The organism is Bartonella sp. MF74HXZ (assembly GCF_042194445.1).
In the GTDB taxonomy this organism is placed as follows: domain Bacteria; phylum Pseudomonadota; class Alphaproteobacteria; order Rhizobiales; family Rhizobiaceae; genus Bartonella; species Bartonella grahamii.
Genome location: NZ_JBHIMW010000002.1, coordinates 230,686 through 288,356, shown reverse-complemented (window position 1 = coordinate 288,356; position 57,671 = coordinate 230,686). Strand labels below are relative to the sequence as shown.

The following is a 57,671-nucleotide window of genomic DNA, read 5'->3' as shown; positions in this document are numbered from 1 at the left end:
AGTAGAACAATTGCAAATGCATCAAGAGTTTGAAATTTTCCAAGCAAAAACAGCAGAAGAGGGAATGAAAATAATCCAAGAAGAAAATATTGATCTCGCTATTTTGGGACTTAAATTTCCTGATCTTGATGGTTTCAAAGCCGTGAAAAAATTACGCATCCAAGGATTTCGTGCCCCCATTATCATGATAACAAATCATGATACAGACAGCGATAATATTTTAGATCTTGAAACAGGCGCCAATGATTATGTGACAAAACCCTTTCGCTTTGCGGTGTTATTAGCGAGAATTCGAGCACAGTTGCGCCAATATGAACAAAATGAAGACACAACCTTTCATATTGGCCCCTATACTTTTAAACTGAAACAAAGACTTCTTCTTGATCAATGCAACAATAAAATCTGTCTCACAGAAAAAGAAGCAGCAATTCTTAAATGTCTCTATTATGCCAATGATAAAATTGTCAGCCGTGAAACATTGTTAGAACAAGTTTGGGGTTATAATGAAAATATTGTCACCCATACTTTAGAAACCCATATCTATCGTTTGCGACAAAAAATCGAAAAAGATCCCTCCAATGCACAAATTCTCATGACAGATCAAAATGGTTATCGTTTAAATCTTTAATTCGAGATTTACTGTTTCAAAAATAATTTTAATATCTTAAATGAAAACAAAAACGAGATGAAAAAAACCTTCACATATAATGTGCAAAAATTGAAATAAGAAAATCCTTCTATATTTGCGGTTCTTATGCCAATGGCAAAATGATTAATTATCTTTATAAATTAAAATATTTCTCACTTGTGGAGATAAAGCAGGAATAAAAACACGTCGCGATTGACGACGCTGTACCAGCAAACCCTGATAAACACGTTTTTGTGCCTGACACATTAAGAGTCCCCCAAAATAAGGCAAAAGATAGCGTGCAAATGGCTCATAAAAAAATGAGAACAACCGCGAAACATAACCCGTAGAGGGCATATAATGTACAATTTCTTGTATTGACCCAGAAACAAAATTTGTTTTTTCGAACAAACGAGTAATTTGTTGCCGACTATAAGGCTCGCCATAACCAAAGGGCGTAGTAATATTGCGCGCCCAAAAGCCAGAGCGATTAGGTACAATAACGATCAAGTGGCCATTGGGTGCTAAAACACGCCATATTTCATTCAACGTTTCAAATGAATTTTCTGTATATTCTAATGCATGTACCAATAAAATACAATCAACTGACGCATCAGGAAGCGGCAAATCTTCTTCAAAAACAAGCGCTGTAGCAACTTGCTCAGCACAAGGCCAAGGCGAAGCACCCTGGGAAGCTGGCATAAAAGCAAAACATTGTTGGGCACGTTCACGCAATGTAGAAAGATAAGGAAGTGCATAACCCAACCCCATAATCCGTTTATCTGTAAGATCAGGCCACCATAAATTCAATTGGTCACACAGCGTCTTTTGCACACGCAGCCCAAGTGCAGAAGCATAAAAATCTTTCAGCGTAACGATATCCAACTCAACATACCATGTAGAAACAAATTTCAAACATTACAGATTTTCATATACCAAACTTATATGGACTTCTGCTCTTTTTCCGCAACAGCGAACATTTCAATATTTCATATTTTAAACTTAAATGATTAAAAAATCAGTACAAAAGGATGATTATTGCATTACAAGCGCTTTAATCATTTTCTTGGAGATGAACCCCATAGAGGTTCTTCATACACTGTTTCTGACATCAATTAAGAAAAAAGCCAACACTGGTTAATTAAAATGAAGCAATCTTTCAAGATAGTTTTTTTCTTCTTCTGGAATATGCTCTTTACCAAGACGCTTGCGAATTTCATCCAAAATCTGCCGCGTACGCATTTGATCACTTTTTTGTGGTAGTGCCTCACCTTCTTGTTCTTCACCTTTTTTTGAAGAAAGTGGACGTCCTAACGGATCTTTAGGACCAGAATCAGCATTTTGATCATTTCCCGTTTCTTTAAGTGTTTCGCGCATTTTTTTCAAAACATTTTGTGCACCTTGCCTCAAAGATTCCAAAGCGTCAGACTGATTTTGTATAGATACCTGATGATTTCCATTATCAAGAGCATTTTCCGCAGAATTCATTTTTTCTTCTGCCCTTTTCAATGCACCCCCTGTTTCAAATCCTTGTTCTGATAATTCTTTTTCTAATGTTGATAATTCAGACTGCAATTCAGCTTGACGTTTTTTTAAAGATTTTTTCTGTGTTTCCGGCACATTTTCTCCGCGTTTTTGTTCCATCTCTAACTGATATGTTTCATTGAGAATTTCTTGCTGACGACGCATTAAATCTCCAAGCTGGTCCATCTTTTCTTTCATTTGTGCAGATTGGCTTTTTTCTCCCTCATTTTGATTGCCTTTTTGCACATGCAAATGATCAAGCGTCTGTTCAACTTCCGCCAAGAGTTGTTCAGCTGCTAAAGAAGAGCCCGTTTTAGCCATTTCCTCAATTAAATTTAGCTTTTCTTGTAATGTAGCTTCAGAAAGATTGGAGCTTTTTGAGCTTTTAGAATTTTTAGAAACTTGACTATCTGGTGCTTTTTCAGCCAAAGCACGAATATACTCATCCATAGCTTGACGTAAATCTGCCATAAGCCGTTCAATTTCTGCCGCTGAAGCACCGTAACGCAATGCATCACGTAAAGCAGCTTGTGCTTGTTTTAAATTTTTTTGCACGGATTCAAGCTGATTATCTTCAATACCCAAAGCAATTTGCCATAAATAATCCACCACACCACGCAAATCATCTTCTGTTTGTGCTAAAGAAAGTCTTGTCCACGCACTTTGTAGAACAAGAAAATGCTTTACATTTTGCAAACCTTTTTCTGGACGCACAAGCAAAGCAGAAAGCATATCCAATACACGCTCTCTCGCAGAAGCATCAAGCGCTAATAAACGACGCAATTCACTCACCGCACGCGCGACAGGATTTGAAAAAACGTGTTGCGGTAATGTCATAACAAAAGTTTTGCTACGCCCTTTCTGCCCAGCACCATCTTCTGCCACCAAAGTAATTTTGACTTGCGAACCTGCCCATGGATGCGCTGATATATCTTGCACCATCCGCATTTTCCCCTTTCCACCACGCGGAAGAAGAAGCTCTATTTCCGGAGCATTATAAAGAGAGGAAGCACTTTTGTTCTGAGAAAGAAAAGGCTCTATTTCAACAAAAGCCTTTGTCACACCATAATCATCATCCACCACATATCGTAACTCTAACGATCCCGTTAAAATCCGCCCTGGTTTTTCCAGCCAATGAATTGTCGGAAGCGTATCCTTGATCATCTGCAAATGCCACTGCTGTTTTTTACGACGTGATGATACAAATAAATTCATTGAATGATTTAAATGTGTTTCAAAATGAGCGATTGGATCATTCAAAGCTGTTTGTTCCTTTTTCTCTGAAAACGAAACTTCCCTCCCATCTTCTACAGACTTTGCTTTTACTGTAACGCCAGCCCCATTGACAACACGCACAACAACATTACTCCCTTCAGGGATTTCTAGTTGTGTTTTCTCATCTTTTGTCAAATAAATCGGTGCCACACCGGTATAAGCAGGTGGTGTTACCCAAGCATCAATCCGCATGAATTTTTCATCAACAACAGGACGAAAATCAAAGGCATCAGCCAAACGCCCCCCTTGTAAACCAAAAGAAAAACTAAAAGCGCAAACAAAAAGAAGAACACACAAAGCCCTTAAAGCCAAAGGATCATAATCCGCACTATTAAGAGAGATAAATCCAGTTTTTAAATGGTATAATTGCTTTGCCATTCGGCGTTGATGTTCACGCCAAATAACAGCACTAAAATCTTCATCATTTTCAGAACATAAACGATCTGTCTGAATATTCAAAGGCTGGTGTCTAAGATCATTGACGCGTTCAAGACGGCAATTCACTTCCCGTATTGTGGGAAACCGAAAACGAACAAGAAAAAATAAACTCGCCCCAGCACAAACAAGTATAACCCCAAGTAAGAGCAAATGTGACCAATAGCCCAAAATGCCAAAAAGTCCCAACCAGCTAAACGAACAAAAGAGACTAACAACGAGGAAAAATGGCAACAACCGTACCCACATCCGTTCAAATGAAAGGATTCCCCACATCAAAATGCGCACACACAAAAGCTTCATTGCAAAGCCTTTGATGTTTTTATTTTTCATAAACAAGCATTTATCCCCTTTTATCGTGGTGCATTAAGATCATAAACCCCATACAAGACAATTTCTAGAAAATAAATTGTTTCATCAAAGTTTAGTAAAAATAAGACCAAAAACACTTAAGAATTCTCAACCCAATCAGGAATATGATCACATCCCATCAATTGAGCATAATCAAGACGTGGACGAATAACCGCATAACACGTATCTTGAACGAGAACTTCTGGGACCAAAAGTCGGCTATTATAAGTACTCGCCATCACAGCACCATAAGCTCCAGCTTGCGTAATTGCTAAAAGATCACCAGGTGCCAAAATCGGCAAGTAACGATCTAATGCTAAATAATCGCCAGTCTCACAAACAGAACCAACAATATCTGCACGAATAAGGGGAGCGTCTTTTGCTGCTTTTTTCACAAGGACGACATTTTGCCAAGCATCATAAAGCGTTGGACGCATCAGATCATTCATCGCCGCATCTACAATAACAAAATTCCGCCCTTGTCCCCTTTTTAAATAGAGAACAGATGTCATCAGTACACCAGCTTGACCCACAATGCTCCGCCCCGGCTCCACAACAATATTAATCCCTAAAGGAGCAATATATTTCTTTACCAGCGCAGCATAATCAAAAGGAGAAGGTACAGTATGTTGTTCACAACCATAGGCAATACCAAGCCCACCACCGATATCTATATGCGTTATTGCATAGCCATCGCTCCACAATTGACGCACACAATCTGCAATAAGAAAGAATGCCTCTTCAAATGGCTTTAAGTCACAAATCTGACTGCCAATATGCATATCAATACCGCAAACCTGCAATCCAGGTAAAGAATCCGCTTTTTTATAAGCCTCTCTTGCCAACAACAATGGAATACCAAATTTATTTTCAGATTTTCCTGTTGTAATTTTCTTATGGGTCTTTGCATCAACATCTGGATTAATGCGCAATGAAACACGTGCTATCTTTGAAAGCGCAACAGCACGTTGAGATAACTGTTCAAGTTCCGGCTCTGATTCAACGTTAAAACAATAAATATCCTGAGCAAGAGCAAAATCTATCTCTCTCATGGTTTTACCAACACCAGAATAAACAATACGATGTGCCGGAATACCAACAGCAAGGGCGCGCCGTAATTCCCCTTCTGAAACCACATCAGCTCCCGCTCCATTGTTCGCTAAAAGCCGTAAAACTGCTTGATTAGAATTGGCTTTAACCGCATAAGCAAGCAGACTAGGCATCCCTTGAAATGCCTTTTTATAGTCTTTAAAACGTGTAACCAATGCATTGGCGGAATAACAATAAAAAGGAGTCCCCACCTCCTGCGCAAGAACAGCAAGTGAACAACCCTCAGCATGAAGCATACCTTGATGGTAAGAGAAAAAATCCACACTTTCCTCCTACTTTATCAAACGATCAAGAATAAAAGGTTTATCATCTTCACTTTGAGTAACAGATGTTCCTTGCACAGACTTTTCCGCACTTGTAATAGGCATTTCCAATGACCCTTTACGCCCACACCCAGCGACACAAACGCCTCCTAAAAGGACAATCATCAACCCCTTTAATATAATTTTCATCTGTCCTCTTTCCTCATCTCGATCTCTTTTTTACCTTTAAAATACAATCACTCAAGCGCTCACAAGACGCTTTTTCCAATACGCAATTTGCCGAAGAACCTCTGAAGGTGCTGTTCCCCCAAAGCTTTTGCGACTTTCAACAGATTTTTCAACGGTCAAAACATCAAAAAGTGTCGCATTGATATTAGAACAAATTGCTTGAAGTTCATCTAATGATAAATCCTGAAGGCGACACTGTTTTTTTTCTGCCAATGCCACAGCACACCCTGTAATATGATGTGCTTCGCGAAAAGGAATCCCTGATTCGCGTACAAGCCAATCAGCAAAATCTGTAGCTGTTGCATAGCCAGAATCAGCGGCTTGTTTCATAGCTTCTTTATTAACTTGTAAATCACCAATAATCCCTGTCATTGCCGCTAAGGATAATTCTAAACTCATAGCCCCATCAAAGACATATTCTTTATCTTCTTGCATATCCTTTGAATAAGCAAGGGGTAACCCTTTCATCACCGTTAACAACCCCATCAATGCACCATTCAACCGTCCTACTTTAGCCCGCACAAGTTCGGCAGCATCAGGATTTCGCTTTTGCGGCATAATAGAGGACCCCGTTGAAAAAGCATCTGATAAACGAATAAAATAAAACTGTTCACTTGACCAAAGAATTATTTCTTCTGCTAAACGTGAAAGATGTGTTGCACAAAGAGCGCCAGCGCTTAAAAATTCCAATGCAAAATCACGATCAGAAACACTATCAATCGAATTGCGTGTAGGTTCTCGAAAGCCTAGCGCTTTTGCTGTCATAAAACGATCAATTGGAAAGCCTGTCCCCGCTAAAGCAGCCGCCCCTAAAGGCGATTCATTCATGCGCTCAAGAGCATCACGCATCCGCGATAAATCTCGACCAAACATTTCAACGTAAGCCATCATATAATGGCCAAATGTTACCGGTTGAGCCAATTGTAAATGCGTAAAGCCTGGCATAAAGGTATCAACATGTTGTTCTGCTCGAATAAGTAATTGCTCTATCAATCCTTTTAAAGCTTGTGCTATCTTTTGCGTTGCTTCACGCACCCACAAGCGAAAATCAACAGCAACTTGATCATTGCGTGAACGCGCCGTGTGCAAACGCCCTGCGACAGGACCAATCAATTCGCTCAGCCGCGCTTCAATATTCATATGAATATCTTCAAGCTTTCGTGAAAAAACAAATTTACCGTCTTCAATTTCTTGGCGAATAAGTTTCAAACCATGAACAATTTTTTCATAATCTGATTGTGAAATGATTTTCGTTTGCGCTAACATAGCCGCATGAGAAAGGGAACCTTCAATATCTTGTCGATAAAGTTTTTGATCAAAATCAATTGAGGCATTAATTTCTTCCATAATTGCAGAAGGACCTGCCGCAAACCGACCACCCCACATTTGGTTCTTTAACTTCTCATCTGTCATATTCTGAAAACACCCATACAAAGGACAAAATTATGATTTCTCAAATTTTCATCAGCGAAAAAAACAATAAAAAAAGGCAATTCTCCCTTGCATTCTTTATCATTGCATTGAGTTTATACGCAACCATAAACTACGATAACAAAAGAGAGTCTTTCCTTTTCAATTTCATTTCAGCAGCAAAAGCAGAAAAAATAAACACTGATAAAACACGAGCAGAAAAAATGATGGCGATCCGAAAAGCAGCAAAAGGCTTTTTTAGCCACATACGATTTGCTGATACGCCCTCAGATATGAAGAAACTCTCTTTCAAGAATATTCAAGGAAAAGAGCGCACACTCAGCGAATTTACTGGAAAACCGATGCTGGTCAATCTATGGGCTATTTGGTGTGCACCTTGCCGCACAGAAATGCCCGAACTTGCGCAATTAAAACATGAATTAGGTGGAGAAAACTTTGATGTCATAGCTATTAATATCGATAAAACTGCTTCTCCTGAAAAAATTCAGCAATTTTTACAGAATATTCATGCGGATAATTTGCTTTACTATCGCGATGAAACAATGGATATTTTCAACAATGTTAGAAAACAGGGGCTTGCTTTAGGACTCCCCATTACATTTCTCATCGATAAAGAGGGATATCTCATTGCTTCCTTCAATGGTGCAGCTCCATGGGCCAATGACGATGCCAAAGCACTTATAAAAGCTGTTATAAAAGAAGCCCTATAACCTAATAACCGCGCCTTTTTAAACGTTGTATAACGAGATCCAGTGCTGATAAAAAAGCAGAACGGTCTTTATGACAAAAAGGACGGGGACCACCTGTTATACTGCCCTGTCCCCGTAAATCTTCCATCAAATTGCGCATCGCCAAAGCTTGACCAATTGAATTTACATCAAAAATACGCCCCGTTGGCGAAAGACAAAAACCCCCAGCTTGCAAAACCCGTGCTGCTAAAGGAATATCACTGGTAATAACGATACTTGCCTCATGCACATGTTCTACGATCCAATCATCAGCACAATTGAATTCACCAGCAACGACCACTCTTTCAATGAGCGCTTCATCTGGAAGGGACAAAAAACGATTTGCCACAACAAATGTCTTAAGCTGATAACGATTCATCACACGATAAACTTCATCTTTTACAGGACAAGCATCTGCATCAATCAACAAAGTGATAGCAGGCTTTATTGGGATATTCATACCTTGGCTTTCACGCAATAGTTAAGTTCTTTCATATTCATCTGAATGTTGCAAATGCTTGCGATGAAACATTATCGCCGCGTTTATTTCCCCTCCCAAAATAAAAATTGCACTCAATATATAAAGAAAAATAATAGCAACCATAATAGATGCTAACCCTGCATAGGTAGAAATATAATCAAACATTGTTAAATATTGAGCAAAAGCAATTGAAGCCACAAACCATACAAACATTGTCAGTACAATTCCTGGTAAAATATCTATAAACTTCCGCCGCTCTGCTGGTAGCCATTTATGAACAATCAAAAGGCTTACAAAGAGAACAACCGCTGCGATTATGTAACGCCATAGACGAATGACACCGATATATTCTGTAATGAAAAAAGGATGATTTTGCATAATCTTGATAAGCAGAGGTGTTAAAATCAACAAAACGCTGATCACAATAAGACCTACAGCTCCAAGAATCACAAAAAACAAACTTTGAAAACGACAAAACAACAAGCTACGCCGATCAACAACACGATAAGCTCTATTTAAAGCTGTACGTAATGCCTCTACCCCATTAGAGGCAAAATAAGCCGCCCCAATAACAGAAACTGTCAACACTCCTCCCCGCTGTATGGTTAAAACATTGATAATTTCCTGAGATAAAGGCTCTGCAATGACATCTGGTAATAACTGCACCAAAGCTTTGATTTTTTGCGGTGTATATGTAAAAGCACCAAGAAAACTGGCAAGAGAAGTTCCAAAAATAAAAAAAGGAAAAAATGCTAAAAGCCCAGAGAGCGCGACATGGCTTGCAAAAGCACTCCCATTATCACGCCAATAATGGCTTACTGCGTCAACAAGGATACGATAGCTATACCAAAAGATATTTCTTAACAAATCTCTATACTTTCTGGTAAAACTCTTCCTCTGTCTATTTCAAGCTTTATAAAAAACATCAAAACTCTGCAAACAAACATTTTCCGATGTTGCAATATAAATGGCAATAATCAATACGGTCAAGCCTGACTTTATACTAAAACAAAAACAACAACCCACTATATGAAATTCTACAATGACTTCATTTTTTTGTCTCTTCTATAGATCAGTAACCTCTTCTGTACATCATATGCCCTATAGAGAGTTAAGCACGATAATCTTGCACACATAAAACCTTTTGAAGTCATGGTTATCTGTATCGAAGCAATCGCCACTCTTTTTTATTGCAATCTATGACTGAATAGAGAAAAAACTTCTTATCGATTTCTAGAAAAAACCAATGAAATTCCACAAAAAACCCTTGCTTTTATTCACCCTTTTTTAGAAACACTCTGACGTCCAAAATCAGGAGCATCAATTTCCTGCCCAGCATCAATAATATTGCGACGTACAGCACGCGTACGTGTAAAAAAGTTAAACAATGTCTCACCATCTCCTAAACGAATTGCCTGCTCTAAAAAAGCAAGCCCCTCACTAAAACGGCTCAACATTTCTAAAATAGCATCCTTATTATGCAAACAAATATCGCGCCACATAACAGGATCAGAAGATGCTAAACGTGTAAAATCACGAAAACCGGAAGCGGAATAAGCAATGACTTCTGAATTTGTTACTTTTTCTAAATCACTCGCTGTCCCAACAGTATTATAAGCAATCAAATGCGGCAAATGCGAAACAATAGCCAAAACAAGATCATGATGTTTAGGATCCATCTTTTCGACACGCGCACCACAAGCTTCCCAAAACGCTGTTAATTGTGCGACAGCAGCAGCATCACTCTCAGCAAAAGGCGTTAAAATACACCAACGATTCATAAATAAATCAGCAAAACCAGCATCCGGTCCTGAATATTCCGTTCCAGCAATTGGATGCCCTGGAATAAAATGAACTGTTTTTGGCAATAAAGGTGCCATTTCCGCAATAACCAACGCTTTCGTAGAACCAACATCACTCACAATCGCTCCAGGTTTTAAATGATCACAAATGGTTTTTGCTACTTCTGCACTAGCCCCAACAGGAACAGAAAGAATAACCAAATCTGCTCCTTCAACAGCTTTTGCATTATCTGTCGTATAAAAGTCCCCAAGCTCCAATTCGCGTGCTCTTTTCAAGGTTTCTGAACGACGTGTTGCAATAGAAATCTGAGCCGCAAGATTTTTCTTTTTAATAACTCTTGCTAAAGAAGACCCAATCAGACCGATTCCAATGAGTGCTATTTTTTCAAATTGAATATGGGGCATCTTTCACCTTCAAAGATTCTTTGCAAATGGCAATAAAAACAATTGTAAAATCATAATTTTCCTGTCTGTTTGTTTAAGAGTTATGCGTAAAACATTAAAAAACGACAACTAGGAAATAAAGAATAACGCAGTTTACCAATCATCACCTGCGCAAGCTGACAACAGATCATTTTACCTAGAAAATACATAAAAAATAAATGACGAGAAATCTATCATCACGCTCTAAAACTCCCACTTAATTACTGATCAAAGCGCATCACTGAAACAAAAATTAAATGCACTCTCAATTAAGATAACAACGACTCTACATAAAATCTCATCGGTTTACTTTATCTTACTAATTTACTCACAAAAAACACATCAAAAGCGTAAGCAGACACCAACTCTTTCCAAATTATCCCAATACGTTCATTAATTTGTACATCAGACCTATATAAGAATGTATTACGCCTCCACCTACAACATCAACACAAGTTTTATGAATATTGAAAACACCATAAAATAACGCATACAAAAAATACCATTAAAAACATTTTCCTCTCCCGACTCCTGATACCGTAAATCAAACAAATATGAGAAAAACACGCCCTCTCAATAAAGAAAAAGTTTGATAACAAAAACACCGAATATCCCTTTAATGGAGTCATACCCCTCACGTAAAACAAAGCGCCCTAAACAGGATAGATTTGGATTACAAATTCATGCGTTTGTTTTAAAAAGACATCTCTCTCCCCAACCTATCTCACGACAGTGTTTGTAAATGTTATAACTATAAATCCATTAAGCACGACCCTCTTCACACTTAATAAAACACTATTATTATATTTGCCTACCTCCAATGTTGCAAAAACCCTTGGAATTTGAGAGCATTCATAAGAGGCATTTTTAGTGCTTTCTTGCACAGTTTTTATCCACACGCCTCCACTTATGACGTGCAAAAGACATCGTTTTGATTGACTCAATATAAAAAATGATGAGTTATAATAATAAACAATGGCTTGCTCTGTTTATAAGACACATTCATTGCTAAGATAATTATCTCTGTATCAAAAATAAAAATCTCCCCATAGGTACTGTCGTTTTCATCATAATCTATTTTGACTTTCTCCTCATCCCACGAAGATTTTTAGTTCATACCGATCTGCAAACAATTCATTTTCTTGTCTAAAAGATTCCACTAATTCACTATTTTAAGTGATTCAATTAATCTATAATATATTGATTTATAAATATAATAATTGTTTTTCAATTTGAATCATAACTTCAAATACGGTAAAATTCTTCCATCACAAATCCTCTTACCAATTAAAATCTCTTATCTGCACATCACAAGAAGACATGTGAGAAAAAAATGATGCAAAACGCTCTCTAATACCAAAAACTGTAGAAAATTAGAGACCAGACAAATATATGATGATGCTCTGGCTTGCATTTTTATTAAGCGTAAAGATAGAGATGCTCTATGGATTTTATATTCTTCATGGAGCACTTTACCGTTATACCATTCACAAAAGCCGTCGCGAAATAGATATGACGCGCATTGATAAATATTTCTAAGAAAGCGTATGAACGTGTCTTCTGTCGTTTGAGATGCTCTGTTTTGCCTGAAGGGTGTTACCCCATTAAGGCACTATGAACCAGCCTAAGATTCACCACATACTCACACAAAAACACCGAATGCGTAAAATTTTACCTGAGCTCTATATCACGAACCAACAGTGTTTTACGACACAACAAGATAATAAAACGGTGTAAAAACTGCCTTTCGAAGATAAATAATTTTTCTGAAGAAAAATTTCTATAAAACTTTCAAGCTCTTCAAGAGCATCCTCAAAACCACAACTAACCTCTACTTGATAACACAATAGTTTTAATTGCTGAAAATACCTCTTTGCCATATTAAAAAAATAAAAAATCACTATATTTCTAAACTGTTAAGCTACTATCTGGCGTCGTGCAATAATTGTAAGCCCTAACAAAACTTGACGAATGATAGCTTCACCCAAAAGTGGATTTTTACGACTGTCTAAAACAGCACTCTGAATTCTTTCCATTGCATAGGAAATCTGTTCTAACTTCCAATATTTTAAAGCTTGTTCAACTGTCTTTTTCCGTTGAAAAAAAATGGGAGGCCGTGCTTGAGAAACCACCGTAAAAGGCGATTTTCCTTCAACTTCTACCTGATAACGCAATAGCTGTAATTGCTGAAAATGCCTTTGTGCTGCACTCAAAATGAAAAAAAGCGCCCCATGCAATGCTGCATGTCGGTTAAAATGCGCTTCAAAGCCTGATATATCGCCCAATAAAAGAGCATCAATGACTTCATCTTGAGAAAGAGCACTGACATCGCTTACAACAGCTTTGACATCTTCAAGAGTAATATGAACATTTGCAGCGTAAAGACAAAGCTTTTCTAATTCACCTCGTGATACAAGGCGATCCGCCCCTAAACTTTCATGCAACCATCTACGTGCATCCAAAGAAAGAGTCTTTTTAAATTGCCCTAAAACCTCATCAATCAAACCGTCAAGAGAACGCATATCATCTGCAAAACAGGGCAGAGCCATTGCTTTTGACGCGGTTTCAACAGCATTGCGCAACCCTGTTCCTTTTTTTAAATCCCCTGCCTCAATGAGAATAAAACAGGCTTCTGGTGGGTTCTCAATTAAAAGTTTCAAGGCAGCAAGAAAACCTTTTTGGTTAGCAGCATTAGAGATCCATATCAAACGGTCTCCCCCAAAAAGCGATAACGTACGCGCTTCATTTTCCAAACGTGCAGGATCTTTATCAATTTCAGCAGCATCCAAACGAATTGTCGAAAATGGATCTTCTATTGCTACCTTTGTAAGTTTTGCAAAACATTGTGCACGCTCACAAATAAGACCACGATCTGGCCCATAAATGAGAACAATAGGAAAAGCACGTGAAAAACGCGTTAAAAACTGATCAACTTCATGTGCTTTTTTCTGAGCCACATTATTAATCCATTAACAGTTCATCATCATCAAGAACTTCCCCGCGAACTTTCTGAAACATGCCAATCAAATCATTGACATCCAAGCCCTTACGCTCTTCATGACAGACATCCAAAATCACTTTTCCACCATGCAACATCAAGGTGCGATCACCATAATCAAGAGCCTGACGCATAGAATGAGTCACCATAATAGTCGTTAACTTTTTATCTTTAACGATTTTTTCAGTCAACCGCATCACAAAATCAGCCATTCCAGGATCAAGCGCTGAGGTATGTTCATCAAGCAATAAAACATCCGCATGAGCTAATGTTGCCATCACAAGGCAAACAGCTTGGCGTTGCCCACCTGATAAACTGTCCATAGGATTATGAATATATGCTTCAAGACCAATGCCTAATTGAGCAATTTTTTCTCGAAAAAATTGCCGTTTCTCATGATTTAAAGCCGAGCGCAAACCACGACGACTTCCTCGAAGAGCAGCAAGAGCCAAATTTTCTTCAATTGTTAAAGAACCACAACTGCCTATCAAAGAATCTTGAAAAACACAAGCAACCTTTCCAGCGCGTTCACTGACTGACTGCCTAGAAACATTTTGCCCATTGATAACCACTTTCCCTGTTGAGGGAAGCGTTGCACCCGCTAAAACACTGAGCAAGGTTGATTTACCAGCGCCATTTGAACCGATAACCGTAACAAAACTACCCTGATCAATTTTAAGGTTAATATCAATTAAAGCCTGTTTTTCCAAAGGTGTTTGCGGTTTAAATGTAACCCCAACATGAGAAAACTCAATCACGTTTACGCCTCCTCCAATAGCGTGGCACAATAAGGGTTAAAATAACCAACAGTGAAGTAATCAACTGAAGATCTGTCGACGTATCAATACCAATTCCATTTGCCTCAAATGCAAATTGCACCGCCACACGATAAAGCACAGACCCCACAATACAGCTGATTATAATCCAAAAAATATTACGCGTACGAAATAAAGTTTCACCAATAATCACAGCTGCCAACCCAAAAACAATTGTTCCAATTCCACCGGTAATATCCGTTGCAATCGCAGTTTGAATATAAAGAGAACCGCCAAGTGCAACACAAGCATTTGAAAGCCCCATACCAAAATAAATTAACGCCGACGTATGAACCCCTTGAGCTGTAGCCATCCGTGGATTAGCTCCCATTGCACGCATAGCAAGACCTATTTCGCTTTCCAAAAAACGCCAAATCAAAAACGCCACAACCAGCAATACAGTACCAATGAAAAGAGGCCGCACAAAAATATCAGACAAACCAAATAGATTATAAAAGGGCGTTAACGCCGTATCAGCAAGCGCTAAATTAACATTAGATCCTCCCATAATTCCCATAATACGAAGATTAACCGTATAGAGCGCTGACATTGTTAAAATGGAAGCCAAAAGATTCAAAATACCAAAACGCAAATTCAACATAGCTGTTAATAAACCAGCTACCATGCCTGCAAAAAAAGCACATGCCATAGCTGCCCATGCATTAAAACCTAAAAGAATCAAAACACCACAGACACAAGACCCAAGAAGAAATGAGCCATCAACTGTTAAATCAGGAAAGTCCAAAACGCGAAAAGAGAGATAAACCCCTATAGCCACAAACGCATAAATAAGACCTAATTCCACAGCGCCAGAAAACGCAAATATATTCATGTAAAGACAATCCCCATGAAAACTTAACGTATTTTATTGTATCAACATCCTATCAATGAAAGTCATTGAATCACTTTTGTCGCACGATCAATAACTGCCTGCGGAATAACAATCCCCGCTTTTTTTGCTGCTTTCATATCAATTCGAATGTCATTATTAGCCGCCTGCACAACGTCAATATCACCAGGCTTTTCACCCTTTAGAATACGCACAACCAACTTCCCAGCATCAACCCCTACATCATAGAAATTCACACCTTGCGTCATAAAAGGACCGCGTCCAATAGAATTAGCATCAACAGTAAATATAGGAACATTTGCCTCCTGTGTGACCTTTACTGCACCCTCTAAAACAGAAAGAACCGTATTATCAGCAGGAATAAAAATGATATCTACCTTACCGATTAAAGCCCGTGTTGCTGCCTGAACATCTGAAGGCTTTGGTGCTGATGAAGGAATGATTTCAATTCCAACTTTTTTTGCCGCATCCTTTAACACCTTAAGTGTTGAAACCGAGTTTGCTTCAGAAGCATTATAAAGATAACCAATTTTTTTCAAATCTGGTTTTACTTCTTGTAAAAGTTTAATACTTTCTGCAACATCTATACGATCAGAACTCCCCGTCATATTACCGCCAGGTTTGGTAAGCGAAGAAACGATTTTAGCTCCGATAGGATCAGAAATCGCCGCAAAGACGATAGGAATTGTTTTTGTTGCCGCAAGCATTGTTTGTGCTGAAGGCGTGGTAATCGCTACAATAACATCAGGTTTATCACCAACAAATTTACGTGCAATTTGCGTTGCTGTTGAAATGTTGCCTTGCGCTGATAAAAAGGTGAGCTGAAAATTTTCACCTTGCTTATAACCATTTTCTGCAAGAACATCTTCCACACCTTTACGAACGGCATCCGCAGCAGGATGTACCATAATTTGTGTTAGAGCAACTTTAACCTGTTTAACTTGGTCATCCGCTTTTGCAACACTGTTCATCATAAAAACAGCTGCAATGATGATCCCTAATATATTTATTCTCTTCGACATTATACTCCACCCCTCTCTATGCAAAATTAAAAAAGGAATAATCTATTACTGAAGAATCTTCTAAAATCAATCTTTATTTCAATTTATTAAAACATGGACAAAATAAATCAAACTAAAATGATATTTTTTTGTTGCAATTCGTAGAAGCCTACGCCATACAAGCAAGATATATATCGAATCGGTCAGCGGGTGTAGCTCAGGGGTAGAGCACAACCTTGCCAAGGTTGGGGTCGTGGGTTCGAATCCCATCGCCCGCTCCATTGAATTTTGTATTTATTCGTTCTTGCGCGGAGCTGTAGCTTGCCGCTAGGTTTTTTTCACCAATTTATTTTTTCAAAGTTTTTTTTAAATTCGTAATTCCTTGTGAAGCATCTATTGGTTTGGGGGCTTAGATTATCAGATAACAATTTTTAACTTAGACGGATTTTTTCTGGAAGGTTGCTGTTGTCTGTTAAGTCGTTAAAGCCGTGTAAAATAAGCTTGAAAAGCGAAATGAACAATTCCCATTAGTTCATGACGTTATTTGGCAACAATAACTTTATTTCTTGCCATCCCGAGAATAATTTTTCACTATTGGCGGCAGATCTTTTACGACCTTAGCAGGTTATAGAAGCTTATATAAAAGAATTTGGGATTACTTTTGAATTGACAAATTTTTTACAGCCCCAGTATTAAAAGATCAATTTAAAATGATGGATAATGACAAAGAAAACAAATGTTAAACAAATCAAAAATTGACTTATCATTAGAGAATAATTTTTGCTCGAAGGTACGTTTTTTTACCAAAATCATGCCCTAAAATGAAGGTTGTTGATTTTCCAAATGGAGTATCTTCTGTTAATTCAACATTTGCTTCAGACACATTCAATATTGTCTCTGCTAAAAGTTTACAAAAAACTATACCTACAAACCAAGCAAAATCCATAATCCATTCCTTTAATGCACAAAAACTACCTTTAGCTTGGTGGGTTGGACCTCATTCGTCTCATTATAAAGTTGATGAAGTTCTCTTAATCTATTGGTTTAGAGCTTGTTGAAACAGAGGTAGGAATGGCAGCTTTAGCACAAAATATAGACTCACATGTTACTTCTACGCCAGATAATTTCAAAATCAAGGAAGTTGAATCACTTCAAGATTTTAGAGATTACGGAAATGTTATGGCATCAGTCTTCGAGACTTTTGATGAAGAAGCGGTTATATTTTATGAAACAATAGGCCGTTGTTATAAAAAAGATCCCGATGTAGAGATGTTCGTTGGTTACATAAATAATAATCCTGTAGCAATATGTTTTTGTATTAAAGCAGATGGAGTTGGTGGAGTGTATGATATTGTCACCAATCCAGATTTTCAGAAAAGAGGTGTTGGGATATTCATGACAAAAATTGCTATTGAGCATTTAAAAAGAAAGAAATGTCATGTTATTGATATGCAAGCATCTCACGAGGGAATTGGCATTTATAAAAAATTGGGTTTTATAAACTTTGGTGAATTTAAAGTTTATTCCAATAAACACATGATCATTGAGCGATGAATTCTTTTCATCGATAAGCGAACTTATTATTTTCAGCAAAACTCAAATACAGAAAACCAATCTATACAACCAAGAAAGTTTAGCCAATCCCCTTTAATACTGATAGTGAAAAGCTAAAAAGTTATTACAAATATAATTGTTTCAAATGACTCACTCAAATTTTCTTACTTTTATAATTTTCAGGATCATTGTCTTAAAAAAGATATCTATCACAGATCTAAGTTGAACAAGTGAAAATTTTATTTGATATGATTGATAATTTACTGTCTGTTACTGATAATTATAAAAAACTCGAAAAAGCAAATATTTAAAACTACAGTTATATCATAGTTTGTTAGATGGTTAGTCTGTTAGTCAATTAATAGAAAAAATCTTCGCTTTATACAATAATCAAAGGAGCATCAAAACCCTTTTAAAGGTCCTTTATGTATATTGTTTCTTTTTTTATATCACAGTTGATGATGAGAAATCTCTCACGCTAATTGTATTATTTTTACACGAAATAAACTGTTTTCACCTACTATTTGAATAAATTAAGTTTTTGAGATTTCTGGAACATCATTTGAAATGACAAAAGAAATCTTCCCTTGTACTTGTGCAAACAGCGTGAACATCCTTTGATAATTCTCTTGCTTGAACAAATTCTTATCCAGAATAATCTTCAACACAAAAATAAATCAATAATTTGATTCATAGAGGTAATTTATCATTATTCATATTAAGCAATCGTCTCAAATATCATAGGATTATCTCATTTCAAATCTCTATATATTAAATCACTCACAATCATCTGCTTACACATCACAAGCGCAATTGATGTATCAATAAAATTCACTTGAAGAAAGGAATAAAAGTTCTTCTTATAAACGCTCTAAAATACCAAAGCTTATCGCAACATTGGGAGCTAAAAATAGTATAGGGGGTGTACCCCTTTCACCTTAAAAACGTAAAAATGGGAAGCATAATAGCTTTATACACTTCATAGAGGCTTTAGACCATTCACGAACGTTATTATAAAATGGATGTGACAAACCTTGAGAGAAATCTCTTTAAAATAAACATGTGAATTAACAATATAAGTGCATTCTACTTGAAGCATACTATTTTACATGAGGAACATAACTTCAATCAACGTAAAACAAGGTGTTGAACAGTCATAGCGCACCAATAAAATCAGATCAGTTTCAATACTTAATGATGAAATCCATTAAATGACAGAATAAAAATTCAAGTTTGAAAAGATTAGACTACACGCTACAGATCTATTGAAACTCCGATTGTACAATCGACTACCTTCTCACTAGAACTAAATCACTATAAATATAAAAACCTTAAAGCCCACTCTAAATCCGTAAAAGTTTCTAGATCTTGCTGTATTAAATGTTGAAACTCCTCATGGCTGCTCATCTGAAACGCCAATAATTCCATAAAGCAGTTCCATAAAAAAGGATAATGACGTTACGTATCAATTTCCATTTAGAAAACCCTACCCATGCCGACAAAAACTCTGTAAATGTTAGATATATTCAATAATTTTTATAACGATTTTGGCTCATCCTGTTTTGCCACCAATGTAAGAAACAGCAAATATAGTGGGATCAGCCAGCTTTAATATAGTCTTGTAAAAAGTCTTTCCCTCTACTCTTTTTGCTATAAAATCATGATTTTACAATTCCTTGCTCTTGAAACAGGATAGATTAATCGTAAAAAATATATAAAAGAAAAGAATTATAACATTTTTTTCTCATCCTTCTTAATACAAAATAACTGTTAAGATACAATGCGCTAACACTTATTAGTCATAAGTTCAAAATAGCATATAATAATGAAACAAATTCATAGAGTGAAGATTTTTCACAATCAATTATTGTATTAATCTTTCCATAATGCATAAAAATGATGAAGCGGCCCTCGCCCTTTCCCTACTTTTAAAGCATTTGAGGCAGTTAAAGCGCCATGCAAATAATCTTTTGCTTGTTTAACAGCGCAATCCAGAGGTTGGGTAGGTAACAGAGCTGCAATGGCGGCAGAAATGGTACACCCTGTCCCATGATCATGAGTGGTTGAAAGACGAGAAGCTTCAAGTATAACAAGGTTTTCACAATCACAATAAAGATCTGGACTAGAACAATCATAATTTTCTGTACTATTTCTGGTAAGCGTATTCAAATGTCCTCCTTTTAACAAAACTGCATGACACCCTAGTGCCAAGAGTCGTGGAGCATATTGATACATAGTCTCTAAAGACCATTGCACTTCATCTCCCAATAACAGTGCAGCTTCAGGCAAATTTGGCGTGATTAAAGTTGACATCGGCACAAGAACATCACGCATAATTTCAATTGCATCAGACTTTAAAAGAACATCACCACTTTTTGCAACCATAACCGGATCAAAAACAATGGAACGCGCTTTATGATAAGCAAGACGTTCTGCAATAACCTGTGCAATCTGAGCATTTGCAACCATACCAATTTTAACGGCATCAACATGTATATCCTCAAAAACAGAATCAATTTGATCTGCAACAAAAGAAGCATCTAATGCCTGAAAAGAACGCACACCCTGAGTATTTTGTGCAACAACAGCTGTAACCACACTCATACCATAAGTTTTCATAGCTGAAAAAACCTTTAAATCCGCCTGCATTCCAGCGCCACCAGAAGGATCTGTTCCCGCAATAGATAAAATCCGTGGAATAAAAAGTTTATCTTTTTGTAATTCCATCAACCTCTTTCCTTCTGTTTTTAAATATCGGAAAATGAGTTACCGAAAAAATAGATGCTTGAAAAAACATAAAGAAGATGTTTTCTCATGTGAATTATATTATATACGAAGTCTTCTTATAGATATAAAATGGAAAATGTAGTGCTTATCCTTCGTTCTATTCTTTTTACGTTCGCTTTTTATACAACAACTTTCATACAAATGATTCTTTACGCTCCCGTTTATTTTTTAATGCCCCGCAAAAAGGCATGGATTGTCCCTAAAACATGGGCGCGCGTTACACTCTTTTTGCAAAAATACATCGCAGGTACAAGTTATGAGATTGAAGGTTTAGAAAATCTTCCCAAAGGAGCCTATATCATTGCTCCAAAGCATCAATCGGCTTGGGAAACTTTCAGTCTTGTTCCCTATTTAGATGATCCCACTCTCATTTTAAAACGTGAATTGATGTGGATTCCATTGTTTGGCTGGTATATGGCAAAAACACAAATTATCCCCATTAACCGTACAACGCCCATAAAAGCCTTAAAAATGGTTATACAAAAAGCAAAAGAGAAAGTAAAACAAGGGCGTCAAATCTTGATTTTTCCCGAAGGAACACGCCGACAACCCGGTCAAGAACCAGATTATAAGTCAGGAATTGTCGCGCTCTATAATGAATTAGGGCTTCAAGTTGTGCCTATTGCACACAATGCGGGTTTATATTGGCCACGCAATAATTTTCGCCGCTATCCCGGAACAATTCGTGTCCGTATTCTTCCCCCGATAGAAGCTGGTTTAAGCAAACGTGATTTTCTAGATCAACTTGTCCAAAAAACTGAAAAAGCGTGTGATGAACTGCTTCTCTTAGCAGCTCAAGATCCTACCCCTCCTCCTATGCCACCATACGCTGTTCAGAAACTTCAAAAACTAAATCATTCATCATGAAACAATGTGCTGATTGATCAGAATAATGCATCACTTTGTATATTGAGCAGAGTATATGGAACAAAAATATAAGAAAGATACTTCAAACTTTCTAATTCAAAATTATAAAACACATGTACATTACAAGAAATGATTGATGTGTGAATTTTTTTGAGAAAGAATTCTTCTCTTTAAAATCGTTTAAATAACATAAATCATATTGATTTATAAGGATATTTTATCGTTATTCAACTTGAATGAGAACCCTGAATACCGTAAGATTCTCTCATTTCAAATCTATTCCATTTTGAATCAATTAGAATCTTTTGCTTGCACATTACAAGCAGGGATATCTGTGTGAATAAAACGATACAAGAAAAGATTAAAATGCTTTTTACGACCCCTCTCAAGTGCCAAGGGCTGTCCTAACAGGAGGACAAGAAAAATGTATGATTATGCCGATTCGTTCCTTCCTAAGAAACATCAATCCCCCAAGAACCTGAAATCTTGTACAATCTTCATTATTTAAAAAGTATTTCTTGAGATACTGTAAGTCATCAAACCAAATTCAAGGGGAAAATAAAAATGAGTATTGGTTTTTATCTCCGAGACACAACGGATACAGCAATTAACCATCTTTCCTTCCTAACCTAGACTTAAAAGCTTTGTGTGCTACATTAAAACAATTCTAAATAACGAATAAGAAGGAACTAGATTTAAATTAATGCAACGTCTCTTCTATAATTTATTTTTTTCTGTGATTTTGAGTTTATTCAGCGCTGTTGCTCTAGCGCAGCCTTTTATTTCTGTTGATGTTACAACGGGGCATATCTTAAAACATAATCAAGCTTTTGAGCGTTGGTATCCTGCTTCCTTGACAAAATTAATGACCGCTTATGTTATTTTTCGTGCCATGAGCCGAGGGGAAATTTCACCAAACAAACATATCACCATCAGCGAATACGCCGCAAAAGCTCCCTCATATCGTTCAGGCTATAAAGCTGGTTCTGTACTCACACTTGATACAGCCTTAAGTATCACCATGGTTAAATCTGCCAATGATTTAGCCATTGCCATGAGTGAAGCTGTTGCAGGTTCACAGAAAGATTTTGTACGTAAAATGAATAGCGAAGCTAAACGTTTAGGCATGTTTGGAACTCATTTTGCGAACGCAAGTGGTTTACCAGACCCTCAAAACTACTCCACGGCGCGCGATATTGCTCTTTTAGCCGTTCAAATACGTCGAGAATTTCCACAATATGCTCATTATTTTTCTATTCCAGCCATTGATTTTGGTCATAATCGAAAAATCCAGCATAACTCAAACAACCTCATTGGCCGTTTTTATGGAATAGACGGTATGAAAACAGGCTTTATTTGTGCCTCTGGTTTTAATCTTGTTGCCTCAGCCACCCGCAATAAACGTACAATTATTACTGTCATTCTAGGTGCTAACAACATAACTGAAAGAGAAGAAAAAGCTGCACAACTTCTTGAAACAGGATTTTTGCACCAAGGAAGACCCCAATTAACACTAGCAACATTAAAACCTTATGGGAGAAATATAACACAAGCCAACAATATGAGACAACAAACATGCACACCTGAAGCCATAAAAATGCATGCAAATTCATATGATGATCAAGGAAATATTATTCTCACCTCACCTTTTATCACTGCTCCACCTCCTTTTTCTCATCCTTTACCAGTACACCTCATTCGTACGCCAAAAACACCTAAAATAACAGTAAAGCCACTAAGAAAGCCCCATGGTTCGTATAAAAGACGCGCAAACCATTCTATAAAAAAGCCATAAATCATAATCTACGATTAATTATAATACTTTGATTTATAATGATAATTAATTATTTTGTATCTTATGTTAGAACCACAAATGTTGTAAGATTCTCTCATTTCAAATCTGTATTTGTTGAATCAATAAAAAACCAGTTTCTTGCACGTCACAAGGTAGATGAACATGTAGATAAAATAATTAAAACAAGGAATAAAAATTCCTCCTATAAGTTCTTTCAAGAACCAAGAATTATCATAACATTGACGCTAAAAAAGTGTATGATATACTCCGCATACACCTACCTTTATAAGTGTAAAGATAGTGGTACAATGGATTTCATAGGGCGTTAACCATTATATCCCTCACGGACACCATTATAAATTGGTTAAACGTACTGAAATATGTTTTTTTAAAACAAAACCACGGTTGATGACTAACATGAAAATAAAGCGCATCCCTCTCACGCTTATTACTGGTTTTTTAGGCTCTGGCAAAACAACTTTGCTCAACCGTATGCTACAAGACCCTCTTTTAACAGAATGTGCTGTTATCATCAATGAATTCGGCGAAATCAGTATTGACCACCTTCTAGTTGAAAAAACGACAGAAGGAATTATTGAGCTTGCCAATGGTTGCTTATGCTGCAATTTACGCAGTGATCTCATCGACACATTAATTGATTTAATAAATCGCGTTCAAACAGGACAGATCAAACAACTCAATCATATTATCATTGAAACCACAGGGCTGGCTGATCCCGCCCCTATTTTACAAATACTTTTAAGCCACCCGTTATTTATTCAAACATTGTCCATAAATGCTGTTCTTGCAACATTTGATACACTAAGCACACTTTCCATATGTGAGCGCTACCCTGAAATATATAAACAATTAATATTTGCTGATAAAATTATTCTCACCAAAACAGATCTTAGAGACCCACAAACGCTTTCAGATACGCTTTTTAACACACTTAAAACGATCAATCCTACAGCACAAATCATTGACGCCCATTCTGAAGATTTTTGTTCAAATCTGTTAATAAATAACACATTATGGGATGAAAAAGTAGAAAATACAAAACTTAAACAAAATCTTACGACTACCCCACATGATCATCCCCCCCATAAAACCATTCGTACCTTTTCACTCAACTGTGAAGATCCTGTTGATTACGCCACAATTGAAGCTTTTTTAGATCTCCTAAAAGAGCGTTATGGTACAAAACTATTACGTATTAAAGCAATTATCGCACTGCATGATGACCCTTATCGCCCACTTGTATTACATGGCGTACAAACATTTTTTCATCCTCCCATAAGATTGCCAGCATGGCCAAAAGGAATAAAACAAACACGCTTTGTCGTCATTGCCGATGGTGTTGAAAAAGAAGCAATACAAAAGCTCCTCAATGCTTTCTTTAATAAACCAGCAATAGATACTGCAGACAAAACAGCTCTCTTAGAAAATCCTCTAGTCATTCCAGGAATAAAATTTTAATTTTTTCTCCCCTTCAATGATATAACATTAAATTCATTGGCACCACCATCTTTATGCTTTTAAAGGAGCAAACCAGCATCATCACACACTTTGCTAATCCCCAATGTCGAACAGCTCTTAGCACTTTAGAGTACTCATGAAAACTATCTGTGCTCTTTTCTTTAAGAGTTTTATTCACATGCTAATCCAATTTTATGGTGTGCAAAAAATGGTTTAGATTGATTCATTATAAACAAATTTTAAGATAAAAGGATCTTATGATATTGAGTCCATCAATTCAAACTGAAGATAATAAACTGTCATTGTAAATCAAATTGTTATGATAAAAATTTTAATATCCATAAATCTGTAATCAGATTGTTTTCTCTCTAAATGCACTTCATCTGCGAACCACTTCATGTGACTCATTTCACAAACCGATTGGATAAATTCTTGGTTCTAAAATGTTCTGTTCAACTCTATATTTACTCCAGCTAAGTGAAATCAAAATCCCTGTTAAGAAAAAAACAAAATCATACAGAGGCAATATCGCATTTTAAAATGTATGAATATATCTTATATAGTAGCACGACGAGATAATATTTTACAGCATGAAAGAAATAAAAAGAGAAGTACATTTTATATTAACTTACTCTTCACTAAAAATGAAGATTGACACCGGTACCGATGTGCAAACAATCCAACTTCTTTGAAAAAATTCCTCTTGGCTTCCCACTTCATCTAATTTACTTACATAAGGCTCTATGAAAAAACTCTAGGCTTTAAAAGATTGACTACTCACTTAAACACCGTATGCGTAAAGTTTTTGCATATCCTGTATCGCCATTTATAAGTGATAGTGTCTACGGTGCAGCAGGATACAATAACACTCACTGTATTAGAGAAATTGAAGTTTTATCAATATCGCGATTAAAAACGTAACGTTTTCCATAAACTTCAACAGTTGGAGGCTGACGATTTTTTTCAAAAAAATCATAACCCTTCTTAAGCATAACCCAGAATTGATAATGAGGATCATTGCTATGACGTAACATATTATCCTCGGTCATGCGGAAAGGAAAAGCCTGCAACTGAAACTCTCTTTGTCCTCCTTTAAAAGCATCCCGTGCAAACGCATAAATCTGAGCCATATTCTTATCACTCATAGAATAACAACCTGCGGAAAAGCAAGAACCATGCACCATAAGATTGCTTCCTGTACGACCATTTTCCTGATCATAAAGGTTAGGAAATCCTATATTAAAAGAAAGATAATATTTTGAATAAGGATTCATTTGGTTTGCACTAATAGTATAAAAACCCTCTGGTGTCTGAAAATCCCCTTCTTTATATTTAGGTCCAAGCTTACCAGACCATTTGCAAATGCCATAGCGAGCAACCAAGATAAAAGGCCCTGAACGAGATTGCTTCCAAACTTCAGCAAGATTTTCTTCCTTGAAAAATCGCATTACAATTGGTGCATAAGGATCAATATCGTATAAAGCCATTCTGTTCTGGATTTCTTGTGGCAACGGCTGCTCAACTTTGGCACGAATAGAAGCTGGCAATCTTCCTCCACATGCCGTCAATATTCCCACTACAAACAACACACACACAGCGAAGAATCTGCTAAATGTCATCGAATAAAACTCCAATCAATCCCCTCACAAAAAATAACCTATGTTAGAGATCGACCAATTTGAAGGTATTTTTCCCTTCGTTCTTGTTTAAGAACTTCACCATCTTTTCCAACCATAGCTTTTAAAGCCTCTGAAATAACATCACCCGTTGCATCAATGACAATCTCTTTGCCACGATGCGCTCCCCCTAAAGGTTCCGAAATAATGCCATCAATAATCTTTAAGCGATACAAATCTTGAGCGGTAATACGCATATTCATTGCAGCATCTTTTGCACGAGCTGGATCACGCCATAAGATAGAAGCTGCTCCTTCTGGTGAAATAACAGAGTAAATTGCGTGCTCCAACATATAAACTTTGTTGGCAGCCGCAATTGCTATCGCCCCTCCAGAACCGCCTTCTCCAATAACAACGGAAACCACAGGAACTTTCAAACGCAAAGTTGCAGCTGTTGATTGAGCAATTGCTTCCGCTTGCCCACGTTCTTCAGCGCTTACCCCAGGATAAGCACCTGCTGTATCAATAAAAGTGAGGAGTGGCAAACCAAAGCGGTCAGCCATTTCCATAATACGTACAGCTTTACGATATCCTTCTGGGCGCGCAGAACCAAAATTATAGCGCAAACGTGTTTGCGTATCGTGACCTTTCTCTTGACCAATATAAGCAACTGCTTCTCCCCTAAAGCGTGCAAACCCAGCTTGAATAGCCTCATCTTCAGCAAACTTGCGATCTCCTGCCAAAGGTGTAACATCACTCAATAGGCGTTTAGAATAGTCCATAAAATGGGGACGATCAGGATGACGAGCCACTTGTGTTTTTTGCCACGGCGATAATTTTTTATAAATATCGCGCAACGCTGTTTGAGATCGCGCTTCAAGACGAACAATCTCATCGCTCATATCAAGACTGCCTTTTTCCTGAGAAATTTTTTTTAATTCAAGAATTTTCCCATCAAGATCAGCAACTGGTTTTTCAAAATCAAGATAATTATACATTTGTACCAACTCATTCAGTGTCACTTATACACTTATATTTTGCTTTATAAAGTCTTTTTCAAAAACATCACCTTTTCTTTAACGAGCCTTTTGCTCATCGGCAAGTGGATGATGCTCATTAACTAAACGATAAAGTCCCTCTTCCAACACATGCGTATAAATCTGAGTGGTAGCAATATCAGAGTGACCTAACAAATGTTGAACTGCACGCAAATCGGCACCATTTTGCAAAAGATGACTAGCAAAAGCATGGCGCAACACATGGGGAGAAAAGCTATCACTTTCTATTCCTGCCCTTCTAGCGAGATTTTTCAACTCCCGTGCAACAACTTGACGCGCAATATATCCTGTCTCGGAATTCGCAGGAAAAAGATAAGGACTTGCGGCATCCTTTCCCTGATCACGTAAATTTAACCACTGCAAAAGAACTTGATATGCTTTTTTTGATAACAGCACCATTCGTTCTTTTTTGCCCTTACCACGAACCAAAATGCTGTATGATTTCCCCCGAACAGCCTGCACAGGCAAACTCACCAATTCACTAATACGCAATCCTGTTGCATAAAGCATTTCACTCAATAGCTGAAGACGCAATGCACGCAGATAATCCTTAGACCCATAATCTGCTTGATTGACTTCTAACTGTGCTAAATCAAGCAATTTTATCACTGCATCTTCACTCATGATTTTGGGCAAAGGGCGCCCCTGACGAGGTGCATCAATATCATGAGAGGGATCATCTGCTCTCAACCCTTCAGCATAAAGGAATTGATAAAACTGACGTAAAGTTGATAAACGGCGCGCTTGCGACGATGCCGCAAAACCAAAAGTATGCATAAGCGACAAAAGGGCAATTAAATCTTCTTTTTGTGCTGAAAAAAGCGAAACAGAGTGTGAAGACAATTCGTCTTGTGCCCACTGCAAATCATGCTGATAAGCCGCAAGCGTATGAGGTGAAGCCCCTCTCTCCGCGCTCATCATCTCAAGAAAATGATCTATCACAGCACCACTTTTCATTTCATTGATTCGCTTCCGTAGAAAGATTCCATGAATCCAAGGGAACATCGATGTACATATCCACAGTTACTGGTTCAACCCAAACCACAAGAGCACCCATTATAATGAAAAGAGCAGAAAGCAAAATGAAAAGAATCATCAAAAATCTGGTCAATGTTGGCATAAGATAATAACCTACCCAAAAATATTCTATCTCGTATTATGCCTCACAAAGATTAACAGGAATTGACTTTAAGATGGATAAATGCCGAAATAAAGTTATGAAAAGCAATCGACCAAAACGCGTCCCCATAACACAAATAAAGAATCAGCTCTTATCGTCCCTTGATAAAAAAGCACTTGTCCTTGTTGGTCTTATGGGAGCAGGCAAATCAGTGATCGGAAAACGCGTCGCCACCATGCTCCGTTTACCCTTTTATGATTCTGACCAAGAAATTGAAAAAGCTGCGCAAATGACAATCACTGAACTCTTTGAAATTTATGGTGAATCAGAATTTCGTGCTCTTGAACAGCGTGTTATTCTAAACCTCATAAAAAAAAGTCCCCTTGTTTTAGCAACAGGTGGTGGTGCCTACATAAATGAAAATATCCGAAAAGCCATTCACCAAAATGGTATATCCATATGGCTAAAAGTCGATCTTGATATCCTCATGCAACGTGTCTCAAAGCATCCAACACGCCCCCTGCTTCAAACAGCCAATCCTAAAGAAACCATGCAAAAACTCATGGAACAGCGTTATCCTATCTATGCAAAGGCAAACTTAACAATTAACAGTCATAAAGAAAGCCGTCATACCGTAGCACAAAATGTTATACGATCTGTACAGCACTACCTATACACAGAAATTAACAATAGGGAAAACCAGCATGCAAACAAAGACCGTCACTGTTAAACTGGACAAACACTGTTACGATATCATCATTGGTCCGAGTCTGATTGCCCAAGCTGCTTCACAGATTAAACATGCTCTTAACAAACAAGATCCTCATCCAACGCGCTTGGCACTTGTTACAGATACAAATGTTGCTTCCCTTCATTTGGAGATATTACAAGCAGAGTTAACAAAAAATAAAATTCATACTGTCCCTATTATTGTAGAAGCAGGAGAACAATCAAAATCATTTTCAACCCTGCAAGTTGTCATCGATCAAATTCTTGCTGCGCGTTTAGAAAGAGGCGACTGTGTTATTGCTTTTGGCGGTGGTGTCATTGGCGATCTAGCAGGATTTGCGGCAAGTATAATCCGCCGTGGTATGAACTTCATTCAAATGCCCACAACGCTTCTTGCACAAATTGATTCCTCCGTTGGTGGAAAAACTGGAATCAATAGCCAATATGGTAAAAATCTTATTGGTACTTTTTATCAACCGCAATGCGTTATTGCTGACACATGTCTTCTTGATACCCTACCACGGCGCGAATTTCGTGCTGGTTATGCAGAAATGGTCAAATATGGACTCATTAACCAGCCTGATTTCTTTGAATGGCTTGAAAAAAATGGACAAGAAGTCTTTTCTAATGGCCCTATGCGAACAGAAGCTATTGTCCGCTCATGCCAATTTAAAGCTGCCATTGTAGCACGTGACGAACAAGAAACAGGAGAGCGCGCGCTCTTAAATCTCGGACATACATTTGGACACATGCTTGAAACAGCAACGGCTTATGAATCAAAGCGTTTAATTCACGGTGAAGCTGTAGCAATTGGAATGATTCTAGCGCATCAATTTTCTGCTCAACTAAATTTGATAAGCCCCACACTTACACAACGCATTGAAGCACACTTCAAATCTATAGGGTTGCCTACACAATTAAAGGATATCCCAGGGAACTTACCAGATGCTGAAACTTTAATGACTCTCATTGCCCAAGATAAAAAAGTTTCGCAAAACAATTTGACCTTCATCTTAACACGCGGACTTGGTCAATCATTTATTGCAAAAAATGTCTCTCCGGAAGCAGTTTTGACTTTTCTGGAACAAAAATTAGCAGAAATTCGTTAATTCATATTGAATATAATTGATTCGTTTTTATACTTCTATTAAAGGAATAAGTATGATGATGTCTGCGTAGCTCAGTAGGATAGAGCACAGGATTCCTAAAGAAATTGGGCATTTTGAGGAGAAATCCTCAAAGTGAATCTGCTCAAATTCGGGGAAAGCTTCATGGGAGACTATATGCCAATCCCGAGCCAAGTCTCTCTTTGAATGAGAGAAAGGTGTAGAGACTGAACGGGCAGCACCTAAAGAGCAAAAGCTTCAAGGTGAAGAGACAGTCCAGACCACAAACAGCCTATAAGGCTGGCGGTGAAAATCGAAGTGGTATGAATCCTGGGGTCGCAGGTTCGAATCCTGCCGTAGACACCATCGTATCAATCAAATTATTCTTTGTGCGCAATATAGGAATATAGGGAAGCATCATGAAAAAAACTTTACATATTTTAGGATTTTTCACCGCTTTAAGTTTATCAATCTTCAGCTCAAACAATAGCTTAGCTGGTTCTTTTATCATTGAGGTACCAGACAATCCAGAGCCAAAAACAGAGACCATTACCTACCAGTGCGATACTGGAACAAGTAAAGAGCGCGTTGAGGCAGTCTATCTTAGTGCTGACAATATTTCGTTGGTTGATTTCAAATGGAACGGTGATCGCGTCATTGCTGCTAATGTCATCGCGGCGTCAGGAGCAAAATTTGCAGGAGCTCAGTATATCTGGTGGGAGAAGAACAAAGAAGTCATGCTTTATGACCTTGCTCAGGATCCAGAAGAAAAAAAACCTATCCTCTGTAAAGATGAGTCAACATTATTATTTTAAATAACACGGGAAATATTATGAAAAAAATTTCTTTTACTAAACAATTTTTCATTACTTTAAGCGTGTTCCTCCTAGGTTCAATTAATGCATTAGCAAGTTCTTTAGTCATTGAAGTACCAGATGATCCAGAACCAACAACAGAGACCGTCTCCTATCAATGCGATATGGGAACAAGCAAAGAGCATGTTGAGGCAACTTATCATAATGCTGGCAATATTGCGCTTGTTGATTTAAAATGGAACGGTAAGCGCATCATTGGTTCTAATGTAATTGCCGCTTCTGGAGGAAAATATGTAGGTGGTCAATACATTTGGTGGATAACTAAAAATGAAGCCATATTTTACGATCTTATTAATGATCCAAAAGAAGAAAAGCCCATCCACTGTGTAGAAGAAAAAAGCACAGAATAAGGAAGGTTCTTACATTTCAAGAACCGCGCTGGCTCTCATCGCTTGATGTTCCTTCTGACGTAGGTAACTTTTCCTCCGTCTGGTTTAATAAAAGAGCCAGCGGTTTTTCTGACTGTTCTTCTGAATGATGTCGATAAGCTGCTGTATGTGAGAGCAACATAGAAGCTACCGGTGCTGTTAAAAATAAAAAAAACATCAGCAACACTTCATGAAAAACAAAATAATGGTCCACAAACATTGAATAAAGAAATGAAGAAATAAGAATGCTACCAACGCCCCAACTCGTACATACTGAAAGCATATGCAACCGCTCATAAAAACTGGAAAAACGCACCAAACCTATCGTTGCGATCAGTGTCAATCCAGACCCTAATATTAAGAAAACCGTGATAGCAATAGCCACCACAAGCGATACGTCATCTTTCATTCAATAATCTCCCCCCGCATAAGAAACTTCGCTAAAGCGATGCTTGAGACAGACCCCAACAACCCAATAATGAGGGCAGCAACAAAATAAACGGTTGTTCCTGAACGGATATCGAATGTAAGAAACAAAAGAACAGTGGTTATATAAAGAGCATCCAAACCAACAATTCTATCCTGTGCCCGTGGACCACGAATCAACCGAAACAATGCGAAGATCACCGCCAAACTTAAAAAAAACTGTGAAAAGAAAAGCCCCCAATAAAGGATCACCATACTCATAAGAAAATCTCCAAAAGTAATTGCTCATACCGTTGTTTTATCAATCGTTGATAATTATATCCTTTTTTTAAATTTAAGACATGGAGCAAAAGCTCACCCTTTTTACTATTATAGGCAACCCAAGCCGTTCCAGGAGTTGCCGAAAGGATGCACGCTAAAATAGCCAAAGCAGTGCGATTATGAAGCAGAAGAGGCACTACAATAAAGCCAGATCGCTGTTTTCGAGACCTTTTTGTTAAAACAAACCAAGCCACCGAGATATTTGAGGATATAGAATCTATTAAGACTCGAAAAATAAGACGAAAAACCGCACTCCAGCTTTTAATAACAACCTTCTCCGGCTCAAGGAGCCGTATCATCCAACCACAAAACAAAGCAGTTATAATGGCTAAAAGCAATTGCCCTAAACTAAAACCATTTAAAATAAGCCACATAAGGACAATGACACCACTGAAAAAAGGAGAAGGACAAAAACGACTCATTTATTCATCTCCCTCTTTTCGAGAGAAAAATCCGTTAAAACGCTCCCAATATAATTCTGAGGTTCATACAAAGTCTTAGCAGTTTCAGACATATAATGACTAACAGGACCGGCTACAATTGTTATAAGAAAACACAAGGCAAGAAGAACAGCAATAGGCGCAAATTCTATCACCTGCACACGGGGAACGCGACCTTCAAGAGAAACCCAAAAAGTTCGAATCCCCGTTCGTGTCAGTGCAATCAAAGCTGCAAAACCAGAGAGGGTGACAAAAACCACAAAAAGCCAATCGTGATAAACCGGAAGAGAGGCGAAAAAATCCCCTCTACTATGGTTTAAAACTGCCATGAACATCATAAGTTTAGCAACAAAACCAGAAAAAGGTGGCAATCCAATAATCAAAATGGCACAGATACCAAAACAAGTCCCAAGAATTGCCAAGGTTACAGGGAGATATGTGCCAACTTCATCTTCTTCCTCCTCTTCATCGTCACCATAAACCTCCATTGTAACAGCCAGAACATTAGCAGCCACATCTTGACAGCGTTCAACCAACTCTACCAAAAGAAAAAAAGCTCCCAGTGCTAAAGTTGAAGAAACAATATAAAAAAGTGCACCTGCTGTCAGTGCTGCATTGCCAATCCCTATTGCTGCCAACAATGTACCAGAAGAGACAAGAACACTATAAGCTGCCAAACGCACCAAAACTTGGCTCGCTAATATCCCAATAAAACCAAAAATCAAAGTGGCAAGCCCACCATAAAACAAAACGGTATGACCAAAATGGTTAAAATATTCACTTTCAGGACCAAACCACAGCAGCGTTAAACGTAAAATAATATAAATACCCACCTTGCTCAAAAGCGCAAAAGAAGCTCCAACGGGCGCTACTGCTGCGCTGTAAGTTGGCACCAACCAAAAATTAAGCGGCCACATACCAGCCTTAAGCAAAAAAGCAATACCTAGAAGTGCAACACCTACTTCGAACAAAACAATATCTGTAGAAGATATATATTTTATTTTAACAGCCAAATCGGCCATATTAAGAGTACCAGCAACTCCATAAATAAGTGCTGTACCAACTAAAAAAAGTAATGAAGCAACAAGATTAACCACGACATAATGCAACCCTGCGCGCACGCGTGCCTGACCAGAACCATGCAAAGCAAGCCCATAGGAAGCTGTTAACATAACTTCAAAAAATACAAATAAATTAAATAAATCACCGGTCAAAAAAGCGCCATTTATCCCCACCATAAAAAATTGCATCAGTGACTGAAAATGAGAACCCGCTTTGTACCAATGAGCCCGCGCAAAAACCAGTACGCTAGTCACCAACAAGCTTGAAAGTAAAAGCATCATGGCGCTTAAACGATCAAGGACCAAAACAATTCCGAAGGAAGAGGGCCAATTGCCAAGCCGATAAACATCACAAGCCGGCGCTATTTCAAGAGTACGTATAATTAATAAAACAGCAATAACGACCGACAATCCCGCCGAAAAAAGACTAATCAATGATTTAAATTTCGAACGCCGTTCATCATAGAAAAGTAGAACAGCTCCAGTGATTAACGGCAAAAGAATAGGCAAAATAAGGAGATGATGCACCCCTACTTCCATCACTGCACCTCACGTCCATCAACGTGATCTGAACCCGTTAAACCGCGTGAAACCAAGAGAATAACTAAAAATAAAGCTGTCGTTGCAAAACCAATCACAATCGCAGTTAAAACCAAGGCTTGAGGGAGAGGATCGACATAATTAGCTGGATTAATAACAGTAGTAGGATCAACAATTGGCGCGGCATTACTACGCGGTCTACTCATTGAAAACATAAAAAGATTGACACCATAGGAAATCAAAGACAAACCAAGAATGACTTGAAAAGTGCGTGGACGTAAAATAAGCCAAATTCCTGATCCAACAAGAATACCAATACCTAAAGAAAGAATAATTTCCATTAATTTTCCTTCTCTTTCAAAACAGGTTTCTTACCGATTCGGTAACTCCGAATTGACTGGTGTGCAAGTGCAATTAAAATGAGAACAGTTGCTCCTAACACAAGAGAAAGCACACCAAAATCAAACAAAAAAGCAGATGCCATGGGAACTTTTCCAATTAACGGAAAATGAATATATCGAAAAAAGGATGTTAAAAAAGGATATCCAAAAAACCAAGAGCCCATCCCCGTTACGACTGACAACAATAAGCCAAAGCCCATCCAACGCAAAGGTAAAACTCTCAAATGCGTTTCCACCCACCGAATATCGCGTGCAAGATATTGTAAAATAAATCCTATCGCCAAAGTAATACCACCGACAAATCCACCTCCTGGCAGATCATGCCCTCGCATGAATAAATAAATAGCAAAAGCGATAATAATCGGAAAGAGCCAACCCATAATAACAGCAGGAACAGCTAAATAATTCAACACTGTATCTCCCACATTTCGATTAGGCTGTGCCATATCAAAGGCTTTCTGGACACGTTGCTGAAAAGGTGCATCAATACTTTCAGGGGCAGGACGAAACCGCCGTAAAAGAGCAAAAACAGTGAGTGATACAACACCCAAAACGACAATTTCTCCCATAGTATCAAAACCACGGAAATCAACCAACAACACATTCACAACATTGCGACCACCAGCATCAGAGTAAGCCTTGGTGAGAAAAAAATCAGAAATCGTCGTACCTTGAGGACGTGTCATCACTGCAAAAGAGAGCCATGCTACACCAGCACCTCCCACAAGAGCTATGATAAAATCACGGATACGACGCAAGCGCACGAAAAAACGAACAGGCGTTGGTTTAGGATTATGCAAACGTTTAGGCAACCACCGTAAACCAAGCAATAATAAGACGACTGTAACAACCTCAACAACTAATTGTGTTATTGCTAAATCAGGAGCAGAAAGCCATAAAAAGGTTGCACAAGTCATCAAACCAGCTCCCCCCGACAACATGAGTGATGCAAGACGATGAAACTTTGCTTGCCAAGCAACTAAAAGCGCACATAATCCGCCGACTAACCAAAGAGCAAGAAAAGGAATATCAACTGGAAAAAGCGGTAACGCCCCCGCTGAAATGAAACCATCGCACCAAAGTAAAAGACCAACAAATGCAAAACACACCCCAAAAATCCAGTGCAACTGTATCTGCAAACGGCGTGTTGATAAAATAGATTCCACCGCACGTGCCCATTTCCAAGAAATAATCACGAGAATGCGTTCAAAAATACGCGGTCCATTTAAGTGACGAAAAAAAGGTGCTCCATCATCACAGGATAAAAAATAACGGTGCCCGACAGCGTAGAGCAATCCGCCTCCTAATAACGCAACAAAACTCATTACTAATGGAGTATTGAACCCATGCCAAACGGCTAAACTATAAGGGATTGTCATTGATCCTAAAACAGACACGACCGCGTTATCTAAAATAGGTCCTATTGTTAAATTAGGAAAAATACCAACTGCTAAACAAATAAACACCAAAAGCTCCATTGGTAAACGCATGAAATGCGGTGGTTCGTGGGGAATTTTGGGTAAATTGACAGGTTTTGGTCCTAAAAAAACGCCATGAATAAAGCGTATAGAATAGGTTACACTAAACAAACTAGCCAGCGTTGCTACATAAGGTGCAATCCAATCGAGCCATGATTCCATATGCGTTTCAACAGCTTCAGCAAAAAACATCTCTTTCGATAAAAAACCATTCAACAAGGGAACTCCAGCCATCGCTGCACTCGCAACTAAAGCGAGAGTTGCTGTAATAGGCATAAAGCGATAAAGCCCTGACAATTTACGCATATCACGTGTTCCCGTCTCGTGATCAATAATACCAGCAGCCATAAATAAAGAAGCTTTAAAAGTAGCATGATTAGCCATATGGAAGATCGCTGCAACACAAGCAAGTGGACTACCAAGGCTTAAAAGCGTGGTAATCAATCCAAGATGACTAATAGTCGAGTAAGCAAGCAGTCCTTTCAAGTCTTGCTGAAACATGGAAAAATAAGCACCAAGAAGCAATGTCGAGAGTCCTGAAAAGCCAACTAGCCAAAACCAAGATTCTGTCCCAGAAAGCACAGGCCATAAACGAACAAGTAAAAACAATCCCGCTTTTACCATGGTTGCTGAATGCAAATAAGCCGATACGGGGGTTGGAGCAGCCATCGCATTAGGCAGCCAAAAATGAAAGGGAAACTGCGCACTTTTTGTTAATCCCCCCAATAAAATACAAATAAGGACAGGACTATAAAGAGAACTTGATCGGATCATATCTCCAGACTGCAGCACCTTATCCAAATCAAAACTGCCAACAATATACCCAATCAATAAAACCCCAATAAAAAGGGCAAAACCGCCAAAACCTGTGATCGTTAGAGCCATACGCGCACCCTCACGCGCACTTGCATTATGGTACCAATAGCCGATCAACAAAAAAGAAAAAATGCTGGTGAGTTCCCAAAAAATAACCAAAAAGACGAGATTGCCTGATAAGACTATTCCCGTCATTGATCCCATAAAGGCCAAAAAAAAGGAAAAAAATCGCGGTACAGAATCTGCTGGATCCATGTAATAACGTGAATAAATGACAACAAGCAGCCCAATTCCTGTAATGAGCAAGCAAAAAAGCCACGACAAACCATCTATACGGAGAATCAAATCGCTCCCCCATTCTGGAAGCCAAGAAATATCTAAACGCACTACGTGGTTTCCGCGAACTTCCGGATAAAGCATTATTGTAAAAATAAGACAGAAAAGCGCAACAATCCCAGCAAACCACGCTTCATTATTTTTTGCTGTCGAGCGAAAAAAGCCAATGATAGCACTTCCGCAGAAGGGAAGCAAAACGAGCAATATCAACATTGCTTCCCGTGTTGTCATTCTTTCAACTCCATCCTGTCCTTAATATTTTGTCATCGACAAAACAAAAACTTATATCCTCACCCCCCATTCCACACTTAATGATAATAAGATTTAATAAAACTTAAAAGTATTTAAATTTTTCAAAAAAAAACGCTTGCATGAAAATGCTGCGCACCACGCAAGTTTTCTCTTTATTGTAAGAACAATAACGCCCACGACAAGAAGCAATTAAAAATTTATTTAATAATTTCTATCCTTTAAAAAAGCGTGATAAACACTGTTTACGCCCCCCGTGAAAAGGCTGAAAACTATTATCATTTTTATTATAAGAGCGATAACGCGCACGGCAAGATTCAATATGTTGTTTAAGCATCCATGGCTCTTTTTTTTCTAATTTTTCCGAAGAAGACGTTAAAAACACTTTTTTAGCATCTGGTACAACTTTTAATGATGCGCCTTTTGTGCTTAAGTGCGGTGATGTAACAAATGCCACTTCAGGATACCACCAATTATCACTATATTTACGATAACCACGCCGATAATGACGATAACCTTTAAAACCATTAAGTTCTCTACGCCCCGTAAAAATCAAAGGCACCGAACTATCTTGGACAGAAGTCTGAGTAACCAGTTTGGCTTTAGCATAACTCCTATTTTGCCCCCAATTAACAAGAGTAGTTGTTATAATGAAAAAACTGCTACCCAATACAAAAGCTAAAGCATAATATAATTTTTTTTTCATACTCATAACGCAACAAAATAATAAACAACAGTAATTACAGAAAGCCTTTCTCTTGCTAGACAGAAACAGATTCTTTTCTTAAGACTCTTTTTTCTTGAGACATTCTGTTACTCTTTGTACTAAACGTTGATCTTGGTAATAAGATCCTTCAAAAAAGAATGAATAAATGATGATAAAAACCCCCTACTATCTTATAGACAAATCGAAACTCATCAAAAACATGCAAACAATTTCTCGTTTACGGGAAATGTCTGGAGCTAAAATTTTACTTGCTTTGAAATGTTTTGCCACATGGAGTGTTTTTGATTTAATGTCTGAGTTCATGGATGGAACCACATCATCATCCCTTTATGAGCTGCGTTTAGGAAGAGAAAAATTTGGCAAAGAAACACATGCTTATTCGGTTGCTTGGGCCGATCATGAAATTGATGAAGCCTGTAGCTATGCAGACAAAATTATCTTTAACTCAATCCAACAACTTCAACGTTTTTCTAAAGCTAGCAAAACCATCCAACGGGGTTTGAGGTTAAATCCAGGAATCAGCGCATCCAATTTTGATCTTGCCAATCCCTCCCGCCCTTTTAGCCGCTTAGGCGAAACCAATCAAAGCGCTATAAAAGAAGTTCTACCCCTCATCAATGGCCTAATGATCCACAACAATTGCGAAAATGCTGATTTTAATCTTTTTAACCAAATGCTGAATCACATGGAAGAAAAATTTGCAGAACTTTTTTCTGCTGTTGACTGGATAAGCCTTGGTGGCGGAATCCATTTTACCGCTGAAAATTATCCTTTAGAATCTTTCGCAAAACGTTTAAAACAATTTTCTAAAACCCATGGTGTTACTCTTTTTCTAGAACCAGGAGAAGCTGCTATCACCAAAAGCACCACATTAGAAGTCAGTGTTCTTGACACATTGTATAATGAAAAGAATCTTGCCATCGTTGACAGCTCAATTGAAGCACATATGCTTGATCTTCTCATTTATCGTGAAAATGCCAAATTAGAACCCAATCAAGGTCCCCATGAAATCATGGTTTGTGGAAAATCTTGTCTTGCTGGTGATATTTTTGGAACATTTCAATTTCAACAACCTCTTAAAATAGGCGATCGGCTGTCTTTTCAGGATGCAGCAGGTTATACAATGGTCAAGAAAAACTGGTTTAATGGCGTTACAATGCCTGCTATTGTTCTCAAAGAATGCGATGGTACACTAACACTTCAACGCCAATTCAGCTATAACGACTATCAGAAAAGCCTTTCATAAAGATCAACCATAAAAACGTCATACAACAGTATTAAAAAGGAGATGAACCTACAATGAAAAAAAATGTTCTCATTATTGGTGCTGGAGGTGTTGCACAAGTTGTTGCACACAAATGTGCTCAAAACAACGATATTCTTGGTGAAATTCATATTGCTTCACGAACACTCAAAAAATGTGAAGCCATCATTGCTTCTATTAAAGAAAAAAACACAATGAAAGAACAGGGTGTTCTCAAAAGCCATTCGCTCAATGCCATGAATGTAGAAGAAACTATAAAGCTCATCCAAAAGACCAAATGCGAAATTGTCATTAATGTTGGTTCTGCCTTTCTTAATATGTCTGTTCTTTCAGCTTGTATTGAAACCAAATGCGCTTATATCGACACAGCGATTCATGAAGACCCCTTGAAAATCTGTGAAACACCTCCTTGGTATGGCAATTATGAATGGCCTCGGCGTCAAGAATGTGAAAAAGCTGGTATAACCGCTATTTTAGGAGCAGGTTTTGACCCAGGTGTAGTGAATGCTTACGCAGCATTAGCGCATGATAATTATTTTGATAAAATCACAGATATTGATATTATTGATATTAATGCCGGAAATCATGGGCGTTGGTTTGCTACAAATTTTGATCCAGAAATTAACTTCCGTGAGTTTACAGGACAAGTATGGTCATGGCAAAATAAAAAATGGACTTCCAATAAAATGTTTGAAGTCAGCCATGAATGGGATCTTCCCGTTGTTGGAAAACAAAAAGCCTATATGACAGGACATGATGAAATTCATTCATTATCGAAAAATCTCGATGTGGAGAATGTCCGTTTCTGGATGGGATTTGGTGAACGTTATATCACTGTTTTTACGGTTCTAAAAAACCTCGGACTCTTATCCGAACAACCGATTAAAACGGCAGAAGGTCAAGAAGTCGTGCCCTTGAAAGTCGTGAAAGCCGTCTTACCCGACCCTTCCTCTCTCGCCCCAGACTACACAGGAAAAACCTGTATTGGAGATCTTATTAAAGGCGAAAAAGATGGAAACCCAAGAGAAATTTTTATCTATAATATAGCCGATCACAAACAAGCTTTTCATGAAACTGGAGCACAAGGCATTTCCTATACCGCTGGCGTACCAGCTGCTGCTACAGCCCTTCTCATTGCTACAGGCGAATGGGATGTTAAGACTATGGTCAATGTAGAGGAATTACCACCCCACCCTTTCCTTAAATATCTTGATCGTATGGGGCTTCCCACTTTTATAAGAGAACAACAAGAGGATAAAAAATTAGAATTTTAAATTTATACCTATAGAAAGCATATGCTTGATTTTTTAAGTTATCAGAAAACTGCCCAATGAAAACAAACTTAATATTCTCATGTAATTATGGTTTTCAAAAAAATTTTAGCTATTCGTTATATTTTGGCAACATTACGATTTCTTAACAACCTTAAAGAAGAGACATATCATCTTTCTAAGACATAACAAGCAATGATCAAGAAAAACAGAGAAGCAAAAACTAATTTAATCACACTGTATAACTTGTCATTATCATCAAAAAGATAGTGTGATAAAGAAAAGATATAAAAATACCGCTCTTTTAAAAAAGAGTGGTATTTTGTAGAGTATTCAATCCCTCCCCCCTTTATCTTAAATGACAAAGATCCTTAACCCACTCCAATCATTAAACAATTAAATTTCTTTGAGCGAATTCTTCTTGGCTTCCCTCTTCACATGATTCATTTTCATATATAAAACATTGATTTATAACAATAAATATCATTTTCAACTTGATTCATAACGCTGAAAACTGTAATATTCTCTTATCACAAACTCTCTCACATTGAATCAATTAATATCTTTTGTCTGCACATCACAAACAGAGCAAGCGTGTGAGTAAAAATAAGAAAAGAATAAAAATTTCTCTTATAAAAACTCTCAAATAATAAAGAGCTTTAGCAATATTGAGAACTGAAAAAGTGCATTATAATGTCAGCGTATACGTTTAACTAAACATAAAGATGATGATGCACAAATAGGTCTTATAACAATTTGAATGAATTTTATATATTTCAAGAGGAACTTTACAGCCATACCATTCACGAGCACCATCGTGAAGTAGGTTTGCGCATTTTGAGAGATGTGTTCTTAAAACAAAGCACGTAAATAGGCTCAAAACCCTATCCTAAATATTTTATAATAGTATAAAAACCACCCCATATGTAAAACTTTACATAAACCAACCAAACACCACCGCTCTAAACGATAATGCACAACAGGATAATCAATAAAAACTACACAACTGAATTTTAAAACAGTAATTATCGAAAAGCATACAACAAACGGAATATTTCAATACAATTGGTTGTATTCCTTTTTAAAGTTTTAAAATGTTGTTGTATGCTTCACAAATATTTTCTGCCTCCTATGCCTTTTAAAATGTACTTTTTAAAAGATTTTTAAATATGAAGTGGTTTAGCAAATGTTGCCAAAGCTGCCTCACGCACGGCTTCTGATAAGGTAGGATGTGCGTGGCAACAACGCCCCAGATCTTCTGATGAACCACCAAATTCCATTAAAACTGCAATTTCATGGATCATTTCACCAGCACCAAATCCAAGAATATGCCCCCCTAATACCCGATCTGTTTTTTTATCAGAAAGGATTTTAACGAACCCATCACTCTTTTGCATTGCACGAGCACGACCATTAGCCATAAAAGGAAATTTGCCAACATTATATTCAATACCAGCAGTTTTTAGCTCTTCTTCTGTCTTTCCTACACTCGCAATTTCCGGCTGCGTATAAACAACACTAGGAATGACATCAAAATTAACATGCCCTTTTTGACCTGCCAAAATTTCTGCCACAGCAACGCCTTCTTCCTCTGCTTTATGCGCTAACATTGGCCCTTTTACGACATCACCAATCGCATAAATTCCTGGAACATTCGTCTGCCAATGGGCATCAATTGCAATAAATCCGCGTTCATCTAACTGAACACCAGCCTCTTGTAAGCCAAGCCCCTCCGTATACGGAGAACGTCCAGTAGCAATAAGCACAACATCAGCCTCTAAAGTTTCAGCTGCACCACCTTTGACGGCTTCAAAAGTCACCTGAGCAGTTGAGCCAGATTGTGTAACAGCTGTTACTTTTGTTCCCGTCTTATATTCTATCCCTTGTTTTTCCATTAATTTCTGAAATTGCCGTGAAACTTCACCATCCATTGAGCCCAAAACTTTATTAAGATACTCAATAATGGTAACTTTAGCACCTAAACGGCTCCAAACTGATCCAAGTTCTGAACCAATAACACCAGCACCCACTACAATCATATGCTCTGGTACTTTTTCAAGTGAAAGGGCTCCCGTAGAAGAAACAATAGTCTTTTCATCAATTTCAACATTCACCCCTGGAATGCCTGAACTCTCTGAACCCGTAGCAATAATAATATTTTTTGTTTCAATTGTTTGTTTATTACCATCTCTGGCAACAACTTCCACATGACCCGCACTCAAAATTTTGGCTGTTCCTAAAAAAGTATCAACTTTATTTTTTTTCATCAAAAAAGAAACGCCACTTGTATTGGCTGTCACCACAGCTTTCTTATGAACCATCATTTGTTCAAGATTAAGCTTAGATTTACCAATAGAAATACCAAGCGTTTCAAAACCATGCTGGGTTTCAGAAAACACTTCTGAAGCATGCAACAATGCTTTAGAAGGAATACAACCAACATTGAGACATGTTCCTCCTAATGTTGTACGCTTTTCAATAATCGCTACTTTAAGCCCCAGTTGTGCAGCCTTTATTGCTGCTACATAACCTCCTGGACCTGCTCCGATCACAGCCACATCATAAGACATCCGTTTCTCCTTTCATCCTGAAAACTGTATTTTACAAATCAAGAACAAGGCGTTCCGGATCTTCTAAGCTTTCCTTAACACGCACAAGGAAAGTTACAGCTTCTTGCCCATCCACAATACGGTGATCATAAGAAAGCGCTAAATACATCATGGGGCGGATCACAACTTGGCCCTCAACAACCATTGCTCGCTCTTTAATCGCATGCATTCCCAAAATACCAGACTGTGGTGCATTCAAAATCGGTGTTGACATCAACGATCCATACACACCACCATTGGTAATGGTAAAAGTTCCGCCTTGCATATCAGAAACGGCTAATTTTCCATCACGCGCAAGACGTCCCAAACGACCAATCTCTTTTTCAATCTCTGCCAATGACATTTGATCTGCATCTCGCACTACTGGAACAACAAGCCCTTTATCCGTTCCAACAGCAATTCCAACATTGACATAGTTTTTGTAAACAATATCTGTCCCATCAATCTCGGCATTAACAGCAGGAAGTTCTTTTAATGCATGACAAACAGCTTTGGTAAAAAAGCCCATAAAACCAAGTTTAACACCATGTTTCTTTTCAAAAAGGTCCTTATAACGCTTGCGCAAATCCATCACCGCTGACATATCAACCTCATTAAATGTGGTTAACATTGCTGCTACATTTTGTGCATCTTTAAGACGGCGAGCAATTGTTTGACGCAATTTCGTCATACGAACCCGCTCTTCACGTGTTTCTTGGACAGGAGCTGCCGAAGAACTCGTCGCAGAAGAAGAGGGTGTAGAGGCATTTGTACTTTGTTTTAATCCACCAAGAACATCTTCTTTAAGAATTTGTCCACGTTTTCCAGAACCTGAAATATCGCTTTTTGAAACATTATTTTCAGCCATCAATTTTGCTGCTGAAGGAGAAGGAGGCATTGTACTGCTCGAAGCAGGCTTCTCTGATTCAGATGAAGCCGCTGGAACAAGTGTAGCAGAAGGTGAAGATGATTGGGAGACACCAGCTTCTCCAGCTTCCACCACTCCTAAAAGAGCATTTACTTCAACCGTATCGCCTTCTTTTGCAATGATTTCAGATAATTTTCCCGCAACAGGAGAAGGAACTTCAACGGTCACCTTATCAGTTTCTAATTCAACCAAAGGCTCATCCATAGCGACAGCTTCGCCAAGTTTTTTAAACCATTTGCCAATCGTTGCTTCGGTAACCGATTCGCCCAAAGTAGGAACACGAATTTCAGTAGTCATAATATTTTTCCATACATCAGAGTAGTAATAAATTAAGAACCTAACGCGTCTTTAAGAAACGCAGCCAGTTGTTCAAGGTGTTTCACCATTAACCCAGAGGCCGGTGACGCACTCGCAGGACGTCCTGCATAACGAGCACGTGAATATTGCGCATTAATATGCGTCAAAACCCATTCCAAATAAGGCTCAATAAATGACCAAGCCCCCATGTTTTTTGGTTCTTCTTGGCACCAAAAAACTTCCGCCTGCAAAAAGCGCGACAACACATTCACCAAAACTTTAGCAGGGAAAGGATAAAGTTGTTCAACACGAAGGAGGTAAACATCATCAATACCCTTTTTTTCACGTTCTTCATAAAGGTCGTAATAAACCTTACCAGTACAAAGAACGACACGGCGAATTTTATTATCTTTCTGCAACTTAATGACAGAATCTTTGAGACATTCTGCATCATCAAGCAACACACGACAGAAACTTGTTTCCGGCCCCATTTCATTGAGAAGAGAAACAGCTCGCTTATGACGCAAAAGTGATTTCGGTGTCATCAAAATCAATGGCTTACGGAAATCACGCTTAATTTGTCGACGCAAAATATGAAAATAATTTGCAGGGGTTGTACAATTAGCAACCTGCATATTATCTTCCGCACAAAGTTGAAGAAACCGTTCTAAACGTGCAGAAGAATGCTCCGGCCCTTGCCCTTCAAAACCATGAGGCAATAAACACACAAGACCAGACATACGAAGCCACTTACGCTCCGCGGATGAAATAAATTGATCAAAAATGACCTGTGCACCATTAGAGAAATCACCAAATTGTGCTTCCCAAAGTGTTAATCCTCGTGGTTCAGCAAGAGAATATCCATATTCAAAACCAAGAACAGCTTCTTCAGAAAGCATAGAATTAACAACTTCATAAAGCGCTTGCCCTTTTTGTAAATGATTCAAAGGAATATAACGCGCCTCATTTTCTTGGTCATAAAGAACTGAATGACGTTGTGAAAAAGTTCCCCGTTCAACATCCTCACCGGAAAGACGAACTGGTGCTCCTTCCAAACAAAGTGAACCAAAAGCTAGAGCTTCAGCGGTTGCCCAGTCAACACCCTCACCGGTTTCAAAAATTTTAGCACGATTATTTAAAAAACGTTGAATGGTTTTGTGAACGTGAAAATCTGCCGGAATTTCGACAATTTTCTGACCAATTTCCTTTAAAATTTTTAATTCAACACCGGTTGTTCTAGAATGTTGTTCATCAGAACTACTAAAAGCTTTGAGTCCCGTCCAGCTTCCATCAAGCCAATCAGCCTTATTAGGCTTATAAGAAGCACTTGCTTCAAATTCACCTTCAAGCTTATCGCGCCATAATTTTTTTTGTTGCTCAATCTCTTCTAAAGAAATCACCCCTTCTGCTACCAATTGGTCACTATAAAGCTGAAGTGTTGTTTTATGATTACGAATTGCCTTATACATAAGCGGCTGCGTAAAGGAAGGCTCATCACCTTCATTATGCCCATAACGGCGATAACAAAACATATCAATAACCACTGGTTTATGGAAAATTTGGCGAAACTCTGTCGCTATTTTGGCAACAAAAACAACTGCCTCAGGATCATCACCATTCACATGGAAAATTGGTGCATCAATCATTTTTGCAACATCTGATGGATAAGGCGAAGAACGTGAAAAACGCGGAGATGTTGTAAAACCAATCTGATTATTGATAATAACATGAAGTGAGCCTGCAACACGATAACCTTTAAGACCTGAAAGACCAAAAGTTTCTTGGATAACGCCTTGTCCTGCAAAAGCAGCATCACCATGAATAAGCAGTGGCATCACTTTTGAACGCTCACTTAATGAGAGTAAATCAGTATGTGCAGGTCCCATAAGTTGATCTTGTTTAGCACGTGCTTTTCCTATAACAACCGGATCAACAATCTCAAGATGAGATGGATTGGCCAACAGCGATAAATGAACTTTTTTACCATCAAATTCAAGATCAGCTGAAGTTCCCAAATGATATTTGACATCACCGGATCCCTCCACATCATCAGGCTTATAAGATCCCCCTTTGAACTCATGAAAGATAGCCCTATGCGGCTTGGCAAGAACTTGTGAAAGAACATTTAAACGACCACGATGTGCCATTCCTAAAATAACTTCCTGCACCCCTAAAGCACTACCACATTTGATAATCTGTTCAAGAGCGGGAATCAGCGCTTCACCACCATCGAGTCCAAAACGCTTTGTACCTTTATATTTAGTGTCTAAAAACTGTTCAAAACCTTCCGCCTGAATAAGCTTATTAAGGATAGCTTTCTTGTCTTGTTGTGTGAAAGAAATTTTTTCATCTCGCCCTTCAATGCGTTCTTGAAGCCATGCTTTCTGAACCGGATCAGAAACATGCATATATTCCACACCGATTGTTGAACAATAAGTACGGTTGAGAATTTCAAGCATTTGTGGAATAGTTGCATATTCCAAGCCTAAAACATTATCAATAAAAATAGGACGCTCATAATCAGCTGGAGTAAAACCATAAGCTTCTGGAGAAAGTTCCTTATAATCTTCTTGTTTTTCGGCCAATTGAAGAGGGTCAAGCCGCGCACGAAGATGCCCCCGTGCTCGAAACGCACGAATCATCATAATTGCATGAACGGAATCACGTGTTGCACGAATAACATCTTGCTCACTGGAAGTTTTTCCCTTTTGTGCAGCACCTGTTATTGCTTTTTCCTTTAATTTATCACCAAGATATTTTTCAAGAGAAGACCAATCACCATCAAGAGCAGAAACCAATTCTCCATTTGCCTTTACTGGCCAATGATCACTTTGCCATGTTGCCCCTTCAGCATTTCTGAGAACATCTTCTTTATTATCATGAAGTCCTTCAAAAAAAGCACGCCACTGTGAATCAACACTGGTAGGATCTTTTTCATATTGAGCATAAAGTTGATCTATATAATCCGCATTGCCACCATAAAGAAATGATGTCTGTGCAAAAAGGCTATTTATTTCGTCCTGCCTTGCCATATACCTCTCCGGAACATCTATTCCGTCTCCTTATATCTCTTTTCGACCTTTAAATGCTTACAAAACAAGCAATGATTCAAACATTCAAAAAAGTTTTACCTTTTTATACTCAAGTTTTTTCACCTGAATCTAAGAACTTTTTCTTATTCAGGTGAAATTTTCTTTTAGCCCTTCAAAACTGACATCAAAGTCTTACCTATCTGTGATGGTGAAGGAGACACTCGAATCCCTGCTGATTCCATTGCCGCAATTTTATCTTCTGCTCCACCTTTACCACCAGAAATAACAGCACCAGCATGTCCCATTGTACGTCCTGGAGGAGCTGTACGGCCAGCAATAAAGCCAACAACCGGTTTTTTACGACCTTTTTTTGCTTCATCTTGCAGAAACTGTGCTGCTTCTTCTTCAGCAGAACCACCAATCTCCCCAATCATAACAATAGACTGAGTTTCATCATCCGCTAAAAACATTTCCAACACATCAATAAATTCAGTGCCCTTAACAGGGTCGCCACCAATCCCTATCGCTGTTGTTTGCCCGAGACCTTCCTGACTCGTTTGAAAAACGGCTTCATAAGTTAAAGTTCCCGACCTCGAAACAACCCCAACAGAACCTTTTCTAAAAATAGAACCAGGCATAATACCAATTTTACATTCATTTGGTGTAAGAATACCAGGACAATTAGGACCAATAAGACGAGACTTTGAGTTTTCTAATCGCGCCTTCACTTTAACCATATCCATAACGGGAATACCTTCCGTAATACAGATAATTAAACGAACTTCAGCTTCAATAGCCTCTATAATAGCTGCCGCAGCCCCTGCAGGAGGAACATAAATAACAGAAGCATCCGCGCCTGTTTTTTCCTTTGCTTCTGCAACATTAGCAAAGATAGGAAGAGTTTCGCCTTTTGAACCTTCCCATATTTCTCCACCCTTTTTAGGATTAACACCCCCAACCATTTGCGTACCATGATAAGCAAGCGCCTGTTCTGTATGAAATGTTCCTGTTTTTCCTGTAAGCCCTTGAACTAGAACTTTTGTCTCTTTATTCACAAGAATCGACATAGCTTAAGCTCCCTTCACAGCTGCAACAATTTTTTGGGCAGCATCATCTAAATCATCAGCAGGAATAACATTCAAACCACTTTCATTGATAATTGCTTTACCCTGCTCAACATTAGTGCCTTCAAGACGAACAACTAAGGGAACCTTCAAACCAACCTCACGAACAGCAGCAACCACACCTTCAGCAATGACATCACAACGCATAATACCACCAAAAATGTTAACCAAAATGCCCTTAACATTTGGATCGGCCGTAATAATTTTAAAAGCAGCTGTCACCTTTTCTTTTGACGCTCCACCACCAACGTCAAGAAAATTTGCAGGCTCAGCTCCATAGAGTTTGATAATATCCATTGTTGCCATAGCAAGACCCGCACCATTAACCATACAGCCAATTGTACCCTCAAGAGCAACATAAGCAAGATCATGCTTTGATGCTTCAATTTCTTTTGGATCCTCTTCTGAAAGATCGCGTAATTCTAAAACATCTGGATGACGAAACAGAGCATTATTATCAAAAGAAACTTTTGCATCAAGAACACGTAAACGACCATCTTTCATCACAATAAGCGGATTGATTTCTAAAAGGCTCATATCTTTTTCACAAAATGCCTTATAGAGAATCGGAAAAAGCTTTTCACCATCTTCTCGCGCACTACTTTGTAGCTTCAATGCATCACAAAGTCTTGCACAATCAACCGAAGTAACACCCTCTACAGCATCAATGGGAAGCGTGAATATTTTTTCTGGTGTCTCTTCAGCAACCGTTTCAATATCCATTCCACCTTCTGTTGAAACAACAAAAGCAATTCGACCAACGCTACGATCAACCAAAAGTGAAAGATAAAGCTCCCTTTCAATATCAGCACCATCCTCAATGTAAAGACGATTGACCTGCTTACCCTCTGGACCCGTTTGTTTGGTTACCAAAGTTTTACCAAGCATTTCTTGAACATTTGCAATAACTTCTTCAACAGATTTTGCAAGCCGAACACCACCCTTTGCATCAGGACCAAGTTCTTTAAACTTACCCTTACCACGACCACCAGCGTGTATCTGACTTTTAACCACATAGAGAGGTCCGGGCAATTTTTCCGCCCATTTTTCAGCTTGCTCAACAGAATAAACAGCAACACCATTTGCAATTGGTGCTCCATATTCATGAAGCAGACGTTTGGCCTGATACTCATGGATATTCATGCATTTGTCCTTTTCTTTTATGGATCATTATTAATCCTAAAGTTTTAATATTCTAAATACTTAGTTTTAATGAATTAAATCTTGTTCAATTTACTTGAGACTAGGCACAAGAGCAATACAAGCTTCACAAAGCTTTTTAACTGCATTTACTGAATGATCAAAAGCATCTCTTTCTTCTTTATCAAGATCAATTTCAATGACTCGTTCAACACCACCTGCACCAATTACGACAGGAACACCAACGTAGGTATCATTAACCCCATATTCTCCTGAAAGATAAGCTGCAACAGGCACAACACGCTTAGTGTCCTTTAAATAGGCCTCAGCCATAGAAACAGCAGAAGCTGCTGGTGCATAATAAGCAGAACCTGTTTTTAACAAACCAACAATTTCTGCACCGCCATCACGGGTACGTTGGATAATTTGATCAATTCTTTCCTGTGTTGTCCAGCCCATCTTTACAAGATCAGGCAAAGAAATACCACCAACCGTTGAATAACGCACGAGAGGAACCATTGAATCACCGTGCCCTCCTAAAACAAACGCTGTCACATCTTTAACAGAGACCTTAAATTCCTCAGATAAGAAATGACGAAAACGTGCTGAATCAAGAACACCAGCCATACCAACCACTTTATGTGTAGGGAGACCTGAAAATTTCTGCAATGCCCACACCATCGCATCAAGGGGATTGGTAATACAAATAACAAATGCTGAAGGCGCGTATTTTTTAATTCCAGCTCCAACTTGTTCCATCACCTTTAAATTAATTCCCAAAAGATCATCTCGGCTCATACCAGGTTTTCGCGCAACGCCTGCTGTTACAATAACAACATCAGATCCTTCAATTGCTTCATAAGCATTAGCACCTTTTAGACTGATATCAAAACCGTCAACGGGAGAAGATTCGGCGATATCTAGAGCCTTACCTTGTGGCACACCTTCCGCAATATCAAATAAAACAACATCACCAAGTTCTTTAAGCCCAATAATATGTGCTAAAGTACCACCAATCATACCTGAACCAATGAGAGCTATTTTTTTTCGTGCCATTTTATTTTTTCCTAACTTTTAGATAATTCAGCGCACACCCATCAGCGTCCGTATACTGAATATTTTTGACTTCAACCATATTCAAACAATATCATAAAAAGGAGTAAAGAAATGAAATTTACAAATTTTTCTCCTTACAGAAACAACAACCCTCCGCTGAAACAACTATTAGAAAATTATCACGATGTATCGATAAAGTGAATTTTAAAAAAATACAACAGAATTATTACATTTCTTTAATTTCAAAGAGTTATTGTTTTTACAGTTTACGTAAAGGTAAAAGTATAATCAATGCTTCTTCTTCAAAAGAAAATGTTCTTCCCAAAGTTTTAAATAATCGTGGCTTTGCATTTCAAAAAGACGTGACTGTGTTCTTTGAAATTCAAATGTTTCCGTAATCTGCGCATGCCCTTTATACAAATCCCCCACCTCTGCCGCAGCCGACATAAACAACCGTATGTGGCGCTCATAAAGAATATCAATAAGTAAAATAAACCGTTTTGTTTCATTGCGACATGTATCATCCATGACCGGTACATTATCAATAAAAATCGTATGATAACGCTCCCCTAATACCAAATACTCAGCCGCTGCCAAAGGCTTTGCACATAAATCTCTATAATCAAAGCGTGCACATCCTGCACCAACACGCGGAATAGGAATAAGGCGCCCTTTTATAGAAAGCTCTTCAGATATCTCCTTATGTCCTTGCAATACAAGTGCCCATGCTTGATCCATGCATTCATCTGCTTTTTTCCCTAAAGGTGCTACATACACAGGCTGTAGATTTGATTTTTCAAGACGATAATCTGTTTTTGCATCAAGATTAACAACACGAACATATGCTTTCAAAACTTGAATAAAAGGCAAAAAGAGTTCACGATTTAAACCGTTATAATAAAGGTTATCTGGCGCCACATTTGAAGTCGCAATAAAGAAAATTCCTTTATCAAACAAAGCAGAAATAAGCCGCCCCAATACCATAGCATCAGCAATATCTGTTACACTAAACTCATCAAAACACAGTACCTTTGCTTCTCGTGCAAGATCTTCAGCAACAGCTAAAATAGGATTATCTTGTTTAAACTTTTCACCCCCAGATGCTTGACGATAAAAATTAATACGCTCATGCACATCAGTCATAAAATCATTAAAATGAGCACGCTTTTTATGACCTTTAGGCAAACAAGAAAAGAACAAATCCATCAGCATGGTTTTGCCCCGTCCTACTTCACCAAAAACATACAATCCCTGAAAAGAACCTTTTTCATCCCCTTGTTTTACAACACAAGAGATGTTTTGTTTTTTCCTCTTAAATATTCTATTAAAGAAAGAGCAAAATATCCAAGTCCAAGGACGAGAGATGTTTTGTTCCGCAATTTTTTTTAATAAATGATCAAAATATTCTGTTATAGCTAATTGAGCGGGATCAAAACAAACCTCCCCTTTAGAGACAAGCTCTTTATAACGTGTTGAAACGAGAATCATCCAAATAACCTTTTCAAACCGTTCTCAATGAAAAATACAAATACTTTTCACGAATCTGCCCGTCTAGCTTAGTTTTTCATAAACGATCAAAAATGATTTAACGACTTAAAACAACGGGATGATCATCAAGTGTACGTCCCTCAAAACGATCAACATTTGAAGAGTAGAGAGCAAGGATAACACGTCCAGAGTTATTATAAAAATATAATCTTTTTCCTTTAACAGCCCACGATCTCACTTGGGAAGCAATTCCTGGACAGTGTAAAGGACCAGCACGGTACCCTTGTCCAAACTTTGTTTGCGGCGTTGCGATCCGGCAAACTTTACCCCCTATAGAAAGATTCCATACACCAGCAACACTTGCAGGAAATAAATCAGTAGCATTACTTGGCAACTCGAGACTAGCCATTCGTCCATCACTCTGAGAATCTCCTTTTTCATACATCGAAGCGTTTGCTGCCTCAGATATCGACGAAGAAGTAGATGACAGATCAGACACTTCCAATGTTGTCATTTGTTGAGATGGATAAAAAACTTCTAATGCGTTACTACCGTCATTACTGTCAAACCGTGTTGTTGAACATCCCCCTAAAAGCATTACAGTTGATAGTGCAACGAAAAACGAAATTTTTGAAAACGACATATCTGTACTCTCTCCCACGACAATAAATAAGTTCACAAAAAAATTAAGTGAATATTTGTTATATTTACAAAGATAAATTAACAAATTAAAAAAAACAGGTTAAAATCACTTATTTTTAAACGAAATAATTTATGTACCCAATTTTATCTTTATTAAAGACTAGAAATTTATAAGATTTTCAGTCATATATCTCTTTATAAATAATCATTAGAAATAGAGAAGTTTCATGAAAACGCCATTTAGCAAAATGGACGGTCTTGGAAATCAAATTATTGTTATTGATATGCGTGAAAGCACTCATGCTCTTACACCACAAGCAATCCTTGCTTTGTCAGCAGATCCCGAAATACACTTTGATCAAATCATGGCTATCCACACACCAACCCAGAAAAAAGCCGACTTCCGCATAGAAATATGGAATGCCGACGGATCAATGGCTAAAGCTTGTGGCAATGGTACCCGCTGTGTCGTTGCATGGCTTAAAGATCACAATTTTGGTGAAAAATTTCGTTTAGAAACTCCCGCTGGAATTATTGAAGGGACATATCAAACCGATAATCTCATTTCTGTTGATATGGGATGCCCAAATTTCAATGCAAAAGAGATGCCTGTTTCACGTGAAATAGTTGATACTAATCACGTAGAAATTACGGCTGGTCCTCTAAAAGATGCTTGTCTCATATCCATTGGCAATCTCCATGCTATCTTTTTTGTTGAAAATGATATTCAACATATTCCATTAGAAAAATATGGACCAAAACTTGAACATGATCCCCTATTTCCCGAACAGTGCAATATTTCCATTGCTTGCATAACGTCAAAGAAAAGTCTAAATTTACGGACATGGGAACGAGGAGTAGGATTAACACAAGCATGTGGAAGTGCTGCCTGTGCAAGTGCAGTGGCTGCTTATCGTCGTGGTCTTACACAACGCCATATTGATGTAAACTTACCAAAGGGAACACTTAATATTTTTTACCGAGAAGACGATCATGTTATTATGACAGGACCAATAAAATATCAATTTAGTGGTTTTTTAAGCCCTTTAACAGGGTGCTACAAAAAGGATCACTCCTGATGGCAATAGAAATTGTAACTTTTGGTTGTCGACTTAATAGCTACGAATCGGAAATCATTCGTAAAGAAAGTACTTCTTCAGGGCTAGATCAGCTTAAAGATGGTGCTATTATCTTTAATACCTGTGCTGTCACTGCCGAAGCTGTGCGACAAGCAAAACAAGCTATCCGCAAAGCACGACGTGAAAATCCTCACGCACGTATCATTGTAACAGGGTGTGCCGCTCAAACAGAAGCACAAAATTTTGCCTCAATGACAGAAGTGGATCTCGTTTTAGGAAACGAAGATAAACTTCACGCCCATTCTTATCGTCAACTTCCTGATTTTGGTATTAACCATTCCGAAAAGGTGCGTATCAATGACATTATGGAAGTACAAAAAATTGCTCCACATATGGTCAGTGCAATGCAAGAGCGCACCCGCGCTTTTGTACAGGTACAAAACGGATGTGATCATCGCTGTACATTTTGCATTATTCCTTATGGACGAGGACCATCTCGCTCAGTTCCCATGGGTGCTGTCATAGAACAAATTAAAAAGCTGATAGGTGAGGGTATTCAAGAAGTTGTCCTTACAGGTGTTGACCTTACAAGTTATGGCCACGATCTTCCTGGAAAAGCTACTCTGGGAAAATTAACTTCAGCAATTTTGCATCATGTCCCTGACTTAGCGCGATTACGCCTCTCATCTATTGACTCTATTGAAGCAGACGAAGAACTCATCAATCTTTTAGCTTATGAAACAAGGATCATGCCCCATTTGCATTTATCTTTGCAAGCAGGTGATAATATGATTTTAAAACGGATGAAACGGCGACACTTACGCGAACATGCCATTCAATTTTGCCAAGAATTGCGTGCCAAACGTCCTACAATGGTTTATGGTGCCGACTTAATCGCTGGTTTTCCTACAGAAACAGAAGAGATGTTTCAAAACAGTCTTGTTTTAATCAAAGATTGTAATTTAACCCATCTCCATGTCTTCCCCTTTAGTCCAAGAGAAGGAACACCTGCCGCACGTATGCCACAAATCAACCGTAAAATAGTTAAGATGCGTGCTGAAAAATTACGTAAAGCAGGTGAGGAGGCTTACCAAAAGCATCTTGCTCATTTGCAAAACAGTCTACAAACAGTTCTCATTGAAAAAGATGAAATCGGACGAACAGAAGATTATACTCTTGTACAAGTTAAAGGTGCAAAAGTAGGAACAATTGTTCAAGCCCTTATCGTTGATCATGATGGCGATAAATTGATTGCTGTCCTTCCAAAATTAAACGCTGCTTGAGCAGGAAAATTCTTATGACGAAATCTTTTATAAAAAAAATATTCTCTTTTAATAAATCTCAAGAGCAGGAAATGGAACAACAGATTTCTATTCCTGATAAAAGCGATATAATGGAAGAAAATAAAGACAAAAATGAAAGGACAAAAAATAACCAAATCTCTATAGACACAGAAAAAGAAGAACAAACAAAAAATCGAGAGTCAACACTTACAAAATATGATGAAAAATCTCCATTTCTAGAATCCCATTCTGATAAAATTCCTCTTTCTGGTAAAATTATTGTCACAGACGACATCCGTGAAAAAAAGAATGAAGAAATTTTATCTGAACCTTCTGTTGAACAAAAAAAGATAGCGTGGTTTGGGCGCCTTAAAAAAAGTCTATCTCTTTCTTCACAACGCCTAAGCGGATCAATTGGCGACCTCTTTGTTAAAAGAAAACTTGATGAAGATACATTGCAAGAGCTCGAAGATATCCTTATCCAAGCTGATCTTGGAGTAGAAACGGCGACACGCATCACAAATACTTTAGCTTCCAGTCGTTACGGAAAAGATCTTTCCCCAGACGATATTCATACTATTGTAGCTGATGAGGTCAAAAAAGTTCTGGAACCTGTTGCAATTCCATTAGAGCTTGATCTCAGCTATAAACCTCATGTTATTTTGCTGGTAGGTGTAAATGGAACTGGAAAAACGACAACAATCGGAAAACTTGCAGCAAAATTAACAGCAGGGGGATTAAAAGTTATGCTTGCAGCTGGTGATACTTTCCGAGCCGCAGCTATTGAGCAATTGCATATTTGGGGTAAACGTACTGATTCTCCTGTTATTTCGACAAAATTGGGTGCAGATGCCGCCAGCTTAGCCTTTGATGCTTATGAAAAAGCAAAAAAAGCAAACAGCGATGTATTAATTATTGATACAGCAGGGCGTTTACAAAATAAATCTGAATTAATGGATGAGTTGGCAAAAATTATTCGTGTTTTAAAAAAACACACTCCCCAAGCACCCCATACAATCCTTCAAACGCTTGATGCAACTACCGGACAAAATGCACTCAACCAAGTGGAAATTTTCCGTGATATTGCTGGTGTTAATGGTTTAGTCATGACAAAGCTGGATGGGACCGCACGAGGAGGAATTCTTGTCGCTATAGCAGCAAAATATAAATTACCCGTTTATTTTATCGGTATAGGAGAAAATATTGAAGACCTTCAACCTTTTTCTGCTTCTGACTTTGCCGAAACTATCGCAGGAAAACATACATGAAACAGCCTTTATCTAACTCTAATTCACACAATAATTCTGAAAAAAATATGAATAACAATAAGAAAATCCCTCTCTCACCAACCATAAAATTTTTCTTGGAAATGGGGCCGTTAGTCGTCTTTTTTCTGGCCAATTATAAGGGCGAGTGGTTGATAAAAAACATTGGATTTTTTCAAAATTTTAGCAAACCTATTTTCCCTGCAACAGCTATTTTTATGATAGCTATTATTATTTCTCTAAGCTTATCATGGATTCTTGCACGACAAATTCCTATTATGCCCCTTATTTCAGGAATCTTTGTTCTAGTCTTTGGATTTTTAACTCTTTGGCTTCACAACGATACTTTCATCAAAATGAAACCAACAATTATTAATAGCTTATTTGCGCTCATCCTCTTTGGTGGTATGTGTTTTAAAAAACCACTTTTACGTTATGCTCTTGATTCTACATTAAAACTTGATGATTTAGGCTGGCAAAAACTTACCTATCGTTGGGCATTCTTTTTCGTTTTTCTTGCCCTTTTGAATGAAATCATTTGGCGCAATTTTAGCGATAATTTTTGGACCAGCTTTAAAGTATTTGGTGTTATGCCTATAACAGTCCTTTTCATGCTTACCCAAATGCCTATCATTATGAAACATTCAAAAGGACTTTTCACAGAAGAGGACAAATCTGATTCTTAAAAAAATTCACCACTATATATTATTTTATAGATTCAT

49 protein-coding genes and 1 tRNA gene (1 of these 50 running past the window's edge) are annotated in these 57,671 nt (G+C 38.0%); 18 read left to right on the top strand and 32 right to left on the bottom strand.

Annotation, left to right across the window (positions count from 1 at the left end; translation table 11 throughout):
* On the top strand, positions 1 to 628 hold the 3' portion of the coding sequence (locus tag ACFIJ8_RS02545; RefSeq protein ID WP_375628095.1) for a response regulator transcription factor. The gene continues 53 nt to the left of window position 1, outside the view; the window shows 628 of its 681 coding nt (coding positions 54–681); its start codon lies off the left edge, out of view; it ends in the stop codon at positions 626 to 628.
* 144 nt (positions 629 to 772) lie between these two features.
* Here ACFIJ8_RS02545 and ACFIJ8_RS02540 read toward each other — a convergent pair whose 3' ends face one another.
* The 5 genes from ACFIJ8_RS02540 to argH form a co-directional block, all read right to left on the bottom strand.
* Positions 773 to 1,543, bottom strand: a complete 771-nt coding sequence (locus ACFIJ8_RS02540) for a class I SAM-dependent methyltransferase (RefSeq protein ID WP_375628093.1) — start codon at positions 1,541 to 1,543, stop codon at positions 773 to 775.
* A 222-nt stretch (positions 1,544 to 1,765) separates the two neighbouring features.
* Positions 1,766 to 4,195, bottom strand: coding sequence for a TIGR02302 family protein (locus ACFIJ8_RS02535; protein ID WP_375638937.1), 2,430 nt, complete (start codon positions 4,193 to 4,195; stop codon positions 1,766 to 1,768).
* Between the two features lie 116 nt (positions 4,196 to 4,311).
* The gene (gene lysA, locus ACFIJ8_RS02530; RefSeq protein ID WP_375628089.1) at positions 4,312 to 5,586 is read right to left on the bottom strand and encodes a diaminopimelate decarboxylase; all 1,275 of its coding nucleotides are present in this window, start codon (positions 5,584 to 5,586) and stop codon (positions 4,312 to 4,314) included.
* A 9-nt stretch (positions 5,587 to 5,595) separates the two neighbouring features.
* Positions 5,596 to 5,775, bottom strand: a complete 180-nt coding sequence (locus ACFIJ8_RS02525) for an LPS translocon maturation chaperone LptM (RefSeq protein ID WP_375638936.1) — start codon at positions 5,773 to 5,775, stop codon at positions 5,596 to 5,598.
* 51 nt (positions 5,776 to 5,826) lie between these two features.
* Entirely contained in the window at positions 5,827 to 7,227 is a 1,401-nt protein-coding gene (gene argH, locus ACFIJ8_RS02520) for an argininosuccinate lyase (protein ID WP_375628087.1), read from the bottom strand.
* A gap of 32 nt (positions 7,228 to 7,259) precedes the next feature.
* Between argH and ACFIJ8_RS02515 the strand changes: the two genes are divergently transcribed.
* Positions 7,260 to 7,955 carry a TlpA disulfide reductase family protein gene (locus tag ACFIJ8_RS02515; protein WP_375638935.1) on the top strand — a complete coding sequence of 232 codons (696 nt, stop codon included), beginning with the start codon at positions 7,260 to 7,262 and terminating at the stop codon, positions 7,953 to 7,955.
* A 1-nt stretch (position 7,956) separates the two neighbouring features.
* On the opposite strand, the gene ACFIJ8_RS02510 is transcribed toward ACFIJ8_RS02515, so the two are convergent.
* The 7 genes from ACFIJ8_RS02510 to ACFIJ8_RS02480 form a co-directional block, all read right to left on the bottom strand.
* Positions 7,957 to 8,433: a YaiI/YqxD family protein gene (locus ACFIJ8_RS02510; protein WP_375638953.1), complete on the bottom strand. Its 477-nt coding sequence runs from the start codon at positions 8,431 to 8,433 to the stop codon at positions 7,957 to 7,959.
* 21 nt (positions 8,434 to 8,454) lie between these two features.
* Positions 8,455 to 9,321, bottom strand: coding sequence for a YihY/virulence factor BrkB family protein (locus ACFIJ8_RS02505; RefSeq protein WP_273787587.1), 867 nt, complete (start codon positions 9,319 to 9,321; stop codon positions 8,455 to 8,457).
* 410 nt (positions 9,322 to 9,731) lie between these two features.
* Entirely contained in the window at positions 9,732 to 10,661 is a 930-nt protein-coding gene (locus ACFIJ8_RS02500; protein WP_375638934.1) for a prephenate/arogenate dehydrogenase family protein, read from the bottom strand.
* Positions 10,662 to 12,595: 1,934 nt separating this feature from the next.
* Positions 12,596 to 13,636, bottom strand: coding sequence for a DNA polymerase III subunit delta (gene holA, locus ACFIJ8_RS02495; protein WP_273787585.1), 1,041 nt, complete (start codon positions 13,634 to 13,636; stop codon positions 12,596 to 12,598).
* A gap of 4 nt (positions 13,637 to 13,640) precedes the next feature.
* The gene (locus tag ACFIJ8_RS02490) at positions 13,641 to 14,435 is read right to left on the bottom strand and encodes an ABC transporter ATP-binding protein (RefSeq protein ID WP_273787584.1); all 795 of its coding nucleotides are present in this window, start codon (positions 14,433 to 14,435) and stop codon (positions 13,641 to 13,643) included.
* Complete coding sequence (locus ACFIJ8_RS02485) at positions 14,428 to 15,324, bottom strand: ABC transporter permease (protein ID WP_273787583.1); 897 nt, start codon at positions 15,322 to 15,324, stop codon at positions 14,428 to 14,430. The genes ACFIJ8_RS02490 and ACFIJ8_RS02485 overlap by 8 nt, the downstream gene beginning before the upstream one ends.
* A 62-nt stretch (positions 15,325 to 15,386) precedes the next feature.
* Positions 15,387 to 16,364 carry an ABC transporter substrate-binding protein gene (locus ACFIJ8_RS02480; RefSeq protein ID WP_273787582.1) on the bottom strand — a complete coding sequence of 326 codons (978 nt, stop codon included), beginning with the start codon at positions 16,362 to 16,364 and terminating at the stop codon, positions 15,387 to 15,389.
* A gap of 185 nt (positions 16,365 to 16,549) precedes the next feature.
* Here ACFIJ8_RS02480 and ACFIJ8_RS02475 point away from each other — a divergent pair.
* Positions 16,550 to 16,624: transfer RNA gene (locus ACFIJ8_RS02475), tRNA-Gly, on the top strand.
* A gap of 485 nt (positions 16,625 to 17,109) precedes the next feature.
* Here ACFIJ8_RS02475 and ACFIJ8_RS02470 read toward each other — a convergent pair.
* Positions 17,110 to 17,289 carry a hypothetical protein gene (locus tag ACFIJ8_RS02470; RefSeq protein WP_375638933.1) on the bottom strand — a complete coding sequence of 60 codons (180 nt, stop codon included), beginning with the start codon at positions 17,287 to 17,289 and terminating at the stop codon, positions 17,110 to 17,112.
* 125 nt (positions 17,290 to 17,414) lie between these two features.
* Here ACFIJ8_RS02470 and ACFIJ8_RS02465 point away from each other — a divergent pair, with 125 nt between their 5' ends.
* Positions 17,415 to 17,897 carry a GNAT family N-acetyltransferase gene (locus ACFIJ8_RS02465; RefSeq protein WP_375638932.1) on the top strand — a complete coding sequence of 161 codons (483 nt, stop codon included), beginning with the start codon at positions 17,415 to 17,417 and terminating at the stop codon, positions 17,895 to 17,897.
* Between the two features lie 1,872 nt (positions 17,898 to 19,769).
* On the opposite strand, the gene thiD is transcribed toward ACFIJ8_RS02465, so the two are convergent.
* Positions 19,770 to 20,624 (bottom strand): bifunctional hydroxymethylpyrimidine kinase/phosphomethylpyrimidine kinase, encoded by an 855-nt coding sequence (thiD, locus tag ACFIJ8_RS02460; protein WP_375628079.1) that lies wholly within the window; start codon positions 20,622 to 20,624, stop codon positions 19,770 to 19,772.
* 129 nt (positions 20,625 to 20,753) lie between these two features.
* Here thiD and ACFIJ8_RS02455 point away from each other — a divergent pair, with 129 nt between their 5' ends.
* The 3 genes from ACFIJ8_RS02455 to ACFIJ8_RS02445 all read left to right on the top strand — a co-directional run bounded on the left by ACFIJ8_RS02455 (position 20,754) and on the right by ACFIJ8_RS02445 (position 24,825).
* On the top strand, positions 20,754 to 21,551 hold the full coding sequence (locus tag ACFIJ8_RS02455) for a 1-acyl-sn-glycerol-3-phosphate acyltransferase (protein ID WP_015857082.1): 798 nt from the start codon (positions 20,754 to 20,756) through the stop codon (positions 21,549 to 21,551).
* Positions 21,552 to 22,254: 703 nt separating this feature from the next.
* Positions 22,255 to 23,346, top strand: a complete 1,092-nt coding sequence (locus ACFIJ8_RS02450; protein ID WP_273787578.1) for a D-alanyl-D-alanine carboxypeptidase family protein — start codon at positions 22,255 to 22,257, stop codon at positions 23,344 to 23,346.
* A 417-nt stretch (positions 23,347 to 23,763) separates the two neighbouring features.
* Positions 23,764 to 24,825, top strand: a complete 1,062-nt coding sequence (locus ACFIJ8_RS02445; protein ID WP_375638931.1) for a CobW family GTP-binding protein — start codon at positions 23,764 to 23,766, stop codon at positions 24,823 to 24,825.
* Between the two features lie 869 nt (positions 24,826 to 25,694).
* On the opposite strand, the gene ACFIJ8_RS02440 is transcribed toward ACFIJ8_RS02445, so the two are convergent.
* The 3 genes from ACFIJ8_RS02440 to ACFIJ8_RS02430 form a co-directional block, all read right to left on the bottom strand.
* A complete protein-coding gene (locus ACFIJ8_RS02440; protein ID WP_375638930.1) occupies positions 25,695 to 26,444 on the bottom strand; it encodes a L,D-transpeptidase family protein in 750 nt (249 codons plus the stop codon).
* Between the two features lie 38 nt (positions 26,445 to 26,482).
* Positions 26,483 to 27,439: an acetyl-CoA carboxylase carboxyltransferase subunit alpha gene (locus ACFIJ8_RS02435; RefSeq protein WP_375628073.1), complete on the bottom strand. Its 957-nt coding sequence runs from the start codon at positions 27,437 to 27,439 to the stop codon at positions 26,483 to 26,485.
* Positions 27,440 to 27,517: 78 nt separating this feature from the next.
* Positions 27,518 to 28,456: a site-specific tyrosine recombinase XerD gene (locus ACFIJ8_RS02430; protein WP_375638929.1), complete on the bottom strand. Its 939-nt coding sequence runs from the start codon at positions 28,454 to 28,456 to the stop codon at positions 27,518 to 27,520.
* A gap of 260 nt (positions 28,457 to 28,716) precedes the next feature.
* On the opposite strand from ACFIJ8_RS02430, the gene ACFIJ8_RS02425 reads away from it, so the two are divergent.
* From ACFIJ8_RS02425 to ACFIJ8_RS02405, 5 genes are all read left to right on the top strand, one after another.
* Complete coding sequence (locus ACFIJ8_RS02425) at positions 28,717 to 29,349, top strand: shikimate kinase (RefSeq protein ID WP_026500165.1); 633 nt, start codon at positions 28,717 to 28,719, stop codon at positions 29,347 to 29,349.
* Positions 29,324 to 30,457: a 3-dehydroquinate synthase gene (aroB, locus tag ACFIJ8_RS02420; RefSeq protein WP_375638928.1), complete on the top strand. Its 1,134-nt coding sequence runs from the start codon at positions 29,324 to 29,326 to the stop codon at positions 30,455 to 30,457. Before ACFIJ8_RS02425 ends, aroB begins: the two co-directional genes overlap by 26 nt.
* Before the next feature lie 260 nt (positions 30,458 to 30,717).
* A complete protein-coding gene (locus tag ACFIJ8_RS02415) occupies positions 30,718 to 30,864 on the top strand; it encodes a hypothetical protein (protein WP_273787571.1) in 147 nt (48 codons plus the stop codon).
* A 9-nt stretch (positions 30,865 to 30,873) separates the two neighbouring features.
* The gene (locus ACFIJ8_RS02410) at positions 30,874 to 31,269 is read left to right on the top strand and encodes an MliC family protein (RefSeq protein WP_273787570.1); all 396 of its coding nucleotides are present in this window, start codon (positions 30,874 to 30,876) and stop codon (positions 31,267 to 31,269) included.
* A 17-nt stretch (positions 31,270 to 31,286) separates the two neighbouring features.
* Positions 31,287 to 31,679, top strand: a complete 393-nt coding sequence (locus ACFIJ8_RS02405) for an MliC family protein (RefSeq protein ID WP_273787569.1) — start codon at positions 31,287 to 31,289, stop codon at positions 31,677 to 31,679.
* Positions 31,680 to 31,695: 16 nt separating this feature from the next.
* Here the strand turns inward: ACFIJ8_RS02405 and mnhG are convergent, their stop codons facing one another.
* From mnhG to ACFIJ8_RS02370, 7 genes are all read right to left on the bottom strand, one after another.
* Entirely contained in the window at positions 31,696 to 32,106 is a 411-nt protein-coding gene (gene mnhG / locus ACFIJ8_RS02400) for a monovalent cation/H(+) antiporter subunit G (protein ID WP_375638925.1), read from the bottom strand.
* Complete coding sequence (locus ACFIJ8_RS02395; protein WP_375619166.1) at positions 32,103 to 32,384, bottom strand: K+/H+ antiporter subunit F; 282 nt, start codon at positions 32,382 to 32,384, stop codon at positions 32,103 to 32,105. The genes mnhG and ACFIJ8_RS02395 overlap by 4 nt, the downstream gene beginning before the upstream one ends.
* Positions 32,381 to 32,866 (bottom strand): Na+/H+ antiporter subunit E, encoded by a 486-nt coding sequence (locus ACFIJ8_RS02390; RefSeq protein WP_375638923.1) that lies wholly within the window; start codon positions 32,864 to 32,866, stop codon positions 32,381 to 32,383. Before ACFIJ8_RS02390 ends, ACFIJ8_RS02395 begins: the two co-directional genes overlap by 4 nt.
* On the bottom strand, positions 32,863 to 34,485 hold the full coding sequence (locus ACFIJ8_RS02385; protein WP_375638921.1) for a monovalent cation/H+ antiporter subunit D: 1,623 nt from the start codon (positions 34,483 to 34,485) through the stop codon (positions 32,863 to 32,865). The genes ACFIJ8_RS02390 and ACFIJ8_RS02385 overlap by 4 nt, the downstream gene beginning before the upstream one ends.
* The gene (locus ACFIJ8_RS02380) at positions 34,485 to 34,826 is read right to left on the bottom strand and encodes a Na+/H+ antiporter subunit C (protein WP_375638919.1); all 342 of its coding nucleotides are present in this window, start codon (positions 34,824 to 34,826) and stop codon (positions 34,485 to 34,487) included. Before ACFIJ8_RS02380 ends, ACFIJ8_RS02385 begins: the two co-directional genes overlap by 1 nt.
* Positions 34,826 to 37,747, bottom strand: coding sequence for a monovalent cation/H+ antiporter subunit A (locus ACFIJ8_RS02375; RefSeq protein ID WP_375638917.1), 2,922 nt, complete (start codon positions 37,745 to 37,747; stop codon positions 34,826 to 34,828). The genes ACFIJ8_RS02380 and ACFIJ8_RS02375 overlap by 1 nt, the downstream gene beginning before the upstream one ends.
* A 232-nt stretch (positions 37,748 to 37,979) precedes the next feature.
* Positions 37,980 to 38,477, bottom strand: coding sequence for a BA14K family protein (locus ACFIJ8_RS02370; RefSeq protein ID WP_375638915.1), 498 nt, complete (start codon positions 38,475 to 38,477; stop codon positions 37,980 to 37,982).
* A 163-nt stretch (positions 38,478 to 38,640) separates the two neighbouring features.
* On the opposite strand from ACFIJ8_RS02370, the gene ACFIJ8_RS02365 reads away from it, so the two are divergent.
* On the top strand, positions 38,641 to 39,738 hold the full coding sequence (locus ACFIJ8_RS02365) for a carboxynorspermidine decarboxylase (protein ID WP_273787737.1): 1,098 nt from the start codon (positions 38,641 to 38,643) through the stop codon (positions 39,736 to 39,738).
* Positions 39,739 to 39,791: 53 nt separating this feature from the next.
* Positions 39,792 to 41,030, top strand: coding sequence for a saccharopine dehydrogenase NADP-binding domain-containing protein (locus ACFIJ8_RS02360; protein WP_375628067.1), 1,239 nt, complete (start codon positions 39,792 to 39,794; stop codon positions 41,028 to 41,030).
* 1,160 nt (positions 41,031 to 42,190) lie between these two features.
* On the opposite strand, the gene lpdA is transcribed toward ACFIJ8_RS02360, so the two are convergent.
* The 8 genes from lpdA to ACFIJ8_RS02320 form a co-directional block, all read right to left on the bottom strand.
* Entirely contained in the window at positions 42,191 to 43,597 is a 1,407-nt protein-coding gene (gene lpdA / locus ACFIJ8_RS02355) for a dihydrolipoyl dehydrogenase (protein ID WP_273787562.1), read from the bottom strand.
* A 31-nt stretch (positions 43,598 to 43,628) separates the two neighbouring features.
* Positions 43,629 to 44,840 carry a 2-oxoglutarate dehydrogenase complex dihydrolipoyllysine-residue succinyltransferase gene (odhB, locus tag ACFIJ8_RS02350; RefSeq protein WP_273787561.1) on the bottom strand — a complete coding sequence of 404 codons (1,212 nt, stop codon included), beginning with the start codon at positions 44,838 to 44,840 and terminating at the stop codon, positions 43,629 to 43,631.
* Positions 44,841 to 44,872: 32 nt separating this feature from the next.
* Positions 44,873 to 47,872 carry a 2-oxoglutarate dehydrogenase E1 component gene (locus ACFIJ8_RS02345; RefSeq protein WP_375638912.1) on the bottom strand — a complete coding sequence of 1,000 codons (3,000 nt, stop codon included), beginning with the start codon at positions 47,870 to 47,872 and terminating at the stop codon, positions 44,873 to 44,875.
* A gap of 164 nt (positions 47,873 to 48,036) precedes the next feature.
* Positions 48,037 to 48,939 carry a succinate--CoA ligase subunit alpha gene (gene sucD, locus ACFIJ8_RS02340; protein WP_273787559.1) on the bottom strand — a complete coding sequence of 301 codons (903 nt, stop codon included), beginning with the start codon at positions 48,937 to 48,939 and terminating at the stop codon, positions 48,037 to 48,039.
* A gap of 3 nt (positions 48,940 to 48,942) precedes the next feature.
* Complete coding sequence (gene sucC / locus ACFIJ8_RS02335) at positions 48,943 to 50,139, bottom strand: ADP-forming succinate--CoA ligase subunit beta (protein ID WP_375638909.1); 1,197 nt, start codon at positions 50,137 to 50,139, stop codon at positions 48,943 to 48,945.
* Between the two features lie 90 nt (positions 50,140 to 50,229).
* On the bottom strand, positions 50,230 to 51,192 hold the full coding sequence (mdh, locus tag ACFIJ8_RS02330; RefSeq protein ID WP_015857106.1) for a malate dehydrogenase: 963 nt from the start codon (positions 51,190 to 51,192) through the stop codon (positions 50,230 to 50,232).
* Positions 51,193 to 51,480: 288 nt separating this feature from the next.
* Positions 51,481 to 52,680 (bottom strand): cell division protein ZapE, encoded by a 1,200-nt coding sequence (zapE, locus tag ACFIJ8_RS02325; protein ID WP_273787557.1) that lies wholly within the window; start codon positions 52,678 to 52,680, stop codon positions 51,481 to 51,483.
* A gap of 97 nt (positions 52,681 to 52,777) precedes the next feature.
* A complete protein-coding gene (locus ACFIJ8_RS02320) occupies positions 52,778 to 53,323 on the bottom strand; it encodes an AprI/Inh family metalloprotease inhibitor (RefSeq protein ID WP_273787556.1) in 546 nt (181 codons plus the stop codon).
* 226 nt (positions 53,324 to 53,549) lie between these two features.
* Here ACFIJ8_RS02320 and dapF point away from each other — a divergent pair, with 226 nt between their 5' ends.
* The 4 genes from dapF to ACFIJ8_RS02300 are packed head-to-tail and all read left to right on the top strand — an operon-like array spanning position 53,550 to position 57,635.
* Positions 53,550 to 54,401 carry a diaminopimelate epimerase gene (gene dapF / locus ACFIJ8_RS02315; protein WP_015857109.1) on the top strand — a complete coding sequence of 284 codons (852 nt, stop codon included), beginning with the start codon at positions 53,550 to 53,552 and terminating at the stop codon, positions 54,399 to 54,401.
* Positions 54,401 to 55,684 (top strand): tRNA (N(6)-L-threonylcarbamoyladenosine(37)-C(2))-methylthiotransferase MtaB, encoded by a 1,284-nt coding sequence (gene mtaB, locus ACFIJ8_RS02310; RefSeq protein ID WP_273787554.1) that lies wholly within the window; start codon positions 54,401 to 54,403, stop codon positions 55,682 to 55,684. The genes dapF and mtaB overlap by 1 nt, the downstream gene beginning before the upstream one ends.
* Before the next feature lie 14 nt (positions 55,685 to 55,698).
* Complete coding sequence (ftsY, locus tag ACFIJ8_RS02305; protein WP_375638905.1) at positions 55,699 to 56,952, top strand: signal recognition particle-docking protein FtsY; 1,254 nt, start codon at positions 55,699 to 55,701, stop codon at positions 56,950 to 56,952.
* Positions 56,949 to 57,635 (top strand): septation protein A, encoded by a 687-nt coding sequence (locus tag ACFIJ8_RS02300; RefSeq protein ID WP_375628057.1) that lies wholly within the window; start codon positions 56,949 to 56,951, stop codon positions 57,633 to 57,635. Before ftsY ends, ACFIJ8_RS02300 begins: the two co-directional genes overlap by 4 nt.
* Positions 57,636 to 57,671: the final 36 nt, after the last annotated feature.

Excerpts from the sequence above, each read along its gene's own strand:
- ACFIJ8_RS02375 (WP_375638917.1), bottom strand. The coding sequence starts at position 37,747 with ATGACAACACGGGAAGCAATGTTGATATTGCTCGTTTTGCTTCCCTTC.
- ACFIJ8_RS02395 (WP_375619166.1), bottom strand. The coding sequence starts at position 32,384 with ATGAGTATGGTGATCCTTTATTGGGGGCTTTTCTTTTCACAGTTTTTT.
- argH (WP_375628087.1), bottom strand. The coding sequence starts at position 7,227 with ATGACAGATGAGAAGTTAAAGAACCAAATGTGGGGTGGTCGGTTTGCG.
- lpdA (WP_273787562.1), bottom strand. The coding sequence starts at position 43,597 with ATGTCTTATGATGTGGCTGTGATCGGAGCAGGTCCAGGAGGTTATGTA.
- ACFIJ8_RS02300 (WP_375628057.1), top strand. The coding sequence starts at position 56,949 with ATGAAACAGCCTTTATCTAACTCTAATTCACACAATAATTCTGAAAAA.
- dapF (WP_015857109.1), top strand. The coding sequence starts at position 53,550 with ATGAAAACGCCATTTAGCAAAATGGACGGTCTTGGAAATCAAATTATT.
- ACFIJ8_RS02480 (WP_273787582.1), bottom strand. The coding sequence starts at position 16,364 with ATGTCGAAGAGAATAAATATATTAGGGATCATCATTGCAGCTGTTTTT.
- ACFIJ8_RS02450 (WP_273787578.1), top strand. The coding sequence starts at position 22,255 with ATGCAACGTCTCTTCTATAATTTATTTTTTTCTGTGATTTTGAGTTTA.
- ACFIJ8_RS02360 (WP_375628067.1), top strand. The coding sequence starts at position 39,792 with ATGAAAAAAAATGTTCTCATTATTGGTGCTGGAGGTGTTGCACAAGTT.
- ACFIJ8_RS02470 (WP_375638933.1), bottom strand. The coding sequence starts at position 17,289 with ATGGATTTTGCTTGGTTTGTAGGTATAGTTTTTTGTAAACTTTTAGCA.
- ACFIJ8_RS02380 (WP_375638919.1), bottom strand. The coding sequence starts at position 34,826 with ATGGAAATTATTCTTTCTTTAGGTATTGGTATTCTTGTTGGATCAGGA.
- ACFIJ8_RS02445 (WP_375638931.1), top strand. The coding sequence starts at position 23,764 with ATGAAAATAAAGCGCATCCCTCTCACGCTTATTACTGGTTTTTTAGGC.
- ACFIJ8_RS02410 (WP_273787570.1), top strand. The coding sequence starts at position 30,874 with ATGAAAAAAACTTTACATATTTTAGGATTTTTCACCGCTTTAAGTTTA.
- ACFIJ8_RS02370 (WP_375638915.1), bottom strand. The coding sequence starts at position 38,477 with ATGAGTATGAAAAAAAAATTATATTATGCTTTAGCTTTTGTATTGGGT.
- ACFIJ8_RS02320 (WP_273787556.1), bottom strand. The coding sequence starts at position 53,323 with ATGTCGTTTTCAAAAATTTCGTTTTTCGTTGCACTATCAACTGTAATG.
- ACFIJ8_RS02440 (WP_375638930.1), bottom strand. The coding sequence starts at position 26,444 with ATGACATTTAGCAGATTCTTCGCTGTGTGTGTGTTGTTTGTAGTGGGA.
- ACFIJ8_RS02435 (WP_375628073.1), bottom strand. The coding sequence starts at position 27,439 with ATGTATAATTATCTTGATTTTGAAAAACCAGTTGCTGATCTTGATGGG.
- ACFIJ8_RS02385 (WP_375638921.1), bottom strand. The coding sequence starts at position 34,485 with ATGGAAGTAGGGGTGCATCATCTCCTTATTTTGCCTATTCTTTTGCCG.
- sucD (WP_273787559.1), bottom strand. The coding sequence starts at position 48,939 with ATGTCGATTCTTGTGAATAAAGAGACAAAAGTTCTAGTTCAAGGGCTT.
- ACFIJ8_RS02500 (WP_375638934.1), bottom strand. The coding sequence starts at position 10,661 with ATGCCCCATATTCAATTTGAAAAAATAGCACTCATTGGAATCGGTCTG.
- mdh (WP_015857106.1), bottom strand. The coding sequence starts at position 51,192 with ATGGCACGAAAAAAAATAGCTCTCATTGGTTCAGGTATGATTGGTGGT.
- ACFIJ8_RS02455 (WP_015857082.1), top strand. The coding sequence starts at position 20,754 with ATGGAAAATGTAGTGCTTATCCTTCGTTCTATTCTTTTTACGTTCGCT.
- ACFIJ8_RS02390 (WP_375638923.1), bottom strand. The coding sequence starts at position 32,866 with ATGAGTCGTTTTTGTCCTTCTCCTTTTTTCAGTGGTGTCATTGTCCTT.
- ACFIJ8_RS02515 (WP_375638935.1), top strand. The coding sequence starts at position 7,260 with ATGATTTCTCAAATTTTCATCAGCGAAAAAAACAATAAAAAAAGGCAA.
- ACFIJ8_RS02405 (WP_273787569.1), top strand. The coding sequence starts at position 31,287 with ATGAAAAAAATTTCTTTTACTAAACAATTTTTCATTACTTTAAGCGTG.
- ACFIJ8_RS02365 (WP_273787737.1), top strand. The coding sequence starts at position 38,641 with ATGATAAAAACCCCCTACTATCTTATAGACAAATCGAAACTCATCAAA.
- zapE (WP_273787557.1), bottom strand. The coding sequence starts at position 52,680 with ATGATTCTCGTTTCAACACGTTATAAAGAGCTTGTCTCTAAAGGGGAG.
- thiD (WP_375628079.1), bottom strand. The coding sequence starts at position 20,624 with ATGGAATTACAAAAAGATAAACTTTTTATTCCACGGATTTTATCTATT.
- mtaB (WP_273787554.1), top strand. The coding sequence starts at position 54,401 with ATGGCAATAGAAATTGTAACTTTTGGTTGTCGACTTAATAGCTACGAA.
- ftsY (WP_375638905.1), top strand. The coding sequence starts at position 55,699 with ATGACGAAATCTTTTATAAAAAAAATATTCTCTTTTAATAAATCTCAA.
- mnhG (WP_375638925.1), bottom strand. The coding sequence starts at position 32,106 with ATGAAAGATGACGTATCGCTTGTGGTGGCTATTGCTATCACGGTTTTC.
- ACFIJ8_RS02535 (WP_375638937.1), bottom strand. The coding sequence starts at position 4,195 with ATGAAAAATAAAAACATCAAAGGCTTTGCAATGAAGCTTTTGTGTGTG.
- ACFIJ8_RS02430 (WP_375638929.1), bottom strand. The coding sequence starts at position 28,456 with ATGAAAAGTGGTGCTGTGATAGATCATTTTCTTGAGATGATGAGCGCG.
- sucC (WP_375638909.1), bottom strand. The coding sequence starts at position 50,139 with ATGAATATCCATGAGTATCAGGCCAAACGTCTGCTTCATGAATATGGA.
- ACFIJ8_RS02465 (WP_375638932.1), top strand. The coding sequence starts at position 17,415 with ATGGCAGCTTTAGCACAAAATATAGACTCACATGTTACTTCTACGCCA.
- odhB (WP_273787561.1), bottom strand. The coding sequence starts at position 44,840 with ATGACTACTGAAATTCGTGTTCCTACTTTGGGCGAATCGGTTACCGAA.
- ACFIJ8_RS02525 (WP_375638936.1), bottom strand. The coding sequence starts at position 5,775 with ATGAAAATTATATTAAAGGGGTTGATGATTGTCCTTTTAGGAGGCGTT.
- ACFIJ8_RS02345 (WP_375638912.1), bottom strand. The coding sequence starts at position 47,872 with ATGGCAAGGCAGGACGAAATAAATAGCCTTTTTGCACAGACATCATTT.
- ACFIJ8_RS02485 (WP_273787583.1), bottom strand. The coding sequence starts at position 15,324 with ATGAATATATTTGCGTTTTCTGGCGCTGTGGAATTAGGTCTTATTTAT.
- ACFIJ8_RS02510 (WP_375638953.1), bottom strand. The coding sequence starts at position 8,433 with ATGAATATCCCAATAAAGCCTGCTATCACTTTGTTGATTGATGCAGAT.
- aroB (WP_375638928.1), top strand. The coding sequence starts at position 29,324 with ATGCAAACAAAGACCGTCACTGTTAAACTGGACAAACACTGTTACGAT.
- ACFIJ8_RS02425 (WP_026500165.1), top strand. The coding sequence starts at position 28,717 with ATGAAAAGCAATCGACCAAAACGCGTCCCCATAACACAAATAAAGAAT.